The 57,457-nt window shown below is 63.4% G+C and carries 51 protein-coding genes (1 of these 51 only partly in view); 34 read left to right on the top strand and 17 right to left on the bottom strand.

Translation table 11 applies throughout. The annotated features are described in order from the left end of the window. The 6 genes from QPK31_RS15225 to QPK31_RS15200 form a co-directional block, all read left to right on the top strand. Positions 1-1,438, top strand: the 3' portion of a protein-coding gene (locus QPK31_RS15225; RefSeq protein WP_290423774.1) for a hypothetical protein. The gene continues 536 nt to the left of window position 1, outside the view; 1,438 of the gene's 1,974 nt are visible here — the last part of the coding sequence; its start codon lies off the left edge, out of view; the stop codon is at positions 1,436-1,438. After that, complete coding sequence (locus QPK31_RS15220) at positions 1,438-1,920, top strand: hypothetical protein (RefSeq protein WP_290423773.1); 483 nt, start codon at positions 1,438-1,440, stop codon at positions 1,918-1,920. Before QPK31_RS15225 ends, QPK31_RS15220 begins: the two co-directional genes overlap by 1 nt. A gap of 64 nt (positions 1,921-1,984) precedes the next feature. Continuing rightward, entirely contained in the window at positions 1,985-2,221 is a 237-nt protein-coding gene (locus tag QPK31_RS15215; RefSeq protein WP_290423772.1) for an HP1 family phage holin, read from the top strand. Positions 2,222-2,235: 14 nt separating this feature from the next. Further along, positions 2,236-2,691 (top strand): lysozyme, encoded by a 456-nt coding sequence (locus tag QPK31_RS15210; RefSeq protein ID WP_290423771.1) that lies wholly within the window; start codon positions 2,236-2,238, stop codon positions 2,689-2,691. Then, a complete protein-coding gene (locus tag QPK31_RS15205) occupies positions 2,688-3,053 on the top strand; it encodes a hypothetical protein (protein WP_290423770.1) in 366 nt (121 codons plus the stop codon). Before QPK31_RS15210 ends, QPK31_RS15205 begins: the two co-directional genes overlap by 4 nt. Further along, positions 3,050-3,307, top strand: coding sequence for a hypothetical protein (locus QPK31_RS15200; RefSeq protein ID WP_290423769.1), 258 nt, complete (start codon positions 3,050-3,052; stop codon positions 3,305-3,307). The genes QPK31_RS15205 and QPK31_RS15200 overlap by 4 nt, the downstream gene beginning before the upstream one ends. 57 nt (positions 3,308-3,364) lie before the next feature. On the opposite strand, the gene QPK31_RS15195 is transcribed toward QPK31_RS15200, so the two are convergent. Continuing rightward, complete coding sequence (locus QPK31_RS15195) at positions 3,365-4,537, bottom strand: hypothetical protein (protein WP_290423768.1); 1,173 nt, start codon at positions 4,535-4,537, stop codon at positions 3,365-3,367. A gap of 344 nt (positions 4,538-4,881) precedes the next feature. Continuing rightward, entirely contained in the window at positions 4,882-5,130 is a 249-nt protein-coding gene (locus QPK31_RS15190) for a hypothetical protein (RefSeq protein WP_290423767.1), read from the bottom strand. 205 nt (positions 5,131-5,335) lie between these two features. Between QPK31_RS15190 and QPK31_RS15185 the strand changes: the two genes are divergently transcribed. After that, positions 5,336-5,671 carry a hypothetical protein gene (locus QPK31_RS15185; RefSeq protein WP_290423766.1) on the top strand — a complete coding sequence of 112 codons (336 nt, stop codon included), beginning with the start codon at positions 5,336-5,338 and terminating at the stop codon, positions 5,669-5,671. Positions 5,672-5,774: 103 nt separating this feature from the next. Here the strand turns inward: QPK31_RS15185 and QPK31_RS15180 are convergent, their stop codons facing one another. Together QPK31_RS15180 and QPK31_RS15175 are read right to left on the bottom strand one after the other, a co-directional pair. Beyond that, positions 5,775-7,013, bottom strand: coding sequence for a site-specific integrase (locus tag QPK31_RS15180; protein ID WP_290423765.1), 1,239 nt, complete (start codon positions 7,011-7,013; stop codon positions 5,775-5,777). A 514-nt stretch (positions 7,014-7,527) separates the two neighbouring features. Beyond that, positions 7,528-7,680 carry a hypothetical protein gene (locus QPK31_RS15175; RefSeq protein WP_290423764.1) on the bottom strand — a complete coding sequence of 51 codons (153 nt, stop codon included), beginning with the start codon at positions 7,678-7,680 and terminating at the stop codon, positions 7,528-7,530. 445 nt (positions 7,681-8,125) lie between these two features. On the opposite strand from QPK31_RS15175, the gene QPK31_RS15170 reads away from it, so the two are divergent. From QPK31_RS15170 to QPK31_RS15160, 3 genes are read left to right on the top strand one after another with little or no spacing between them, the layout of a single operon-like run. Further along, positions 8,126-9,127: a nucleoid-associated protein gene (locus QPK31_RS15170; protein ID WP_290423763.1), complete on the top strand. Its 1,002-nt coding sequence runs from the start codon at positions 8,126-8,128 to the stop codon at positions 9,125-9,127. Next, positions 9,124-10,062: a hypothetical protein gene (locus QPK31_RS15165; protein ID WP_290423762.1), complete on the top strand. Its 939-nt coding sequence runs from the start codon at positions 9,124-9,126 to the stop codon at positions 10,060-10,062. The genes QPK31_RS15170 and QPK31_RS15165 overlap by 4 nt, the downstream gene beginning before the upstream one ends. Next, on the top strand, positions 10,055-11,212 hold the full coding sequence (locus QPK31_RS15160; protein ID WP_290423761.1) for a hypothetical protein: 1,158 nt from the start codon (positions 10,055-10,057) through the stop codon (positions 11,210-11,212). The genes QPK31_RS15165 and QPK31_RS15160 overlap by 8 nt, the downstream gene beginning before the upstream one ends. A gap of 255 nt (positions 11,213-11,467) precedes the next feature. Here QPK31_RS15160 and QPK31_RS15155 read toward each other — a convergent pair whose 3' ends face one another. Continuing rightward, on the bottom strand, positions 11,468-12,181 hold the full coding sequence (locus tag QPK31_RS15155; protein WP_290423760.1) for a hypothetical protein: 714 nt from the start codon (positions 12,179-12,181) through the stop codon (positions 11,468-11,470). 218 nt (positions 12,182-12,399) lie between these two features. Here QPK31_RS15155 and QPK31_RS15150 point away from each other — a divergent pair, with 218 nt between their 5' ends. The 6 genes from QPK31_RS15150 (at position 12,400) to QPK31_RS15120 (ending at position 15,867) form a co-directional block, all read left to right on the top strand. Beyond that, positions 12,400-12,840, top strand: coding sequence for a DUF488 family protein (locus QPK31_RS15150; protein ID WP_290423759.1), 441 nt, complete (start codon positions 12,400-12,402; stop codon positions 12,838-12,840). Positions 12,841-12,842: 2 nt separating this feature from the next. Beyond that, a complete protein-coding gene (locus QPK31_RS15145) occupies positions 12,843-13,445 on the top strand; it encodes a DUF4326 domain-containing protein (RefSeq protein ID WP_290423758.1) in 603 nt (200 codons plus the stop codon). Between the two features lie 591 nt (positions 13,446-14,036). Continuing rightward, positions 14,037-14,174 carry a hypothetical protein gene (locus QPK31_RS15135; protein ID WP_290423757.1) on the top strand — a complete coding sequence of 46 codons (138 nt, stop codon included), beginning with the start codon at positions 14,037-14,039 and terminating at the stop codon, positions 14,172-14,174. Positions 14,175-14,388: 214 nt separating this feature from the next. Beyond that, positions 14,389-14,832, top strand: coding sequence for a hypothetical protein (locus QPK31_RS15130; RefSeq protein WP_290423756.1), 444 nt, complete (start codon positions 14,389-14,391; stop codon positions 14,830-14,832). A 359-nt stretch (positions 14,833-15,191) separates the two neighbouring features. Continuing rightward, the gene (locus tag QPK31_RS15125; RefSeq protein ID WP_290423755.1) at positions 15,192-15,509 is read left to right on the top strand and encodes a type II toxin-antitoxin system HigB family toxin; all 318 of its coding nucleotides are present in this window, start codon (positions 15,192-15,194) and stop codon (positions 15,507-15,509) included. After that, entirely contained in the window at positions 15,499-15,867 is a 369-nt protein-coding gene (locus tag QPK31_RS15120; RefSeq protein ID WP_290423754.1) for a type II toxin-antitoxin system HigA family antitoxin, read from the top strand. The genes QPK31_RS15125 and QPK31_RS15120 overlap by 11 nt, the downstream gene beginning before the upstream one ends. A gap of 168 nt (positions 15,868-16,035) precedes the next feature. Here QPK31_RS15120 and QPK31_RS15115 read toward each other — a convergent pair whose 3' ends face one another. Continuing rightward, positions 16,036-16,815, bottom strand: a complete 780-nt coding sequence (locus tag QPK31_RS15115; RefSeq protein ID WP_290423753.1) for an XRE family transcriptional regulator — start codon at positions 16,813-16,815, stop codon at positions 16,036-16,038. 252 nt (positions 16,816-17,067) lie between these two features. Here QPK31_RS15115 and QPK31_RS15110 point away from each other — a divergent pair, with 252 nt between their 5' ends. Both QPK31_RS15110 and QPK31_RS15105 read left to right on the top strand, forming a co-directional pair. Continuing rightward, positions 17,068-17,349, top strand: a complete 282-nt coding sequence (locus tag QPK31_RS15110; protein ID WP_290423752.1) for a hypothetical protein — start codon at positions 17,068-17,070, stop codon at positions 17,347-17,349. 112 nt (positions 17,350-17,461) lie between these two features. Then, the gene (locus tag QPK31_RS15105) at positions 17,462-19,054 is read left to right on the top strand and encodes a GMC oxidoreductase (protein ID WP_290423751.1); all 1,593 of its coding nucleotides are present in this window, start codon (positions 17,462-17,464) and stop codon (positions 19,052-19,054) included. 27 nt (positions 19,055-19,081) lie between these two features. On the opposite strand, the gene QPK31_RS15100 is transcribed toward QPK31_RS15105, so the two are convergent. Beyond that, positions 19,082-20,269, bottom strand: a complete 1,188-nt coding sequence (locus QPK31_RS15100) for an MFS transporter (protein WP_290423750.1) — start codon at positions 20,267-20,269, stop codon at positions 19,082-19,084. Between the two features lie 100 nt (positions 20,270-20,369). Between QPK31_RS15100 and QPK31_RS15095 the strand changes: the two genes are divergently transcribed. Continuing rightward, entirely contained in the window at positions 20,370-21,287 is a 918-nt protein-coding gene (locus tag QPK31_RS15095; protein ID WP_290423749.1) for a LysR family transcriptional regulator, read from the top strand. A 263-nt stretch (positions 21,288-21,550) separates the two neighbouring features. Here the strand turns inward: QPK31_RS15095 and QPK31_RS15090 are convergent, their stop codons facing one another. From QPK31_RS15090 to QPK31_RS15080, 3 genes are all read right to left on the bottom strand, one after another. Continuing rightward, positions 21,551-23,056 carry a PepSY domain-containing protein gene (locus QPK31_RS15090; RefSeq protein ID WP_290423748.1) on the bottom strand — a complete coding sequence of 502 codons (1,506 nt, stop codon included), beginning with the start codon at positions 23,054-23,056 and terminating at the stop codon, positions 21,551-21,553. Between the two features lie 7 nt (positions 23,057-23,063). After that, positions 23,064-25,199 carry a TonB-dependent siderophore receptor gene (locus tag QPK31_RS15085; protein WP_290423747.1) on the bottom strand — a complete coding sequence of 712 codons (2,136 nt, stop codon included), beginning with the start codon at positions 25,197-25,199 and terminating at the stop codon, positions 23,064-23,066. Positions 25,200-25,316: 117 nt separating this feature from the next. After that, positions 25,317-25,718: a DUF2946 domain-containing protein gene (locus tag QPK31_RS15080; RefSeq protein WP_290423746.1), complete on the bottom strand. Its 402-nt coding sequence runs from the start codon at positions 25,716-25,718 to the stop codon at positions 25,317-25,319. A 283-nt stretch (positions 25,719-26,001) separates the two neighbouring features. Here QPK31_RS15080 and pepA point away from each other — a divergent pair, with 283 nt between their 5' ends. The 4 genes from pepA (at position 26,002) to QPK31_RS15060 (ending at position 30,106) form a co-directional block, all read left to right on the top strand. Further along, positions 26,002-26,874: a flocculation-associated PEP-CTERM protein PepA gene (gene pepA / locus QPK31_RS15075; protein WP_290423745.1), complete on the top strand. Its 873-nt coding sequence runs from the start codon at positions 26,002-26,004 to the stop codon at positions 26,872-26,874. Positions 26,875-27,015: 141 nt separating this feature from the next. Next, positions 27,016-27,333, top strand: coding sequence for a hypothetical protein (locus QPK31_RS15070; protein WP_290423744.1), 318 nt, complete (start codon positions 27,016-27,018; stop codon positions 27,331-27,333). A gap of 122 nt (positions 27,334-27,455) precedes the next feature. Next, positions 27,456-29,534 carry an ATP-binding protein gene (locus QPK31_RS15065; RefSeq protein WP_290423743.1) on the top strand — a complete coding sequence of 693 codons (2,079 nt, stop codon included), beginning with the start codon at positions 27,456-27,458 and terminating at the stop codon, positions 29,532-29,534. Positions 29,535-29,710: 176 nt separating this feature from the next. Beyond that, positions 29,711-30,106, top strand: coding sequence for a KGG domain-containing protein (locus QPK31_RS15060; RefSeq protein ID WP_290423742.1), 396 nt, complete (start codon positions 29,711-29,713; stop codon positions 30,104-30,106). Positions 30,107-30,237: 131 nt separating this feature from the next. On the opposite strand, the gene QPK31_RS15055 is transcribed toward QPK31_RS15060, so the two are convergent. Continuing rightward, positions 30,238-32,607, bottom strand: a complete 2,370-nt coding sequence (locus QPK31_RS15055; protein ID WP_290423741.1) for a PAS domain-containing protein — start codon at positions 32,605-32,607, stop codon at positions 30,238-30,240. Positions 32,608-32,879: 272 nt separating this feature from the next. Here QPK31_RS15055 and QPK31_RS15050 point away from each other — a divergent pair, with 272 nt between their 5' ends. Next, complete coding sequence (locus QPK31_RS15050; protein WP_290423740.1) at positions 32,880-34,253, top strand: HD-GYP domain-containing protein; 1,374 nt, start codon at positions 32,880-32,882, stop codon at positions 34,251-34,253. A gap of 270 nt (positions 34,254-34,523) precedes the next feature. Here the strand turns inward: QPK31_RS15050 and QPK31_RS15045 are convergent, their stop codons facing one another. Beyond that, positions 34,524-35,723: a cation:proton antiporter gene (locus QPK31_RS15045; RefSeq protein ID WP_374045812.1), complete on the bottom strand. Its 1,200-nt coding sequence runs from the start codon at positions 35,721-35,723 to the stop codon at positions 34,524-34,526. 236 nt (positions 35,724-35,959) lie between these two features. Here QPK31_RS15045 and QPK31_RS15040 point away from each other — a divergent pair, with 236 nt between their 5' ends. The 9 genes from QPK31_RS15040 (at position 35,960) to fucP (ending at position 47,654) form a co-directional block, all read left to right on the top strand. Continuing rightward, on the top strand, positions 35,960-37,237 hold the full coding sequence (locus QPK31_RS15040; RefSeq protein ID WP_290423738.1) for an ABC transporter substrate-binding protein: 1,278 nt from the start codon (positions 35,960-35,962) through the stop codon (positions 37,235-37,237). 15 nt (positions 37,238-37,252) lie between these two features. After that, positions 37,253-38,128: a carbohydrate ABC transporter permease gene (locus QPK31_RS15035; protein ID WP_290423737.1), complete on the top strand. Its 876-nt coding sequence runs from the start codon at positions 37,253-37,255 to the stop codon at positions 38,126-38,128. A gap of 2 nt (positions 38,129-38,130) precedes the next feature. Further along, on the top strand, positions 38,131-39,042 hold the full coding sequence (locus QPK31_RS15030; protein ID WP_290423787.1) for a carbohydrate ABC transporter permease: 912 nt from the start codon (positions 38,131-38,133) through the stop codon (positions 39,040-39,042). Positions 39,043-39,045: 3 nt separating this feature from the next. Further along, the gene (locus QPK31_RS15025; RefSeq protein ID WP_290423736.1) at positions 39,046-40,092 is read left to right on the top strand and encodes an ABC transporter ATP-binding protein; all 1,047 of its coding nucleotides are present in this window, start codon (positions 39,046-39,048) and stop codon (positions 40,090-40,092) included. 62 nt (positions 40,093-40,154) lie between these two features. Then, on the top strand, positions 40,155-41,363 hold the full coding sequence (locus QPK31_RS15020) for a LacI family DNA-binding transcriptional regulator (RefSeq protein ID WP_290423735.1): 1,209 nt from the start codon (positions 40,155-40,157) through the stop codon (positions 41,361-41,363). A 99-nt stretch (positions 41,364-41,462) separates the two neighbouring features. Next, a complete protein-coding gene (locus QPK31_RS15015; RefSeq protein ID WP_290423734.1) occupies positions 41,463-42,827 on the top strand; it encodes a GH1 family beta-glucosidase in 1,365 nt (454 codons plus the stop codon). A gap of 25 nt (positions 42,828-42,852) precedes the next feature. Next, on the top strand, positions 42,853-45,375 hold the full coding sequence (locus tag QPK31_RS15010) for a glycoside hydrolase family 3 protein (protein WP_290423733.1): 2,523 nt from the start codon (positions 42,853-42,855) through the stop codon (positions 45,373-45,375). After that, complete coding sequence (locus tag QPK31_RS15005; protein ID WP_290423732.1) at positions 45,372-46,343, top strand: glucokinase; 972 nt, start codon at positions 45,372-45,374, stop codon at positions 46,341-46,343. Before QPK31_RS15010 ends, QPK31_RS15005 begins: the two co-directional genes overlap by 4 nt. Before the next feature lie 15 nt (positions 46,344-46,358). Further along, a complete protein-coding gene (gene fucP, locus QPK31_RS15000; RefSeq protein ID WP_290423731.1) occupies positions 46,359-47,654 on the top strand; it encodes an L-fucose:H+ symporter permease in 1,296 nt (431 codons plus the stop codon). Between the two features lie 198 nt (positions 47,655-47,852). On the opposite strand, the gene QPK31_RS14995 is transcribed toward fucP, so the two are convergent. The 5 genes from QPK31_RS14995 to QPK31_RS14975 all read right to left on the bottom strand — a co-directional run bounded on the left by QPK31_RS14995 (position 47,853) and on the right by QPK31_RS14975 (position 56,146). Then, entirely contained in the window at positions 47,853-49,349 is a 1,497-nt protein-coding gene (locus tag QPK31_RS14995; RefSeq protein WP_290423730.1) for a tryptophan halogenase family protein, read from the bottom strand. 10 nt (positions 49,350-49,359) lie between these two features. Further along, on the bottom strand, positions 49,360-50,373 hold the full coding sequence (locus tag QPK31_RS14990; protein WP_290423729.1) for a cupin-like domain-containing protein: 1,014 nt from the start codon (positions 50,371-50,373) through the stop codon (positions 49,360-49,362). Beyond that, entirely contained in the window at positions 50,357-51,085 is a 729-nt protein-coding gene (locus QPK31_RS14985; protein WP_290423728.1) for a SapC family protein, read from the bottom strand. Before QPK31_RS14985 ends, QPK31_RS14990 begins: the two co-directional genes overlap by 17 nt. A gap of 26 nt (positions 51,086-51,111) precedes the next feature. Then, positions 51,112-52,674 (bottom strand): tryptophan halogenase family protein, encoded by a 1,563-nt coding sequence (locus QPK31_RS14980; protein WP_290423727.1) that lies wholly within the window; start codon positions 52,672-52,674, stop codon positions 51,112-51,114. A 370-nt stretch (positions 52,675-53,044) separates the two neighbouring features. After that, the gene (locus QPK31_RS14975; RefSeq protein ID WP_290423726.1) at positions 53,045-56,146 is read right to left on the bottom strand and encodes a TonB-dependent receptor; all 3,102 of its coding nucleotides are present in this window, start codon (positions 56,144-56,146) and stop codon (positions 53,045-53,047) included. A 386-nt stretch (positions 56,147-56,532) separates the two neighbouring features. Between QPK31_RS14975 and QPK31_RS14970 the strand changes: the two genes are divergently transcribed. Beyond that, positions 56,533-57,333 (top strand): glycoside hydrolase family 16 protein, encoded by an 801-nt coding sequence (locus QPK31_RS14970; RefSeq protein WP_290423725.1) that lies wholly within the window; start codon positions 56,533-56,535, stop codon positions 57,331-57,333. Positions 57,334-57,457 lie beyond the last annotated feature (124 nt).

The raw sequence follows: 57,457 nt of genomic DNA, 5'->3' as shown, positions 1-57,457 counted from the left end.
CATCAGTGTGCTGGATGTGAATCTCGAAGATGGGCGCACCAGCTACATTCAACAGGCTGCTGGTCAGGCGGTTACCGTGGACGTAGTCCCTGCGCCGAACGGCTATCACCGCCTTAAGCTTAAAGGCTGGAACAGCCTCGCCGGCGGCACTAGCCCGACCTTCCGGATTTTTCCAGGGCTGCAAAGCACTATCGCGAGGATGTTCACAAAGAGCAACCTTAGCGCGAATGATGTCGATACTGGAAACGCTTATCCGAATTGGAGAGTCAGCGAAGTTACCGAGGTAACCGGCACGTCGTCCCTGCATCGTTATGCCGAGGTGCCGATCCGCGCAGAGGCTGGTCGCACTTTGGTCGTTGAGTTGGCGGTAAAACAGAAATCGGGAACCCAGCGGTATGTTGGTGCTGCCATGTCCAGTGGCGGGGTATCTCAGGGAGTTATGCTTAACCTCAGTACGGGAGCAATAAGCTACCAGGTTGGTGCTGACGTCAAAAATGCTTCTGTTGAAGCCGTGGCTAATGGCTATTGGCGCCTCCGTTTCGAGTTCACACCGAAAGCGGACGTGACCGCGTACATGTCTTTCCGGATCAATACTGCCAGCAATGTGTTGGTTGCGCCATATGTGGCCATGACGGGCAACGAGGTTACAGTGCAGGTCGGTAAGTTCTACATCAGCCCCCTGGTGACTGATAACACCTATGCCCCTATGCTTACGAGTGGTTATAACCTGTCTCAGGAGTACTCGACCACGAAGGGAATGCTGGTGTGGGGTGCCATGCTCGAGCCTGGTCCTCAGGTCACCAGCTACTACCCGAGCGTCGCTGCGACCCCTGGCGTGCGGCCGGACGGCTACATGGACAATTGGCAGGGCGCCGGCTACGACAGCGGCTGGGTTCTGGCCTGCCCGGCGCCGGCCGTCAAGCTGCGCGGATTTACCGCGGCCCAGGCGTCGAGCGCTTACGCATATGGCGGCGGCGCCTGCGGACGGCATTGGCTGCCGGCCGCAGTCATGGTGCGCACGCTGAGCGTCGAGATCAACGATCCGGGGAACTTCCAGGGATACGTCGAGGCCGCCGCATGCATGGTAGTCGGTCCGGTACTGACGACGAGGTATAACGCCTCGGCAACATCGGTGTCCGTTATCGATCGGACGGAGATTTCGCGAGGTGCTGCGGGCGATCAGCTGGTGGACCCGGGCACGATCAGCCGCAAGGTTCCCGTCGACTTGCGCGCGATGCCCGAGGTAGACCGCGCGCGGTTCCTCGACCTAGTGCGCAACAGCCGGGCTTACCCGATCCTGATGAGCGTGTTTCCCGAGCACCCAGACCTGGCGCTTGAGCGCGACTTCACGGTCTACGGCCGGCGCACGAAGGATTCCGACATCGCCTACCAGTTCGCAGGCGCGTACTCAACCACCCTTGAAATCGAGGAGATCTGATGCAACCACGTCCAGGAATTGTCACGGTCCGGCTCACCAGCCGCTGGCCCTATAACCCGATCAGCCTCGCGGTCGGCGTTGCCGCTGGCTCGCGCGTATTCAGCCACTCGATCACGATCATCGGCGACCGCGCCTACGAGGCCTCGATGACGCACGGCTGCCGCGCCGACACGGTCGACCAGCTGATGAAGGGAATCGTCGTGTACCGGGATATGCCGGTGGCGGTGCCCGATATCGACGCCGCGCGCGCGTTCGCCGAAGCCCAGGTAGGGAAGGGCTACGACTTCGCCGGCGCCGTCGGCATCCCGCTGACCTACTCGGAAGACTGGACCGATGACAGCAAGTGGTGGTGCAGCGATTACACGTTCGCGATCCTGCTCGCCGGCGGCCTCCGCCTGTTCGACCCGGCCGTGATGAAGCGCGTCCGCCCGATCGACCTGCACATGGCCGACTACCCCAAGTCCCAACTGATGCGCGCCTGATCGGCGTGCTCGCCATCCAGGCCGCGACCAGCGGCTTTTTTTTACGCCCAATGAAAAGGCATCCATGAGCAAATCTAACATCCCCGAAATGACGAGCTACGCCGGCGCGGCCAGCTCGCTCGGGATCGGCACCCTGACGATGAACGATTGGGCCATCTTGGTCGGCATCCTGATGGCCATCCTGACCTTCCTGCTGAACGCCTGGTATGCGGACCGCAGGGACAAGCGCGAGCAGCGACTGAAAGACCTCGAAGAGCAGGAGCTGCTCGCGCGCATCCTCGCGCAGGGGATGAAGAAGTGATCCGGCGCGCTGGCTTGGCCAGTATCGTCGGCGCCGCGGTGGCGGCCGCGCTGCTTACCTTCACGCCCAGCTTCGAAGGCACGAAGCTGACCACCTACCGCGACCTGGCCGGCGTGCTGACGTACTGCACCGGCGCCACCGAGAACGCGATGTGGGGCAAGACATACACGCCGGCTGAGTGCCGCGCCCAGCTCGAGCGTGACCTGGAGCGGCACGCCGCCGGCGTCGCGCGCTGCGTGCCGATGAGCCGGCTGACCGCTGGCCAGCGGGTCGCGTTCGTCGACGCCGCGTACAACATCGGCGTGTCGGCGTTCTGCGGATCGAGCATGGCGCGCCGGGCCAATGCTGGCGACATGGCCGGCGCCTGCGACGCGTTGCTCATGTGGAACAAGGTCGGCGGCAAGGAAGTGCGCGGCCTCACGCGCCGGCGCCAAGCCGAACGCGAGCTGTGTTTGAAAGGACTGCTATGATCGACATCACCCTGACGAATTACCGGATCGCTGCCGGCGCGGCGGCGCTCGCCCTGGTGCTGGCCGGTGCGGCCGCCGCCGGCGCCGTCGTCAACGGCTGGCGCCTGGATGGTGTGCACCAGCGGGCGATGGCGGTCGAGAAGGGCGGTCGCGTCGCCGCCGAGAAGCTGCTGGCCGAGCAGAGCGCCGCGATCGAAAAGCTGGGTGCCGAGAAGCGCGCTGCCGACGAGCGCCGCCAGGTGGCCGAGAAGTTCGCCGCCTCCGCCATCGCGAGGACGAGGAACCGCGGCGCGGCCGTGACAGCCAGCCAGGCGCCGGACTGCAGCGGCGTGATGCGCGAGGCGTGGGAGGGCTGGCGGTGAGGGCGCTGATCCTGTGCTTGCTGCTGTCCGGCTGCGCGGCCGAGCCGCAGAAGATCCCGGTACCGGTCACAGTCGGCTGTGTCGGCAAGGTGCCGGCGCGCCCGGTAGGCACTTTCGGCGCCGGCGCCTACCCGGGCGACAAGGCAGCCGCGCAAGCCGCACTAATCGACAGCGCCGCCTGGGAGGGCTACGCCCTAAAGCTCGAGGTGATCATCGCCGGGTGCACTCCCGTGCATGAAACGAACGTGCCTTGACTCCTACTGCAATGCGTCAAGTAAGCTCAACGTTTGAGCAGAAGGACTCGTGCTTACTTATCTTGGCGCATCGCGCAGTAGTCGCTTTTGCAATGCAATACCAGCACGCCACAGCACAGGCATCCGTGTCAAAAGTTCTAGTCGCTTGATGCGACGCGAGCGCCGGCGCGCGAACTCAATCGCTTCAACCACGTCAAAGCGCTTGGCCTCTGCAGCCGTCCTGCTCAGGCTTATGAAGAACTTATCGTCTAGAACGTGGCTGATATAGATCTTGCGTACTCGATCCATTTCAAACTTTTTGCGGTCAAATAATATTGCGTCGTCTAGCTTTCCGAACAAATCAAGCGCGATCATAGTGCGATAGCACTTTTCGCATCTGCTGCAATTCTGGTGATCTTGGCCTTTTGAGTCGGCGCCGCGATAGCAGACATGCAACTCGCGCATAGCGCGCTCGTGCTCGGCCAAGTAACCAATTTTCTCGGTCCGCGACAGAGCCACTCCGTCGTGGACGAACTTAGTACGCAAGGTCGAATACTGTGTGTCGAGCAGTGGGTGCGAGCCCCAAGGATCAAGACTATCGTAATCGTAGGACGAAGGAATCAGAATTTCGCCGAAGTACGATTCGAAGAGCAAGCCGACCGCTGTTAATGCCGGCCCATGTGAAACTGCTTCCCAGTGAGCGTGACGCCACCGGGTTTCCCGGATGTTCGTTGCTACAGCTACGAAACGCTTGCCGTAGTCATTTGCAATTCGAGCTAGTCGGATCTGATGCTGCTCAAACGCTTCAGCATTCGCCAGAGGCATGTCAAAGCCGTGAACTGTGATCCACGTAGTCGCATCTGGTCTTCTCAACACTGTAAAAGTTGAGTCTACGCCAGCGGAGAAAAAGGAGGCAACATCGGTTGGCCTAGCATGAACTGGCTCAACATGTGGCACCCTCACCTGCACAAGGTGCATCTTCGGATACCACTTGCGCCATAGGCGCATCACTGCATCGACCCCAAGCAACAGACTCGGGTCAACCGGAAGATCAATTTCAAGATCCTCGCCCAACGTTGCAGCCAATGGCAACAGGATAGCTAGCCAAGGGTTGCCGGACAGACTCGGCAGGTATTCAAACGGAAGCTCAAACCAATAATCTTCGCGGGAGTTATCGGCGTATTCTACAATTCCAGTTAGCCTATGACGACCATCTGGACGGGGAATAACATGTGTTTCAATCAGGCGCATGATATCGCTTTAGCCTCTAGTTCAGCCTACAAAGATAGGCTCGGAAATGGGAGGATTATAGTTACCTGAGTCCTGAAAAGATGCTTGAAAAGTCACAAAAGTGTGAACGGATCTTTAAAAGTGTTAAACGGAGTGAAGCCTTGCGGTAAGGGTTGGGGTAGCGCAAGATCACGAATATTTAGGCGGCAAACTTGCCCGCATCCCCCAAGCGCGCGCCCATCTTATGGCGGCACTGCGTACCTGATCGTCGTCGGCAAAGATGAACCGATTTAAGGCCAGTGAAGATCGGTACCGCGCGTATGCACTGCCGGTAAGAAAAGGCGGGCGTCTCATGCACCTGAGCGCTAATGCAGTGTCTCGTCCGACCAGGTCACCGCAAGGGCCTGTTCGACGACGACCTCATCCGCCATGGATTGGAGCGGAAGTTCGGCGTCCGGCGCGAAGGCAATGATTTGGCAATGGTCAGGGTCGGCTTGGTTCAAGCGGATCCACTCGTCGCGTGAAACGGTCTGGCCTGTCGGCACTGGCAGCGTGATCCAGAAGCCGGTCTCGCGCTCCGCGATAACCTGGTAAAGGTCGAGCATCGCATCCATGTGAGCACCCTCGCATCCTCATGATGGGATGAGCTTACGACTGCAGGAAGCAGGTGTCACGAGTTGCCGTGCGCGACCATGCGCAGTGCATAGTTGTGCCGCAGTCGAGTTCGCTGCTGTGTCAACGTCATGCATTGGACTTAGACTCTGGGCTGTTTGTGCGGCAGAATGGGGTAACTTCACTTCATTGCGCTGAGAGGCAACTATGAAGACGTTCCTGTTGGTGGAGCAAGCGGCGCAGACGCGAGAGGTAGTCAAATCCATGATCCAGAATCTCGGCCACCATGTAGTGGCGGTCCCGGATGCGCTCACGGCGCAGCAGATCATGAGCTACGTTCTCTTCGACGCGGTGTGCACGCCGTACGACGACAGCCTCATTACCGACGCGGAAAGAACGAGCCCTCCGACCCGAGTGATCCTGCTGCTCGATAAGCAACTTGACTCCGAAAAAATCATTCGGTTCGACAGCTTTCTGTCCAAGCCATTTTCGATATCGACGCTGCGTGACGCAATCGAGACTGCGCTTGCCCATGCAGCATAGCCCAGGCAGTCTGACGAAAAAAAGCCCGATTGCGGTCGGGCCAGAAGTACAACTTCGGAAGCGCAATAATACGCGGCAATTCTTCGTGATGTCGCAATCGGGATCAGGCCGCCGTGTCACGCCGCAATGGCGCCACGGTGGCGCTGGTCTGTATCTTGCCGCAGTAGTCGGCCCAGACCTGCATGAGGACCTTGCGCTTCTCGATCAGGTCGCCGCGCCGATAGGCCGCCTCGACCTTGTCCGGAAGGCTGTGGGCCAGGGCGTGCTCGCAGACCTCGCGCGGGAACGAGTTGCCGACCGACTCCGCGCACCAGTCGCGGAACGTCGAGCGGAACCCGTGGATGGTGATGTCTTTGCGATCCATGCGGCGAAGCACCGCCGTCAAGCTCATGTCCGACATTGGCGCATCACCGCGCTGGCCCGGGAAGACGTGCTCGCCGACCGCCGGTAGCGAACGCAACAGGGCCAGCGCATCCGTCGACAGAGGAACCCGGTGCTCGCGCCCGGCCTTCATCCGTTCGGCCGGCACAGTCCAAACCGCCACATCCAGGTCAATCTCATTCCAGCGCGCGCCGCGCACCTCACCGGATCGGCCAGCGGTCAGAATGGCGAACTCGACCGCGCGCGCGGCGCCGCCGGCGCGCTGGCGCAGGTCGACCATGAAGGCGCCGATGTCCTGCCACGGCAGGGCGGCATGGTGCGCGACCTTCGCGACCTTGTTCGGGTCCGCCAGCAAGTTGTCCAGGTGGCCGCGCCAACGCGCCGGGTTCTCGCCTGTTCGGAACTTGCTCACCGTCGCCCAGTCGAGGATGTTCTCGATCCTGCTACGCAGCCTGGTTGCCGTCTCCGTTTTCTCCTGCCAGATCGGCTGCAGCACCTTCACGACCAGCGCGGTGTCGATGGCTGCCACCGGCAGCTTGCCGATGATCGGGCTGGCATAGGTCGCTATCGTGCTTTCCCACTGGGCCGCGTGCTTGGCGTTCTTCCAGCTGCCACGATGCGCTGCGATATACTGCTCAGCGCAATGGTCGAACGTGACAGTCCGCGCGCGCTCGAGAGCGGCGTCGAGCTTCACCGCGTTGCGCGCTTCAAGAGGGTCGGTCCCTTCCAGCAGCAGCGCGCGGCACTCCTTCGCTTTGTCGCGCGCTTGGGCCAGGCTCACGGTGTGCAGCGGGCCGAGGCCCATCTCGCGCTGCTTGCCGCCCATCCTGAAGCGGAAGATCCAGCTCTTCGTGCCAGCCTTGGCCACCTGCAAATACAGCCCGGCGCCGTCGTTGTAGTAGCCCGGCGCAGTGGCGCGCGTCACCGCCAGCGCACTGAGCTTTTCGACTGTCCTTGCCATTCTCTACCCCCACCTGTACCCACACACGATAGGCGGATTGTACCGGAATTTAGCGGACTAAGCCGGACAATCGAAGAGCGAATACGCGAGCAAAATCAAGAACATACGGATTCAGGCGGACGGTGCCGGATTCTACTCCGGCGGACCCTCTCTCCGCCAGGAATTTCCACGGCACGTAAGTGCCTGATAACAAAGCGTTTTCCGGCCAATCCTTTTCCATTGTTGGAGTGGCGATTTGGAGTAATGGAAAACGCTTTTCTCATTGCTTGACGCCTTCGATTGCTGGTGCATCTGGCATGTCGTAAACCCGGTTACCTTTCCTCAGATTCTCTAAGGGCGTGAGCAAGCGCAGGTTATTTGCTATGTGCAAGTCGCATACGGTTTCGCCCCGTAAAGGGTAAATGTGATCAACGTGCATGCCTGATGCCGCCGCCTCTGTGTATAGCCGATCGACCGCCGTCAAGTCACCCCACGTCGGGATGGCGTTCAGAAGCTTCGCCCGGTGTTTCGCTGCTTAGGCCGCGTTCTTGCCTTGGTTGGCGCGTTCCAACTCGCTATTGCGTTCGGCAAGTTCGTCTTCATGATCCACCAGCCATTCCGCGTAAAGCTTAGCCTGCTGCGCTTGTTTTGATGGGTTAGGTCGATACCCTCGCTTCTTCATTTCCATTGTCATGTCATGTAAGCCGCTTCTACGATCCTTTACGTCCGAGCGTTTAGAAAAGTAGAGCAGCCCCTCATTCTGTGATTACAACTTGAGATGTAGGGACGCAGCAGACGACAATGGAAAGTTCCAAATAGGTATACCCATCGAGAGCCAAGGATCGGACTTTTGAAGAGTCTCGGGGGCGAACTTGGTGCTCGCATCAACATGCTTACCCAGTCAAACGCGCGCGTGCGCATCAGGAAACGCACTTGCGGGCGCGCATGTAGAGATCGCATGGGTACGGGGGATGTGCGCCTGCGTCCGGTTCGAGGTGGTCTCTCGGATTTTTGCGGTGAAACTTTTTGACCCTCCTCCTACGGGGCAACGCCACCTCCCTAGACGTTCAAAGACGTTGACATTACGCAAGAAGTTTGTCACATTGTCAATCTAAATACGCTAGGTAGCTGAGATGAACATATCACAAGCAAAAATTCGTCGCTTTATAACCCATTCCGTTGGTAACAAGTTACGTGACGAGGGAATCCTGATTTCGAAAGAGGCGACGGAGCTAGATGAGAACGTCGGATCTATTATCTTAAGAAACTATTTAGGCGGCATTAGGAATTCAGAAATTTTTCGATTCTTTCACGAATCGGACACCAATCTTAACGAAATTAAAGTTTTCGCCGAATCAATTTTCGATAATGATGAAGGCTTCAACGTTACTTCTGAAAAAATAGCCAAGCATCTATACAGCAAATCTACCCACCCTAGCGTGCCAAGCGGCGATCTTTTTATTGTCTTGTTTTCTGGGGTTTTAATCGAAGAAAAAGAGGTTGATGCGTTGGGCATCTTTAAGACGGAAACGAAGGAAGATTTCCTTTCCGTTTACGAAGAAAATGGCGCGCTTCTAGTACGAGGAAGTCTAGGAATTGATCCACGCAATCTCCAAAAGGCCGCGATAATCCCTAAGGGCCATGATTTCCTTTACGCTTTTGAAAAAGGGTCTTCGACTTCTTATTGGCTAGATGAATTCCTAAAAGTACAAAAGTTACCTACAAAGAAGTCAGCAGCATCGTATGTCGCCAGACTGGTCAAGGAAACGGTGCGCGAGATTGGGGAGCCACAAGCGGTTGCAAGCTATCAGCAAGAGATCAACCGCGTGCTCGCCGACGATGCTCCAACAATCCAAGGGCTTCTCGATGCAGGCGAATCATTTGTTGGTCCTGAGAAGGCAGCGAAACTACGCCATATGGTGGATACAGCTACGGGACTGGAGTTAGAGCCTAATCATGTGCTTGAGCAGAAAACAACATACCGGGCAGCCGCTAATGTGTTTAAGCGCGTCCCAATTGCAAAGGGCATAGAATTACTGCTTTCGGCCCAAACTTCTGCGAAGGCAATAAAAAGCGCATTTTCCAGTGATCGGCGCTTTGTAACAATTACTATTGAAATGGAAGGGGCGAAATGAGCGGCGAAAACTCTAAAAGTTCGGGTGAGTACGGTGAAAGGCTCGGGCTGAGTTTTTTGGAGATGATCGGATGGAGTTCAAGCCTCAGGTCCGTCAGTATCAAGTGTAGCAACGGTGCACATCGTACTCCTACCGATAAGCAAAAAGGCAGCCATGGGGACGATCGTGTCTATATTTATAATAACCCATTTTATGACGACCGGACGGATATTGTTCACATATCTATCAAGAACAACTTGGATGGTTATGCGGAGCGAGATACTGAACTGAAATCCCAGTTCAAAGCACATTTGGAACAAGCTAACGACATCATCGCATGTGCTCAGTACGACCAATCATTGTTGGAGTTGTTGTCGAGTTTCGACGGAAGGCGATACAAGGAACATTCTGGCCTGTTGATCTGGACTAGCACCGATATGAAGTCAGTAGACCGAGACATTCTTTCGGTTGTCAAAAACGTCCGACTCGATGAAACGTGCACAAAGAATGTGTACTTTGTTGACGGAGCGCGAATTGAATTTTTCAAAAAAATCACCGACCATGTGAAGAAAACATCTAGTGGACACTACGATTTTCTTTACCCGGAAACGGGAAACCTCGTGAACAGGCTGGACGAGCGCCACGGGAATGTCCTTCCACTAGAAATGGTCGTCGCGGATGTAATCCCAATGAAGGTCGTTTTGGATGGGGAGGAAACGTTGTTCGTCTACGTCAACCAGTCATTCGATCGTGACGCATACCGCCGCGTGCTCTCGTTGGCCCTTGGCATCGCAGGTGCATGGACTCGGGAGGTTCGAATTGGTTTTCCGGACTTTAATCTAGCGCAGCATAGGAATGAAGCACAAAGTGCGGAACTGCCATTTGTCGCTCGTAAGAAGAAATTCGTACCATTCTGCTTCGTCCCATCCAACCTGGACTCCCTTGACTATGACTGACAGTCTCCAAAAGAAGATCGAAGCCGATAACTGGCTACCGCACGGTGAACAACTCCGAATTTTACTCGGGAGTGATCATATATCATACGGAGAAGTAGCATCGACTTTACGGGCGAAGGGCGTGTTCTGCGCAAATAATTATAAGGAACACACGATCCCGATTCTCGCGTCTTCCATATTGCGTCCTGACGAATTCGTTGCGCTGCTTGAAACCTCAATCTCGCGGGAAACGAAGCCGAAGGAACAACCCCAGGAGATCAAGCTAGTCAACGCGGACGTCGATTGGCAATCGTGTATTCGTACTATCAGCGGTCGCCTAGTGGACCTTGTTGATCTCGATAAAATCCACGGGGTGAGGTTTACGTCTAACCCCACATTGGCTTTTGACGGCACACATTCTGCATCTATCGAGTATAAGATTAACAGGCGCGACTATAGTCAGGACCTACTGGGGCGTGATCTGAACTTTACTGGGAAGATTGTCATAAAGCAGCAAGGAAGGGATTTGCGGTTAGAGGTGCTGTCGCAAGTCTCGTCAAGAGAGACGCAGAAAATCAATGATCAGATTCTGAAGACTGTGACTTCAACGTTCAAGCAGAGCGGGGTTAGTAGGGATAGTGAACCATTAAAGATACTGTTTGGCTCATTTGAAAACAAAAGCCGTATTCTATTCTTTTTAAAAATCGCGGCGCACTTTGGCGGTAACAAGGAACCAGGCACCATCGTTGACGTTACTATCAGACGAAATGAGCGACTTGAATCACTACCAGATGCTCCAGAAATAAAGTGGATGGAAGGGGCTGTTCGTAATCTCAAGATCGACGGAGACAAACTGAACGATATTGCTCTGTTCGCGAGTAAGGAACACTACGAGTACTTCTTCATTACTAAACTCATGGTTGAGTATTCTTTCCAACTCGGACCAAACACTGGAACGTGCACCGTAATTTATAACTTCGACCGTATCAAGACTGCTGAACGAATCATGTACGCTCCGTTCATGTACTCTGTCGACAGGGTAACGATCAGCGGTGGAAACGCGAGTGCTAAGACGATTGCGGGCGTGCGGCAACAGATCACCGATACGGTACGCCGACAAGTTAACGCGTTGTTCAGTGAGTTGCGGAAGACTGAGGTTGGCGAAACCTGAGCCTGGCGAAATTTCAGTGTAGATGCGGAGTAAGCGCAAAGTGTAAAGGTCGTGGCTTTGCTCGCTATATCGCCATTAAATAATGTTAACAATGCTTTTTTAGAACGTATGTATTTCGTTCTATAAGCGCAGAGTTGACCGGGTTAGAAATCGCACGAATACTGTTTTAGACGTTTTTCGAAGAAATAGAGGAGCGCAGTAATGCTTACGCCCCTCTCACTTGCGCTTGTGCAAACTCAGGTAAAGCTCCAGTTTTTACGGACGCGCTGCTGCAGCGTCACACACTTCTGGCGTAATGATCGACGCGATAACCCGAAATGCAAAATTGTGAAATACTTCGACGAGGCTAATGCACAGAACAGCATTGCCGACAGCGTATATGTCATCCTGTTGCGCAAGGTAGTGCTCTTCCATCACTGGGTCGGTGACAGACAGCAGGTACTGGGTGCCAAGAACAGTAAAACGAGCCCGGACTCGGCGCCGTGAAGGATTGTTCTCAAAGCCGGCTTCGGCCTGAACCTGTACTGTCAAGTCGTTCACAGCGACTAGTTGCAGCGAACGCCCGATGTTGGCAACATCTGCCTCAGCCACTTTGTCACGCAGCCCGTGATAGGTGCTTTGGGAACTTCCCCAAAAGGCGGGGGCGGGCGCCTCAACAGCGGCGAGGACTTGTTGCCAAGTTGCAACGCCTTGTTTAACCCAATATTGGTGGTCGTTCAGGACGTGGTTTTCCACCTGATGACCTTGAATATCGGGGCGGAGGAGTGGAATCGCGACAATGTCGAGCAACTGTGCCTTGGTTCCGTTGTGGTAGCGGCGCTCTTCTTCGGAAACCTCATGTCCAGAACGAGTACTGATCGGACGTACCCAACCGCCGATTTGGCCGTTAATAAATTCTTTCCCTGCAATGCAACGCCCAGAAGGGGGCTTCCTAGAGTTGGCTAAACAGATAATAGTTTTTGTGTACATGATATACAGCAGAAGTGTTAGAAAACTTACCGTGTGAATACACGAGCTAACCAGTCTATTTCAGCACGGAAATAGAACTTTTGCAACAACTGTGAGAGCACCTCATGCTGCTTCTGTCTACTTGAGTTAAAGTGCATAAATAGAATGCTGCTGCCCTCCAAACGATCATTGCCGGAGGAAATCAATGAAAGTTAAATTTCGGCCACAAGGGGATACACTTGAACGTCTACACGATAGGTTTCACAAAGAAGAGCGCGCAATCGTTTTTCACCTTGCTTAAGAAGTCAAATGTTCGCACTCTCGTTGATGTGAGACTAAATAACGTCTCTCAGTTAGCGGGCTTCGCTAAGAAAGACGACCTCAAATATTTTTTGCGTGAAATTTGTGATGCAGAATATGTCCACGTGCCCGACTTAGCACCAACAAAGGACATTCTGGAACCGTATAAAGATGGCAAAATTACGTGGACAGCCTACGAAGACAAGTTTCTAAATTTGATGGCTCGAAGGAATATTGAGAGAAGCGTGCGGCCACAATTGTTAGACCAAGGCTGCTTACTTTGCAGTGAGCACGAGCCTCATATGTGTCACCGCAGACTGGTAGTCGAATACCTCAACAAGAACTCAGATCTGAACTTGACTGTGAATCATCTTTTTTGAGAATGCCTACTGTTCTTATTCTTTACCCAGTCGAGTTTGCAAGTCAAAGCAAGTTCAACAGAAAGATAGAGAAGATTCTTAGTAGGATTAAGAACTTCTCCGTTGTATTTCCTCATGACAATAAGAGCCTTATCCAAGAATTCTTTCTCAGCCGTTCAGATGCCACCTTAATCCAGGCTGCGGATTGGTCTTCTTTTTCTATCACGCATGCCATCGTCTTTGATGATGGAGAGGTTTTTCGGAAGGAAGTTGAACTGCTGAAAGATGGGGGCATCCCAATCCGTGAAATTCAGATAAGGATTACTCGCGTTGTTAACATAAAGAAGGAAACGCACTTTGCATCGCAAAGAAGCACTTTGAGTTATGAGTACATCGGCAGAGGATCTTATTGGGGAAATCCTTACTCCATGTTCACCGGTGGGGAGAGTCGTGACGAAGTGATCAGGAAGTTCAAGTATGACTTCGAGTTCGATAAATTCCCAAACAAAAAGAAAACCGAAGTGTATAAACTTGCTGGAAAGAGATTGGGCTGTTTCTGCAAGCCTGATGCTTGCCACGGCGACGTGTTGGCTGAATTCCTAAATAGTTGGGACGACGGGCAGTGAATATGCGTTTGGCTACTCGGGCCAAAAGTATCGCTGGATGAAAAACTTACGCTGCGGAAGTGACGTGGGCTGAGCAGCAAGCTGAGCCGCCTCGGGTTCCGTGGACGCCACTTAATTCGTGGTATATGGCCGCACGATTCGAGTAGGCGTTATGGTTGAATCAGGCCACCGTTTCCAGCCTCGCTAGTTTAAGGGCGCGTGTCTTCCAAGAAGCACGACGGTTGATCAACTCAACCTTGTAGAGCCCATTAACGGTCTTGGATGGTCTCGGCTAGTCATTGTCGTAGCTGTCCCCCTTACTTCACAGGCGGCACAACGCGGTTCGACCAGTTGTTCGGTGTAGCGGATAGTGACGCATTGTCCGCCGCAATCGCTGTGATGGACCAGTGTCGTCGTTCCGCTCGGGCTGGCGCGCTTACAACACCTGCTTCAGGCGGTGAGCTCGACTCGCTGGCAGCTCCGCTGACTATGCGCACAGTGTCACTCGATGGCTACGTTATCAAGAAGACATCACCCGTTGAAAGTATGTGGTGTGGGCAAGGATAGAGTGATAGCATGTCTTCTCGATCAACCACACCTCAAGGGGGAACTATGTCCGAGCGTGATGACTCGATTGACGACGATGAACTTCCAACTCTCCAAGACATGTTTGGCTATGATAATGAGGAGGATAATGAAGAGGCGGCTCTGGATTACGTCTTGAAGATTCAGGAAAACTCGTCTGACTGAATTAAGCGGTGACGTCCATTCGAGCTCGGTGCACCACCAGACGGCGCTCGCTGGGGACTTGTCGACCGGCATTTCATTTTTCGAGGACCCTTTCGTTGCTGCAATATGCTGCGTTAAGTGTTAGATGAGCCAAGCCGGACTGCAGGTAGGACGGGGGGCACTTTGGTTTGTGGTTCGCATCTTGACGTGCCAAAAAAGTTGCAAGGAGATAGCAATGCCGACTCGCGGTTTCCATTCTGAATGGATCACCCTCCGTTCGAAGAACGATCATCGAATTTTGCTTGAGTGTAGAGCCAGCTTCCCCTCGGAGGACGAGAAGTTCATCGCACGTGTAGCGGTCGAACTGATCGATCGGAACTCAGGAGGCGACGCGCGTGTTCTGCATGTGTACTACGACGACAAATCGTGCATGCATACTGTGACTATCGCTTCGACAGATAAAGATGATTCCCCTTTGGAGGGGGAGCTCCTTAACGTGTTGCAGGCAATCTTCGGTAATGGTAACCCTCAGGTCGACTTCAGATATGTCGAACCGGGAGATAGAGGCTCAGATCACTATGATCACATGGAGCATCTTAGCGTAGGTGCTGATATCGCTGCTGATCGATGGAAACACCACGATGCCAAAAACATGGCAGCTGTCAGCAGTCCAAGTTGATGGGAAAGGAGGGAATAACAATCCCTTCCTGCACAGATAACCTGTCATAATGCTCATGATGCTGTAACTGAACGTATACATTTCCGTCTACAATAGCAGAGCCGGACGGGCTGAAATCCGCATGGATACTGGGTTCGGAGGTTTTTCAGGGGAATCCCCCACTCTCCGCCAAGATACCCAAAGGCCCCTTTGAAGGGGCTTTTTTGTTTTCGACCGCCTCACAGACTTTCTCGCCTGCTCTGAAGCTTTCGTTCCTGCCTTCCAGGTATCCTTTGTTCCCTATTTGTACACTTGTCCCGATTGAACACTGTTACCTGTAACGCATTGCGTTAGTCCCAATATGGGACTACCATGCAGACATGCGCTTCCTTTCCCTTCCTACCTTACGCGCTTTCTATGACCAACCGGCATATGCCGACTCGAAACAAGCGCTTCTTACCTGGCATGGTCATGTGCTCAAGGCCAAGTGGCAGGACCCTGCTGACGTCAAGGCTGACTTTGGCACGGCAAGTATTCTCAAGGAAGGGCGGGTGGTTTTCAATATTGCTGGGAACAAGTACCGCTTAGTTACGTCCATCAACTATCCATATGGGATTGTTTTCGTAAAATTCGTTGGGACCCACAAGCAGTACGACGCCATCGACGCACAAACGATTGAGGGGCATCATGGACATTAAACCAATCCGAACGGAAGAAGATTATTACGCTGCACTTGGCGAAGTAGAGTCGCTGATGTCTGCCGAGTTTGGCACGTCGGAAGGTGACCGGCTCGACGTCCTGGCTACATTGGTCGAGGCATACGAAGCAAAGCACTATCCAATGGAAGCAGCAGACCCGATCGAAGCCATCAAATTCGAGATGGAACGTAAGGGGCTCACCGTAAAGGACTTGGAGCCAATGATCGGACGCACGAACAGGGTGTACGAGGTCTTGAGCCGCCGGCGCCCCCTCACGCTGCCAATGATCTGGCGTCTGCACAACGGCTTGGGCATTCCGGCGGAGTTACTTATCCGGCCACCGAAGGTTGCGGCTTGATGTAGGTGCGTATCGGAACAGGCTTGTTCCGATACCTCTGCGTTTCAAGGGCTGATAGCGGTGCCGATACGTTCTCGCACGTGACGCGGGAGTCGTCCAACGCCAGGAAAAACCTCACGGGCGTCTTGACGCGCTGAGGCGAGCTAGGGGCAGTATCGTTTCCAGCGCTTACAACCTGCCCCTCAACGACCGCCCCGGCTGATACACCACCCGCCCAATCACGCTGAACTCCCCACTCCTCGCATTCACCGGCCCGAAATCCGGATTCACCGAATGCAGATACCACTCGCCATTACGCTTGACCATCTGCTTCACGCAGCAATCGCCATCGAAGTTCAGCGCATACAATTCCCGGTTCACTAGCTTCTTGTCGGTTGGATCGATCACGATCACGTCGTCCTCGAACATCAGCGGTTCCATGCTCTGGCCGCGCACCTGGATCGCGATCAGCTTGTCCGCATTCAGCTTGCCGCGCTCGAGGTCGACGCGCGGGATGCGAATGCTGCCGCCATCCTCGACCACCGGTTCGGTGCCGAAGCGCGCAACGCCAGCCCGCAACTTCAGGGTCACGAGCCGCACGCCCACCGTGTCCGGGTCTTCCCACGCCAGCACGCGCTTCGCCCTGGCCAGCACGCTGTCGTTCGCCGCCGCGCCGTCCGGCATGGCAGCGGACACGTAGTCGCTCAATTGTTCCTGCAAGCGGGGACTGAAGTCCGCCACCGGGCAGCCCATGACCGAGGCGAAGCGCGTGGCGGCGCCGACGTTCAGGGGGATGCGGCCGTTCAGGTACTGGCTGAGCGCGCTCTGGTTGAAGCCCAATAGTTCGCTGGCCGCCTCCTGGGAAGCAGGCTGGCCGGCGTCCTTCTGGCGCTTTTGCCACTCGGCGAAGCGCTGCTTCAGGCGGGCGGCGTCGTCGAGCTGCGCTTGGGAAAGTGGAAGGGCGGGCATGGTGGAAAAGATGTCGAAAATCGCATTCTACAATCAGTCTGACTGTTGAACAAGAAAATTAGTCGGACTGTTGACCTTGAAGATTAGTCAGACTAATATAAAGCCATTGGAGGCGTTTGAGCGAGCACAAAAGCGGGGCGATTTCGAGAAAGTCATGCCACCGCACGCCGTTGTTTTTTGAACTGGCCAACGCCGGCGCTGGGCGGCGGCTGTTTCCGGGCACAGGCATCAGGCCCGATGGAAAGGCACACAATGAGCAAGATCACCGTACCGGAAAGCAGCGGCATTGCCGGCATCGTCAGCGCCATCTGCGCATCGTTCACCCTGGCCGAAATCGGCGCCATGGTCGGCATCGCCACCGCCATCCTGAGCTTCATGCTGAACGCCATCTATATGCGGCGCAAGGATGCACGCGAGCAGCGCCAGGCCGACCTGGCCGCACGCGAAAGCGAAGCGCGCCTGGCCGCCCTCGACCTGCACGCACCAGCCACCGGGAGAGGAGAACGCGTCAAGCGCTGGCTGAAGGGGCGATAAATTTTCTTAAAGATAATTAAATGAGCATGGTTTTGCGTTACCCTTGTCATTACAAAAAATTAATTTTTGCGTGTTTGCGACATAGTCGTACCTCAACGGGGGCGGGTGCTGGATGCTTATCGATGGCAAGCAATTGGAACGGGATGCGGTGCTGCGCGCCGAGATCTGCATCGTCGGCACCGGCATGGGCGCGCTCTCGGTTGCCAGCGCCCTGATTGCCGAACGGCGCAGCGTGCTGTTCATCGAAACCGGTCCGCTCGAGCAAACGCGCCGCGCCCATGCCGCGCTGCAGATCGAAAACGTCGGGCGGCCGTTCGGCATATCGACCAGCCGCGGACTCGAAGTGGGCGGCGGGACCGCGTTCTGGCATGGGGTCTGTGCGCCGCTGGACGAGGAGGATTTCCAGGCGCGTCCGTGGATCGCCCATAGCGGTTGGCCGATCGGGCGCAGCGAGCTCGACCCCTGGTATGCGACGGCGGAGGAATTCCTGTGCGGCAGGCTCGACAGGATGGCCTGCAACACCGATCAGGGCGCCCGTCTTGCCGGACACCTCGATCGCAGGAAAATGGATCGCCAGACAGCGGATCGCCGGACAACGGATGTGCTCGACGCCAAGACTTATTGCTACCGCTCGTCGCCGTTTCGCGGCAAGGAGCTGCTGCGGGAGTGGTGCACGCACGGCAGGGCGCGCTGCGTCTACAACAGCACCGCGTTGCGCCTGCTGCACCAGCACGGCAAGGCGCACACCCTGGTGGTCGGGAGCGCGGGGCACCAGTTCAGCGTGATCGCCAACAAGTTCGTGATCGCGGCGGGCGCGCTGGAAACGCCCCGCCTGCTGCTCAATTCGTTGCTCGATTCGCTGCAGGGTACGCCTGCACGGGCCGCGTCGCCGCCGGCGTCGTGGTGGCTGGGGCGCAATCTCATCGACCATCCCGTTGGCTACCTGTCGCAGATCAGGTTCCACTTGCCGTCGACGGATGACGGCGCGGCGCTAGACAGGCGCGACCCTGTGCTGCGGGTGTTTCCCGGTTTCGTGCTCACGCCCGGCATCCAGCACCAGCACCAGCTGCCGAATCACACCATGTTTGTCAGGCAGGGCATCAGCAGCCGCCCGGTACCGAACAGGGCGGTGATGTCCTTCCTCGGTGTGCGGGGCACGCGCGACATCCGCCTGACGCACCTGACCTCGCTGACGCGCCACCCGTACATCCTCTGGCGCATCGCGCACCAGAAACTCAGCCTGCGCCCGCGCTCGCGCTATGGCGACCTGTTCTTCATGACGGAACAGTTGCCGAATCCGGACAGCCGGGTCAGCCTGTCCGAACGCCAGCGCGACAGGTTCGGCCTCCCGATTGCGCGCGTGGACTGGCGCCTCAGCGAGCAGGACATCTCGATGTTCGCGGATTACCACCAGCTGCTGATGGCCAATCTGCGCGAGCACGAGGAAGTGCGCGGGCTGCGCGCCGATTCGATGGCGCGCTGGGAAGACTCGCTGGCGTCCGGTGCGCACCACCTCGGCACGGCGCGCATGGCAGCCAGCGCCAGGGACGGGGTGGTCGATGCCGATCTCAAGATCTTCGGTTTCGAGAATGCCTGGATCAGCGACGGGTCGGTGTTCCCGACAGGCGGCAGCGTCAATCCTTCGCTGACGATTTGCGCGCTCGGCCATCGCCTTGGCCACCACCTGAACCGGCTCTCGGCCTGAGGACGGCCCGTACAGCGCGATGCCGTTCTAACCCTGCCGCGGCCGCAGCGCCGCCACCAGCGCGGTGCCGAGCACGGCCAGCAAGGCAATCCCCGCCGACACGTAGCCTACATGGCCCGCGCCCCAGTGCGACACGCTCAGGCCCCCGATCATGGCGCCGAACGCGATGCCGCCATTCGCCGCCGATACGTTGATCGTCCCGGCCAGCGCCTGTGCCTTTTCGGCCGCCTTCATCACGCGGATCTGGCAGATCGGGTACAGCGCCGTATTCGCAATCCCCCACACGGCCAGTGCCAGCGCAAACGGGACGCGCGAGCCGGTCAACGCCATGGTCGCCGCCATGCCCAGCGCCAGCAGCAGGCTGAACAGGGCAGTGGTGGCGAGCGGCTTGCTGTCGACCCAGCGCCCGCCCAGCCAATTGCCGAACAGGCCCACCGCGCCAAAGCCCATCAGCCACCAGCCCACCTGGGCGGGCGCGATGCCGGCCGATTTTTCCAGCGTCTCGGCCAGGTAGGTGTAGCCCGCGAACATGGCCGTGAACACCAGCACCGACAGGGCCACATTCGCCAGGAAGAAGGGGTTTGTCAGGATCGTGGCCTGTTCGCCGATGGCGACCTTTTCGGGGGCGCGCACGGCCGGCATGCTGATCTGGATGAGCACCGCGATCAGCAGCGACAGCGCCGCCAGCAGGGCAAAGGCGCCACGCCAGCCGATGGCGTCCGACGCCAGCGTACCGAGCGGGATCCCGAACAACATCGCGGCGGAGATACCGAGGTAGACCGTGGACACGGCCTTGCCGCTATTCCCCGGCCCGGCGATCTGCGCCGCCGTTTCGCTGGCGGTGCCCCAGAACACGGGCAGCGCGAGCGCCGGCAGCAGGCGCGCAATCGCCAGCACCCAGATGTTCGGCGCGATCGCCGCCAGGCCGTTCGACGCCGCGAACAGGACCAGGATCGCCACGAACAGGCGCCTGCGGTCGACGTTGGCCAGCCAGGCGGTCAGGAAGGGGCCGCACAGCATGACGACCACGGCGAACAGGGTCACCAGCTGGCCCGCGGTCGACACGGCGATGCCGAGGTCGCGCGCGAGCGCCGGCAGCAGGCCGACGATCAGGAATTCCGTGGTGACGATGACGAAGGCCGCAATGGCCAAGATGGGAATCGATGCGCCGCCGGAACGCGGCACGGAAGAGGAAGCATAGTTTGTTGTAGTCATTGCACAAATCCATAATAAGACCGTGCATGCTATAAAAGAATAGAATTCCAGTGTTGGATATAAATTCGCCGCATAGATGGAATTAAATTCTTTACGAAAAATGACCCCTTCAGAACGCCTGAAAGGCCTGGCGACCTTTGTCGCGGTAGCGGAAGCCGGCAGTTTTACTGCTGCGGCCGCGTGCCTGAATCTCACCAACTCGGCGGTCGGCAAGGCGGTGGCAAGGCTGGAAGAACGCCTGCGCCAGCCGCTGTTCGACCGCAGCCGGCGCCGCCTGGAGCTGACGGATGCCGGCGAGGTTTTCTACAAGGTGTGCGTGCGCGTGCTGGAAGAACTCGAGGCGGCCGAACGCGTCATCTCCGCCGACGAGATCGCGCCCTCGGGCCGCCTGCGCGTCGACTTGCCCGCCACCTTCGGGCGCCTGCACGCGCTGCCGGCCTTGCTGGGCTTCGCCGAGCGCCATCCGCAGGTGATGCCGCAGGTGTCGTTCACCGACCGCTTCGTCGATCCGGTCGAGGATGGGCTGGACCTGGTGGTGCGCATCGGCGGCGGCGACACCTGGCCGGCGGCGCTCGACTACCGTTATCTCGGGCACGAGGAGCTGGTGTTCTGCGCCTCGCCGGCCTACATCGCGCTGCACGGCGCGCCGCGGACGCTGGAGGAACTGTGGCGGCACGCGGCGGTGCTGTACGGGCGGGCCGACGGCAGCACCTCGCCCTGGCTGATCGACGACGGGCAGGGGCCGCTGGCGCGCCAGCATGTGGAAGGGCGCATCGTGCTGGGCCAGGCCGAGGCGCAGGTGGCGGCGGTCGAGGCGGGGCTGGGGATCGGCCAGCTGGCGACCTGGCTGGTCGAGGGGCAACTGCGTGCAGGGCGCCTGGTGCAGGTCTTGCCGCAACTGGCCACGCGCGGGCTGCCGCTGCACCTGGTCTGGCAGCGCACGCGCCAGCACGTGCCGAAGGTGCAGGCCTTGATTGCGCATTTTGCGGCAACGTTGAGTATTGGCCGTGGTGTGTAGCGTTCCAGGTCAGATCGTATCGACTCTGCGGCGATGTGTACCGTACGGTGGGCACTCCGTGCCCACGCGGAACGATGCATAGGGTTAGCTCACGATAAAGCCGCATCCGATGCACATATGTAGCGCCAACAAATGATCATTTGGAGACGTTACATTTAGGCCTCGTCCACGCATCAAACGCGGCCAACATCGATCAGGCTTCCGCGTGGGCACGGAGTGCCCACCGTACGGTCGGTGCCCCCTACGATCGATATCGTCACAGCTCAGCGTGCGGCGCTCCATTTACGCAACCTGCGCGCCCCCAGCACCACCGCCGTCACGCTCAGCAGCACGCCGCCAAGGCACAGCCCGATCAGCACCGCCTCGCGCCACCACAACGCATCGAGCATCGCAGGCAGATCCCAGCTGTGCAGGAAGTTGAACAGCCAGCGGCCGACACGCTCCGAGCTGTCCAGGCTCGACTCCACCTGTCCCGTGTACACATCCAGATGCACCCAGGTATGCCCGGGATCGTTGAACACCGCGCGCAGCACCGGCAGGCGGCGTTCGTCGGCGCCGTACATCGACTGCTCCTGGCGCTGGTAGTAGTAAGCGTCATACGCATCCAGGGTCTCGATGCGCGCCATCGGCTGCGGCAGGAGGCGCCGCGCCGCCTCGAACAGCACGTGCTCCGGCCAGCGCGCGCGCACGACATACCCGCCTTGTTCGGCAAAGATCAGGCGCGTCGCGGCCCGCCCGTCGCGCGCCAGGATATACGGCTGCCCGGCCAGCACCCGCCATTCCAGTTCGCGCGCCCGGAACCCCTGCGCCGCCAGCAGCGCCACCGCCTCCGACGTAGCCAGAGGCAGGCGCACCAAAGCCGCACTGCCGCCCTCGAACGCCGCCACATCCGGCCGCATACCCTTGGCATCGAACACGCCCAGCGGATTCATCGACATCAGCCCGCTGAAGATCCAGGCCAGCAGCAGCGCGCCGAACGAAAGGCCGAGGATATGGTGCCAGCGCAGGTAAGCCTCGCGGAACGGCGACTTCGATCCGCTTTTATACGTGCCCGCAAAGCGCCAGCGCCAGATGCCGTTCAGCGCGCCGGCCATGGCCGAGACCACGCCGATGCTTGACAAGACGATCACCGTCCAGCTCCACACCGGATCCGTCGGCTGGTTGCGGAACATGTACAGCCAGTGCAGCCAGGCGCCGACGAAGTTCCACAGCCGCTCGGCGCGCGGCGCATCGAGCACCACCTGGCCGGTCGCCGAGGACAGGTACAGGCGGGTGGCGTCGGCGTCGCCCATCTCGACCACGTGCAGCGGCCGGTGCGGCGCCAGCGAACGCGCATGCGTCCAGCGGTCCTCATCGATGAAGCCCGCGTAACTGGCCGGCGCGCCATGCAGGAAGGCGCGCGCCGAGGACAGCGCCTGGCCCGGTCCGGCCGCCAGGCGCGCGCCGTCGACCGCGTCCACCGCCAGCCGGCTGCCGTCGCCCTCGAGCAGCACGTAATGCGGCCGCCCGCCCACCGACGTCAGGACAATGCTGTTCACCGCGCCCGCATTCCTGCTCTGCGCCAGCGCCGCCGCCACGTCGATGCAGCAGCCGGAAGACGGCAGGGCAGGCAAGCCGGCCATCCGCTCCCAGGGCGTCAGCTTCGGATAGCCGACGAACAGCATCGTCATCCCGCTGACGAACCACAGCGCCATCAGCACGCACATCAAAACCCCGGTCCAGCGATGGACCAGGAAGGTCATGCGCTTGGCCTTTGCTACAAAGCCCATGGCGCGCTCAGAACCGGTGGTCGAGCACCAGCTCGACGCGGCGGTCCGGGCCGACCAGCCACTGCGTCGGCGTGTAATAGGCCGTGCTGTAGTAGCGCTTGTCGAAGACGTTGAAGCCGCGCAGCGCGAGGCTGGTCTGCGCCGTCGCCTTCCAGCGCAGCGACAAATCCGTCGTGGTGTACGACGGCATGCGCAGCGTGTTGGCGTTGTCGGCATAGCGCGCACCCACATGGCGCAGGCCGGCGCCGGCGCTCCAGCCGGGCTGGAAGTCCCAGTGCAGCCAGAGGTTGGCGCTGCGCTCGGGCACATCCGGCGGCCGCTTGCCGGCGCGCGAGACCGGCACGCCGCCCACGTTCTCACGGAAGGCGTCGTAGCGCGCACGCAGGAAGGCGGCGTTCGCGTCCAGCGTCCAGCCCTGGGCCAGCGCCAGGGTCAAGGTGCCTTCGATGCCGCGCGAGGAACGCTCGCCCACCTGGATGCTTTGCGCCGGATTGGCCGGGTCGCGCGTCAGCAGGTTGTCCTTCCGGATGTCGTACACGGCCAGCGTCCACTCGCCCTGCCTGTCCCGCAAGCCCTGCTTCAGGCCGACTTCCAGCCCGCGGCCGGTGGCGTTCTTGAAGTTGCTGTTCGCCGGCGACAGGAAGAACAGGGAACTCACCGGATCGGCGGCCTTCGACAGCTGGCCGTACACGCTGACGTCGGGCGCCAGCGCATACACGGTACCCAGGCGCCAGCCGACGTTCGCAAAGGTCTTGTCGAAGGCGAGGCTGTTCGCCACCAGGTTCTGCCGTTCGACGTCCGCATGGTCGTAGCGCAGCCCGCCGATCAGCGACCATTGCGGCGTCAGGGCGAGCCGGTCTTCCATGAACAGCGCATACTGTTTCGCTTCGGTGCGGTAGCGCGGAATCGTCGGCACCTCGCTCGTGAACAGGCCCGGCGCCGGGTTGAACGGGTCGACCGGCCCCGAGGAGCCGACATAGGTATTGTTCGTGTGCGTGAACGCTGCGCGGTTCACGTCGAAGCCGATCGACAGCGTGTTCTCCATCCCGGACAGCACGCCCTTGAAGGCGGCGTCGCTCGTCATTCCGGTCTGCCTCTGGTCGTGCAGGATCTCGGTATTGTCCGAGCGGTCGACCAGGCCGCTGGCCGGGTTGTAGACATAGGCTTCCGCATTGCGCCAGTGGCGCTCGCTGTCCACGTGGTACAGGCGCGTGCGCACCAGCACGCCGCCGTTCGGCCGCCAGTTCGCCAGCAAATCGACCCAGCTGTCTTTATAAGCGATGCGGCTGTCGAGCACGTTGTAGTTCTTTTCGCGCAGCGCTTCCAGCTGGCGCCCATCCACCAGCGGCGTGCCGAAGTAGCGCATCGGCTTCTGGCGGCCATGCGCCATGCTCAGGCGCAGGTCGAGTTCCGGCGACACGTCGAAGCGCAGCGCACCCGACACGGCGCGGTTGCTGGCATCGCCGCGCTCGACCCAGCCATCCGACTCCTCGCCGCTGGCATCGAAGCGGTAGGACCAGCGCTCGTCGATGGCGCCGCCGCTGCCCACGGCCAGGCGGCGCGTGCCTTCAGTGCCGATCGCGGCCTGGAGTTCGTTCTCGATTGGCCCGCGCGTCGGTCCCTTCGGAATGATGTTGACCACGCCGCCGATCGCGCCTTCGCCGTAGATCACGGCGGCCGGCCCGCGCAGCACCTCGATGCGCTCGACCGCCCAGGTGCTGAACGGGAAGGTCAGGCCGGCGCCGCCATACTGGCGCATCCCGTCGTACAGGCGCAGCACCGACACGGTATCGGTAAAGCCGCGCGACGACAGCGAGGAGCTGCCGTTGCCCGGGTGGCCCATGTTGCTGATGCCCGGCGCGCGGGTGATCGCTTCGGTGAGGTTGGCGTCGCCGCGCTCCTCCAGCTGCTTGCGGGTGATGACGTCGACGCTGGCCGGCGTCTCCAGGCGCGTCAGGCCCAGGTTGGAGCCGGTGGCCGTCTCGTCCTTCAGTTTGCCGTTCTGAGCGGCGCCGCTCACCAGCACGGTCGGGATGGCGTCGTCGGCCAGGGCCGGTGCTGCCGTGGCGCAGGCCAGCAGGCAGGCGAGGGCCAGCGGGGTGGGGCGCAGCTGCGCCCGCGGGAAATGGAACTGCGGTGTCATGGTTGCTTTTCTGTTCGTGTTGCCTGTGCATGAAGCCGGCGGCCATGGACGACGCCACGCGGCACCGCTGGCGGTGCGCAGGGAGGTCAATCAACAGCTGCCGGAAGGATGGCGGGGTCAGGCCAGCGCAGGCGGGGCGCGCGGCTGGGCGAAGGTCCACTGGAACAGCGGCCGCGGCGCACGGTAGAAAAGCGGAGGATAGGCGTCATGGCCGCCGAGCACGGCGAACATGGCGGGAACAGGCGGCAGCAGGGCAAAGGCGCCGGCATGCGGCGTGCAATAGGCGCAATGCATGAGCCCCTTGAGCATGGCATCGGACGAGGAAGACGGGGAATCGGCGCCGGGGGCGGACGCCAACGGCATCATCTCGATGCCCATCGCGGTACAGACTTCGACCTGGGCCACGCGGCTGGAGGCCAGGCTCATCGCATGCGACACCACCGGGGCGAGCGCATTGAACAGGATGGCCAGGGCGGCGATCCAGGCGTACGCGGTCCAGTGTCTCGTGATCCTGTGCATGCAGCCATTATAGGACGTGGCCCGGAATATGCATGCTCCGTTACATGGACATTTTGTCCATGCTTGAACGCGCCGCCGCAGCAAGCGGGCAGGCCTCGGCGCCAAACTATACAGTCGAGTTTCCCCCTGGCCCAAAGTGTCGGAAATCCTTACACGTATTTACGCGTGCATATTCCGCATGACGTAAGCCATTGATTTATATCGTTCAGTGCTGGGTGGCACAAGGTTTGCTTTTCCTAGGAGCAGGTTGTTACCAACAACCATCCCTAATGGAAAACTGACAATGAACGCCTTCAAGAAACTCATCTGCGCCTCGGTTGTAGCCCTGTCGACGGCTGGTGCCGCAAACGCTGGTCCGGTCCTCAACAACTGGGTCTTCAACCCAACCGGCGGCGGATTCTCCGGCGGCCAGGTCATCAACGAATACCTGGACGTCAACGGCAACGCCTTCATCCAACTGACGAACACCGGCAACGGTTCCTTCTCGTTCCGCGAGACCGCGGTCTTCAACATCACCCAGGCCGACAGCAACGGCCAGCTGTTCCCGATGACCTACGCCGGCGGCAACATCACCGCGACCTTCACGGCCGAAGGCACCGGCACCTTCGGCGGCGCCTTCAGCTTCACCGGCGGCACCATCCGCATGTACCAGAACCAGACCAATGGCCAGTATGGCTCGACCGCCGGCCACTATGGCGCCGACCTCGGCAACGTGATCGCCGAGTTCAACGTGCTCGCCGGCGGCGGCGGCTTCGTGAATGCCAACGGCAGCCCGGTCAACAACGGCCAGGTCAGCGTCTTTGCCAGCGCGTCGCCGGGCATGCTCGACAGCGGCTACTTCTTCCGCGCCAACGGCGCCGACCTGTCGGAAGAGTCGATCCTGTCGTTCGCCTTCACCAATGCGAATACGGTCGGCCGTCCGAACACCACCCAGGTCAGCGAGATCGTCTGCGAATACGCCGGCTTCACCGCCGCCGGCTGCACCCGTGCCGCCTACCGTAACCGCGCGGGCGAATACTTCTTCATCAGCGGCAATGGCCAGTTCAAGCTGGCCGAAGTCGACGCGCAAGTGCCGGAGCCAGGTTCGCTGGCCCTGTTCGCCGTCGCCATGCTGGGCGCCGGCGTGGCCGTGCGCCGCCGCAACCGCAAAGCCTGATCGGCTTTCCATGTTGCACAAGAAAGCGGGCCTGGCCCGCTTTTTTTACGTCCGCCGCCAGCGGGTGCGCGCAGCGCTTGAACGCGGCCGCGGCTGATGGCACACTGGCCATCCATTCAACGCAGCGACCGGAGAACTGGCATGGGCACGATGATTGGCGGACAGGGCGGCAATCTGCACGGCAGCGGCAAGGCGCTGCGGCGCGTGGTGCTGGGAACGGCGGCGATCCTGCTGGCGCCGCTGCTAGCGATGCAATTCACGAACGAAGTAAACTGGAGCGGCGGCGATTTCGCGGCCGCTGCCGTGCTGCTGCTGGGCGCCGGCACGGCGCTCGCGCTCGCCCTGCGCACCTGGCCCGGCGCGCGCCAGCGCCTGCTCGCCACCGCGCTGCTCGGCCTGGCTTTCCTCTACCTGTGGGCCGAGCTGGCGGTGGGCATCTTTTTCGGGCTCGGCAGCTGAGCACCTGCGCCCTGCGTCCAAAGACTTGCAGTGCGCAAATATGACAAACCGTTAATTACCGCACCGGCGCTTCCGCACGGCTGGGCTAAGCTGGGTTGCTCGCTCGTTACAGGAAGCCACCCATGCTCGACGCCACCTTTTACCAGTCGATGTTTGCCCGATCGCCGATCGGGACACTCGTGCTGTCGGCGAGCGCCGATCCCGTCATCCTCGAGGTCAACGAGGCTTTCCTGCGCGACGTCGGCCTTACCCGCGCGCAGCTCGTCGGCCAGCCGCTGTTCGGCGCCTTGCCCGCGGCCCCCGGCGATCCCGACGATCCGCACAGCAACGGCGTCATGGCGCTGCGCAACTCGCTGGCGCAGGTCGTGGCCAGCGGCGAGCCGCAATCGCTGACCACCCAGCGTTACCCGATCCGCAGCATCCGGCCCGACGGCAGCGAGGTCTTCGTCGAGCGCTTCTGGAGCGTGACGAACACGCCGGTCTTCGCGGCCGACGGCGGCCTGCTGTGCATCCAGCACGTCAGCATCGAGGTTACCGGCCACAAGCGCGCCGAGGAAGCCTTGCTGCTGAGCCGGCGCGAAGCCGTGGAAGCCGCGCGCCAGGCCGAGGACGGCCGCGCGCGCATGACAGCGGTGCTGCAGGCGGCGCCGGTCGGGATCGTGCTGGCCGATACCGACGGCAGGGTACTCGACGCGAACGCCGCCCACGATGCCCTCTTGTGCCGCCACTGCAGCTCCGATGGCGCGCGCCTCGACTTCAGCGAATGGCGCGGCTGGTGGGCCGACGGTTCCGCGCGCCACGGGCAGGCGCTGGCGGCCGGCGACTGGCCGCTGGCCGCGGCCCTGCGTGGAGAAACCAGCTCCCACCACCTGATCGAGATCGAAACCTTCGACGCCGCCCGTTCGCACCGCGTGGTGGTGTGCTCGGCCGCGCCCATCCTCGGCCGCGATGGACGGGTGGACGCCGCCGTCGTGGTCCTGCTCGACATGACCGAGCGTCTGCACGCCGAAAGCGCGCTGCGCGACGCCGACCGCCGCAAGGACGAATTCCTGGCCATGCTGGCCCACGAACTGCGCAACCCGCTGGCGCCGATCATGGCGGCGGCCGAGCTGCTGGTACAGGGCGCGGCGGCGCCGGCCATGGTGCGCCGGGCCAGCAGCGTCATCGGGCGCCAGGCGCGCCACCTGACCGGCCTGGTCGACGACCTGCTCGACGTCTCGCGCGTCACGCGCGGCCTGGCCGTGATCGACAAGTCGCCGCTCGATCTCGGCGCCGTGATCGCCGAAGCCGTGGAGCAGGTGCAGCCGCTGGTCGCCTCGCGCAACCACCGCCTGGAACTGGCGGTGCAGGCTGCGCCGCTGACGGTGAACGGCGACGCCAAGCGCCTGGTGCAAGTGGTCGCCAACCTGCTCAACAACGCCGCCAAGTACACGCCGCCGGGCGGCCGCATCCGGCTGGCGGCCGACGCCGAACCCGAAACGGGCCGCGCGCGCCTGAGCGTGAGCGACAACGGCATCGGCATGAGCCACGAGCTGATGGCGCGCGCCTTCGAACTCTTTGCCCAGGCCGAACGCGATGCCGACCGCGCCCAGGGCGGCCTCGGCATCGGTCTGGCGGTGGTGCGCCGCCTGGTCGAGCTGCACGGCGGCGAGATCGGCGTGCGCAGCGCGGGGCCGGGGCAGGGCAGCAGCTTCACGGTGACCCTGCCGCTGGCGGCGGGCAGCACCGCCGGGGCCGCGGCCCAGGCGCGCCAGGCGCCTGGGCCCGAGCAGGCCCTCGGCGTGCTGGTGGTCGATGACAATGCCGACGCTGCCCAGATGCTGGCGATCATGGTCCAGCACTTCGGCCACGCGGTGCGGATCGCGCACGCGGCCGACGAGGCGCTGGCGCTGGCGGAGCAGCAGCCGGCCGACGTCTACCTGCTCGACATCGGCCTGCCCGGCATGGACGGCCACGAACTGGCGCGGCGCCTGCGCGGCGACGCCGCCAACGCCGGCGCGGTGCTGGTGGCGATCACCGGCTACGGCGGCGACGAGGCGCACCGCGCGGCGCTGGCGGCCGGTTTCGATTTCCACTTCGTGAAGCCGGTGAAGGGCGGCGACCTGCGTTTGTTGCTGCGCGATATAGCCCGTTCGCGCGGGCGCGGCGTGCAGGAAAGGCGCGCCGGCGGCGCGGCCCGCGTCGGCAATTTCGGACAGTGAGTCGTTTTCCCAAGGGAACATATTGCCAATAGTCCGCCGGTCCTGGCCGACAGCGCTATGGGACCAGTCCTACAGGCCCACGGCGGCCAGACTGTGCCCGCCTGGCCGCCAGGTGTCTACCATGTACCTGTCTCAGCCAATTTCGAGCTGATTTCAACGGATTAAGGAGCAACATCATGGCATCGAACAACCAGGGCGGTAACAACGCTAACCAGGGTAACAATCAGGGCAGCAACCAGGGCAACAAACAGGCCGGCGACACCAGCAGCCGCGGCTTCGGATCGATGGACCCGCAACGCCAGCGCGAGATCGCCAGCGAGGGCGGACGCGCGGCGCATGCCTCGGGAAACGCGCATGAATTCACGTCGGAAGAGGCACGCCGCGCCGGCTCGATGAGCCACAAGAACGACGGCAACAACCAGAGCGGCAGCGGCGGCAACCAGCAAAGCGGCCGCGGCCAGGGCGGTAGGCAAGGGGGCAACGCTGGCGGCGGCCAGGGCAATGCGACCCGCGGCGGCACCCCGGAACAGCACGCCCGCGCTGGCGCGCAAAGCCACAAGAACGACAAGTGATTCGTGTAGGCATAGACCTACTCGACAGGACCGGCTTGAAGGGGCGCTAACGGCCTTTTCGAAGATCCGGTATGGACACCGCGGCAGCTGGCAGCTGGCAGCCGGCCAGGCAGGAGGTCAGGCAGCCGCGTTCAGGCAGCCAGCAAGGCGAGCAAACGCGGCAGCTCGACCGGCTTGACCAGGTGGGCATTGAAGCCCGCCCGCCGCGAGGCCGCGATATCCTGGGCCTGGCCGTAGCCGCTGAGTGCGATCATCCGCGCGTTGGCGGCGTTCGGCATGGCGCGCAGGTGCTCGACCAGGCGGTGCCCGTCCATGCCGGGCAGGCCGATGTCGAGCAGGTAGACGTCGATGGCCTCGCTGGCCGCGCGCCGCAGGGCCGCCGCCGGCGTGTCTTCCACCGTCACGCTGTGCCCGGCCGCGCCCAGCACCACACCCAGCGATTCGGCGGCGTCGCGGTTGTCGTCGACGATCAGCACGCGCCGCGGCTGCAGCGACTGCTGGATCGGCTGTGGTAGCGGCTGCAGGGCCTCGTGCGCGCCCGCCGCGGCGCCCGTGCCGGCCTGCGCCGGCGCCGCATGGCGCGGCAGGATCACCGTGAAGCGGCTGCCCTGGCCCAGGCCGGCGCTGTCGGCTTCCACGCGGCCGCCGTGCAGCACGATCATGCTGCGCACCAGGGCCAGGCCCAGCCCCAGGCCGCCGTGCGAGCGGTCCGGGGTGCGCTTGGCCTGCGTGAACAAATCGAATACATGGGGCAGCAGGGCGGCTTCGATGCCGATGCCGTTGTCGCTCACCGCCAGCCGCACCTCGTCTTGCGTGGTCGTGAGCGAGACCGCGATGCGGCCGCCTTCCGGCGTGTACTTGGCGGCATTCGTCAGCAGGTTGGCCAGCACCTGCACCAGGCGCTTGCTGTCGCCGATCACGAGCGCGCGGCCGGGCCCGACTTCCTCGGTCAGGGTATGGCGCTGGCGCTCGATCAGCGGGCGCGCCTGTTCCAGCGCGCCGTGCAGCACCGTGCGCATGTCGACCTCGACCCGTTCGAGTTCGGCCAGGCCGCGGTTCACGCGCGACACGTCCAGCAAGTCGTCGACCAGCTCGACCATGTGGCGCACCTGGCGCCCGATCACGTCGCTCGCATGCGCCAGGCGCTTCGGGTCGTTGCCCGACAGTTTCAGGATCTGGGCCGCGGTGCTGATCGGCGCCAGCGGATTGCGCAGTTCGTGGGCCAGCATCGCCAGGAACTCGTCCTTGCGGCTGTTCGCCAGCCGCAGCTCTTCCGAGATGGTCTTCTGCTCGTGGATGTCGGTCATGGTGCCCATCCAGCGCAGGATGCGGCCCTCCTCGTCGCGCACAGGCAGCGCCCGCGTCAGCACCCAGCGCCATTCCCCGCTGTGGTGGCGCGCATGGTGCTCGATCTCGAACGGCGCGCCGCCATCCTGCGAGGCGAACCAGGCCTTGTGCAGGGCCGGCAGTTCGGCGGGATCGGCCAGCGCCTTCCAGCCGGCGCCGTGCAGGGTCTCCGGCGCCACGCCGGCAAAGCCGCGCCAGCCTTCGTTGGCGTAGTCGAAGCGGCCGTCGGGCGTGGCCGACCAGATCATCTGCGGCATGGCGTCGGCGATCGTGCGGAACTTCGCCTCGCTGTCGCGCAGCGCCTGTTCGGTCAGCATGCGTTCGGTGATGTCTGCGAACAGCAGGGCCACGCGGCGCCCGTTCGGATGGGCGATGCGGCGCGCATACACGCTGAACCAGCGTCCCATCGCCGCCGATCCCTCGACGAAGCGGCGCGCCTCGCCGGTGACCGCGATCTCGTCGTAGATGTCGATCCAGCGCTGTTCGAGCTGGGGCACCAGTTCGCGCGCGCGCCGTCCCACGCAATCGCGCAGGCCGGTCTGCTGCGAGAAGGCCCGGTTCACCTCGACGAATTCGTAATCGACGGCGTGCCCGTTCTCGTCGCGCACCATGTCGATCAGGCAGAAGCCTTCGTCCATGGTCTCGATCAGGGCGTGGTTGGTTTGCTCCAGGCGCTCGCGCAGCAGGTGTTCCTCGGTGACTTCCTTGCAGATCACCAGCACGCCACGGATGCCGGCTTCGTCCTCGATGGGACTGTAGCCATAGGTCCACCAGATGTTGTCGCGCACGCCGTTGCGCGTCAGCGGCACCAGCCGGTCTTCGTGCCAGGTCGAGCCGCCGGCCATGACGCGCTCGATGTCCGGCCCGATCAGGTGCCAGGCTTCGGCCCAGCATTCCCGGCCCGGCTGGCCGAGCGCCCGCGGGTGGCGTTCCGGCCCCAGGGTCTGGCGGTAGGCGTCGTTGTAGAACTGGATCAGGTCCTCGCCCCACCAGATGAACATCGGGTGGTTGCTCGACAACAGCAGGCGCAACAGGGTCTTCAGCGTCGACGGCCAGGTGTCCGGCGTGCCGAGCGGATGGCGGCGCCAGTCGTGTTCGCGCATGAGGGCGCCCATTTCGCCGCCGCCGGCCAGAAAGCTGTGTTGCGAATTCAAAGTGGTCCAGTCCTAAGTGACGTTCAAGAGGCGTGAACAACCCCGCAATTTATCACAAACACGTATTTCTGCGCCGCACCAGCCTGCCTGCAAGATGCCAGCGCAGCGGACAGGCGGCAAAACAGCAAACTGCTCCGATCGATCACGACAATGTGCGCATTTTGCAGATAAAACTGCTCAATTCGTCCTGGAAACTTCACATTTAGAGCAGGCAATCGGGCGCGGCAAGCGTGTCGCGTAGAATGAATCGTTTCCAGCAAGAAATTCTAGCCATGGATAGATTTCCCGAGGCGCTGGCGCAGGTTGCCGCCGCCGACTCGCTCAAGCTGTCCGAGCTGATCGGATCGCTCAGCTACGCCCTCGACCTGACCGAAGGCCAGCCCGAAGGCCATTGCGTGCGGTCCTGCTGGATCGGCATGCAGGTCGGCGCCCGGGCGGGACTGAGCGGGCAGCAGCTGTGGGAGCTCTACTACACGCTGCTGCTGAAGGATGTCGGCTGCAGCAGCAATGCGGCGCGTATCTGCGAGCTGTACCTGACCGACGACCTCGGTTTCAAGCGCGATTTCAAGACGGTGCGCGACAGCACCCCGCACCTGATCGCCTTTGTCCTCAAGCACACCGGCCTGAAGGCCGGCCTGGCCGAGCGCTTCCGCGCCGTGCTGACCATGCTGCGCGAAGGCCGCAGCACGGCCGAGGAACTGATCGTCACGCGCTGCTCGCGCGGCGCCGAGATCGCGCGCCTGCTGCGCTTTCCCGAGTCCGTGGCGGCCGGCATCTACAGCCTCGACGAACATTACAACGGCAATGGCAAGCCAGCGCGCCTAGAGGGCGAGGCGATTCCCGTGTACGCGCGCATCGCCATGCTGGCCCAGCTGGTCGACGTCTTCCACACCGCCGGCGGCAAGGCGGCGGCGCTGGCCGAGCTGCGCCACCGCACCGGCACCTGGCTCGACCCGCAACTGGTGCGCGTCTTCAGCGAGGTGGCCGCGAGCGACGCATTCTGGAGCACGCTGGCCGACCCGGCGCTCGATGCGACCGTGTTCGCCATGGAGCCGGCCGAGCACACGATGCCGATCGACGACGACTACCTCGACGACATCGCCACCGCCTTCGGCCAGGTGGTCGACTCGAAGAGTCCCTACACGGGCGGCCATAGCGCACGCGTGGCGCTGTACACCGACATGATCGGCGAAACGCTCGGCCTGTCGCCCGCGCGGCGCCGCTGGCTGAAGCGGGGCGCGCTGCTGCACGACGTCGGCAAGCTCGGCGTCAGCAACAGCATCCTCGACAAGCCCGGCGCCCTCGACCGCGACGAATGGGCCGCGGTGCGCCGCCACGCCGAGTTCACCGAGACCATCCTCTCGCGCATCGCCGCCTTTGCCGAACTGGGACGGATCGCCGGCGCCCACCATGAACGCCTCGACGGCGGCGGCTACCCGCGCGGCCTCGTGGCCGCCCAGATCGACCTCGAGACGCGCATCATCACCACCGCCGACATCTTCGATGCGATCACCGCCGAGCGGCCGTATCGCAGGGCGATCCCGCCGCAGGAGGCGCTGGCGATGATGGAAAAGACCGTCGGCACCGCGCTCGACGCGCGCTGCTTCGCGGCGTTGAAGGAAGCGGTCGCGCGCGTGGCCTTGTAAAACCTGGCCTGCAGCCTTGACCGTACGGTGGGCACTCCGTGCCCACGCGGTTACGTGTCTATCCTTGCACTGCGTGCGGCGACTTTTCGCCCGCTGACCTTGAGCCTGGCCCGACGCCATGCATGGCCTTTCGTCCATCGCAAATTTCGCAAGCGACGTTTCGCTGCCAACGCTAAAAGGATCTGCTCGTAGCCGCGTGGGCACGGAGTGCCCACCGTACGGTTGCCGCCGCAGGCCGATTTAGATGGATCAGCCCGCGCGCTGATCGACTCAACTCGTCTTGAACACCAGCTGCGCCACCCGCCGCAGCTTCGGATACACCACCGGCACCGTCAGCATGGTGCTGGCGATCGCCATCAGCAGCAGGGCGGTGAAGGTCTCGTTGGTGACGATGCCCTTGTCGAGCAGGATGTTCACGAAGATGATCATGATCAGCGCCTTGGTCTGCAGCAGCCAGCCGATGATCGACGACTCGGTGCGGCTCCAGCCCAGGATGCGCCCGGCGATGTGGGTGCCGGCCAGCTTGCCGGCCACCGAGGCCACCAGCAGCACCGCCGCCGCCACGAACACGGCCGAGCCGCCCACCGCCCAGTTGGTCTTCAGGCCGGTGCTCAGGAAGTAGACCGGCATCAGCACCAGCAGCACCTGCTGGCGCAGGGTGTCGAGGCGCTTCTGGTCGAACCACGAGGCTTCGCTGATGGCCCCGGCAAGGAAGGCGCCGACCATGTAGTGCAGGCCGGCCCAGTCGGCGGCCAGCGCGCAGGCGGCCAGCCAGACCAGGATCACGTACCAGCGGTCGCGCTCTTCCAGCCAGGCCATCAGGCGCCGGAACAGCAGGGCGGCGACCGCGAACACCACCAGGAAGCCGAGCTGGCGGCCGACGCGGTCCCAGTCCAGCAGGATCAGGGCCAGCACGCCCCAGATCGCGATGTCGTCCAGGCTGGCGTAGCGCAGGATGCGCTGGCCGATCGGCTCGCGCAGGATCTCGAGCTTCTCCATCAGCAGGATCAGGATCGGCAGCGCCGTCACCGCGCAGGCCATGCCCACGCCCAGCACGAACTGCCAGTCCTGGGCCTGCGCGCCTTTCCAGCCGGCGTAGCCGAGCATGCCGACGGCGGCGATGCAGCCGAAGACCAGCGGCGTGCCCAGGGCCAGCGAGGCCGTGATCACGCTTTCGCGCCGGTGTTCCCAGGCCTTTTTCAAATCCAGCTCGACGCCGGCGATCATCACGAAGATCATCACCGCCCACCAGGCGATGCCGTTCATGGCGCCCATCACCTGCGGGTTGAACACGAAGGCGTAGTAGTCGGGGTAGGCGCGGCCCAGGATGCCGGGGCCGAGCAGCACGCCGGTGATGATCTGCACCACCACCAGCGGCGCCCAGTAATCGGTGTTCCCGACCCGCCAGATCAGGTAGGGCAGGGTGAAGATGACGAGCATCGCGATCAAAAAGATTTCGGTCGTTCCCATGGCTGTGTGCATAATGTCTCCCGGATATTTTTATGATTCCTGCACGCCAGGGTGTCAGTACAGTGCAGGATTGGAAACGATACCACAGCATTTCCGGGAAGACAGCGAAAGACTGCCGCCGATACAAAAAAGTTATTAATTGACACAAAAAATCGCCGGATGCTATAGTCGGTCAAAGCCGCTGGTAACGTTTCCAAAAGCGTACCGACAAGGACAGGCGAAGGATTGGAGACACGATGTACAAAGCACAGAATCTGGCGCTGGCCTGCGCCTGCGCGGCCTTGTTCGCCAGCGCAGACAGCTTCGCCGCCGGCGCAGCAGCAGCAGCCAGTACGGCCCCGCGGGCTAGCGCGCCCCGCGCCGAAGTCATCCACTGGTGGACCTCGGGCGGCGAATCGGCCGCCGTCAAGCAGGTGGCGCAGGCCTACCGCGCAGCCGGCGGCGTCTGGGTCGATACGGCGATCGCCGGCGGCGACCAGTCGCGCGCCGTTACCGTGAATCGCATCGTCGGCGGCAATCCACCGACCGCCGCCCAGTTCAACACCTCCAAGCAGTTCTTCGACATCATCGAGCAGGGCATGCTGAACAACGTCGACGACGTTGCGCGCGCCCAGAACTGGGACAAGCTGCTGCCCGAACCCATCGTCAGCGTGATCAAGGTCGACGGCCATTACTATGCCGTGCCGCTGAACATCCACATGCAGACCTGGATCTGGTATTCGAAGGCCGCCTTCCAGAAGGCCGGCATCGCGAAAGAACCCGCCAGCGTCCCCGAATTCTTCGCCGCCCTGGATACACTCAAGGCGGCCGGCATCGTGCCCCTGGCCCACGGCGGCCAGGCCTGGCAAGAAACCATCCTGTTCTCCGCCATGCTCGCCAACCTGGGCGGCAAGGACCTCTACCTGAAGGTGCTGCGCGACCGCGATCCGAAGGCCATCGCCTCGCCCGCCTTCCGCAACGTGCTGCTGGCGTATAAACGCCTGCAGTCCTATGTCGACGCGCGCTCGCCGGGCCGCAACTGGAACGACGCCACCGCGATGCTCATCTCGGGCAAGGCCGGCATCCAGATCATGGGCGACTGGGCCAAGGGCGAATTCACCGCCGCCAGGCAGGTGCCGGAGCAGCAGTTCGGCTGCATCGCCGGCCTGGCGCCGAACGCGCCCTACCTGATGCAGGGCGACGTCTTCGTCTTCCCGAAAACCCGCAACGCCGGAGCGGTGCAGGCGCAGAAGCTGCTGGCCAGCGTGGTGGTGGCGCCGAACACCCAGCTCGCCTTCAGCAAACTGAAAGGCTCGGTGCCGGTGCGCACCGACGTCGACGCGTCGCAAGCCGACGCCTGCGCCCAGAAGGGCATCGCCATCATGAAGGACCGCTCGCGCCACCTGGGCGTGTCCGAGGTTTATTTGACCCCGGACCAGAACGGCGCCATGCAGGATGTGCTGACCGCCTACTGGAACACCAACATGACGGTCGACAAGGCGCAGAAGAACATCGCCGCTGCGTTGAGCGAATAAGGCGCGGTGACGAGCATGCTGGCCCGGCCCATCCGCGCAGTGACACCCTACGCAGCCTTGCTGCCGATGGCGCTCACCGTCATCGTCGCCTACCTCGGCACGATGCTCTGGACCCTGCGCACCTCGTTCACGGCCTCGCGCACCTTCCCGTCCGATAAATTCATCGGCATCACGCAGTACACGCGGCTGTTCGACAACGAGCGCTGGATGCTCTCGCTGAACAACCTGGCCGTGTATGGCTTGCTGTTCATCCTGGCCTGCCTGGTGATCGGCTTCCTGCTCGCCGTCTTCATCGACCAGAACGTGAGCGGCGAGGGTGTGCTGCGCACCGTCTTCCTGTATCCGTACGCGATGTCCTTCGTCGCCACCGGCCTGGTCTGGCAATGGCTGCTCACGCCCGGCACCGGCATCGACGGGGCCATCGCGCGCCTCGGCTTCCCCGACTTCGTGTTTGACTGGATCGTCGACCAGGACATGGCGATCTATACCATCGTGATCGCCACCGTCTGGCAATCGGCGGGCCTGGTGATGGCGCTGATGCTGGCCGGCCTGCGCGGCATCGACGCCGACATCTGGAAGGCGGCGCGCCTGGATGGGATTCCGGCCTGGCGGGTCTACGTATCGATTATTTTGCCGATGCTGTGGCCCACCATCGCCACTGTGTTCCTGCTGCTGGCCACGGGTGTGGTCAAGCTGTACGACGCCGTGGTCGCCATGACCCAGGGCGGCCCCGGCACGGCCAGCGAGGTGCCGGCCAAGTTCATCATGGACCATCTGTTCCTGCGCTCGAACATCGGCCTGGCCTCGGCCGGCGCGATCATGCTGCTGGTGCCGGTGGTGGCCTTGCTGGCGCCGTATGCCTACGCCCGCAGTCGAAGGAGCAAGGCATGATGATGCAGACCACCTTGCAGACCCCGGTTGTGCGCGTGCCCGCTGCGGCCCGTGCGCGCCGCAGCCACTTCACGCCGGCGCGCGTCGGCATCTACGTCTTCCTGTTCGGCGCGGCGCTGTTCTTCCTGCTGCCGCTGTACGTGATGGTCGTGACTTCGCTGAAGGGCATGGACGAGATCCGCGCCGGTTCCATCCTGGCGCTGCCGATCGAGTGGACGATCGAACCCTGGCGCCAGGCCTGGAGCGAAGTCTGCACCGGCGCCTCCTGCGAAGGCATCCGCGGCGGCTTCTGGAATTCGGTGGCGATCACGGTGCCCAGCACGATCCTGCCGATCTTGATTGGCGCGATCAACGGCTATGCGCTCAGCTTCTGGCGTCCGCGCGGCGCGAATATCCTGTTCGGCGTACTCTTGGGGGGCGCCTTCATCCCGGTGCAGGTGATGATCTACCCGCTGGTGCGCCTGCTGGCCGGCGCCGGCATCTTCGGTTCCTTGCCCGCCATCGTGCTGGTGCACCTGATCTTCGGCATGCCGGTGATGACCTTGCTGTTCCGGAACTACTACGCCAGCCTGCCGCAGGAGCTGTTCCACGCGGCGCGCATCGACGGCGGCGGCTTCTGGCGCATCTTCCTGCACGTGGTGCTGCCTTTGTCGGTGCCGATCATCGTGGTGGCCGCCATCATGCAGGTGACGGGCGTGTGGAACGACTACATCCTGGGCCTGGTGTTCGCCGGGCGCGACAACCTGCCGATGACGGTCCAGCTGAACAACGTGATCAACACCACCACCGGCACCCGCCTGTACAACGTGAACATGGCCGCGACCATCCTCACCGCCCTGGTGCCGCTGGCGCTTTACTTTTTCTCCGGACGCTGGTTCGTGCGCGGTATTGCCGCCGGCGCCGTGAAAGGCTGATGCATGGCGAACGTCCATCTACGCAAACTCTCCATCACGCTCGGCGGCAAGCCGATTATCCGCGAGCTCGACCTGCAGGTCGAACCGGGCGAATTCCTGGTGCTGCTCGGGCCTTCGGGCTGCGGCAAGTCCACGCTCCTGCACAGCATCGCCGGCCTGATCGACGCGACGGCCGGCAGCATCGAGATCGGCGGCCAGGACATGACCCTGGCCGACCCCAGCGAACGCGGCATCGGCATGGTGTTCCAGTCGTATGCGCTGTACCCGACCATGACGGTGAAGGACAACATGTCCTTCGGCCTGAAAATGGCCGGCACGCCGAAGGCCGAGATCGCGCGCCGCGTGGGCCGCGCCGCCGAGATGCTGCAGCTCGACGCACTCCTGTCGCGCAAGCCCGCCCAATTGTCGGGCGGCCAGCGCCAGCGCGTGGCCATCGGGCGCGCCCTGGTGCGCGAAGCCGGCGTCTTCCTGTTCGACGAACCGCTGTCGAACCTGGACGCCAAGCTGCGCGCCGAACTGCGCCGCGAACTCAAGCTCCTGCATGCGCGCCTCGGCTCGACCATGATCTACGTGACCCACGACCAGGTCGAAGCGATGACCCTGGCCTCGCGTATCGTCGTCATGCAGGGCGGCGTGGTGCAGCAGATCGGCACCCCGGCCGACGTGTATGAGCGCCCGGCGAACCGCTTCGTGGCGGGATTCCTGGGCGCGCCGGCGATGAACTTCATCGATGGCGAGGTCGACCTGCATAACCGCTTCAATGCCGGCAGCCTGGCGCTGGCCTTGCAGGAGCCGATGCCGGCCGGCGCGGCGACGCTCGGCGTGCGGCCCGAACACATTCACATCGACGCACACGGCCCGCTGGCGGGCACCGTGACCCTGGTCGAGCCGATGGGGAACCACCAGGTGATCTGGCTGGACTGCGGCGGGCACAGCCTGTCGGCCATCGTGCACGGGCCGGGGAGCTTTACGGCAGGGCAGGGGCTGCGCTTCGGGATCGATGCAGCGCGCGTGTCGCTGTTCGACCCGGCGAGCGGCGGACGACTGTAAAGATCAACAGGCATGGAGTATGCTTCCATGCGGATGACAACAACGATAGACGAAGGAATTGTGTGGCAACGATCAAAGACGTAGCGCGCCTGGCGGGCGTGGGACTGGGAACCGCGTCGCGCGTGGTCAGCGGCAAGGGCTCGGTCTCGCCGGCGACGCTCGAGCGCGTGAAGAAGGCGATCGACGAGCTGGGCTTCCGGCCCTCGCACGCGGCGCGCGCGCTGCTGTCCGGCTCCAGCCGCATGATCGGCGTCTACATTCCCGTCCTCTCGGGTACCTTCTACACGCCGATCCTGCAGATCATCGACACCGAGCTGCGCGCCGCCGGCCTGCACATGGTGGTGGCCTTCGGCGTCGGCCTGGGCGACGCGCGGCGCCAGGCAGTCGAGGGCATCGACTTCCTGCTCGAGCGCGGCTGCGACGGCCTGATCGTGATGACCAGCGCCCTGCTCGAAGAAGACATCGCCGCGCTCGGCGCCAAGANCGCCGCCGGCCTGCACATGGTGGTGGCCTTCGGCGTCGGCCTGGGCGACGCGCGGCGCCAGGCAGTCGAGGGCATCGACTTCCTGCTCGAGCGCGGCTGCGACGGCCTGATCGTGATGACCAGCGCCCTGCTCGAAGAAGACATCGCCGCGCTCGGCGCCAAGAGCCGCCAGCTGGTGGCGCTGAACCACAGCTTCGCCGGCATCCCCGACCAGTGCTTCATGGTCGACCACCGCCTGGGTGGGCGCCTGGCTGCGCGCGCGCTGCTCGAACACGGCCACCGCGACATCGCCATCGTCGCCGGCCCGGCCAGCCTGCTCGACAACGTCGAGCGCGTGGAAGGCTTCAAGGCCGAGCTGGAAGAGTCAGGCATCGACACGCATACCCTGTGGGTGGCGGAGAGCGACTTTTCGCCGGCCGGCGGCTGGGCCGCGGCAAAGGCGCTGATCGAGTCCGGCAACCCGTGCAGCGCGCTGTTCTGCGCCAATGACGAGATGGCGGTGGGTGCGCTGTCCTACTTCCAGGAAGCGGGCATCCGCGTGCCGCACGATTTGTCGGTGATCGGCTACGACGACACCCCGAGCGCCGAGTTTTCGGCGCCGCGCCTGACCTCGGTGCGCATGCCCTGGCGCGAGATGACGAGGAGCGGCCTGAACGCCTTGCTGAACCGCTGCTACGACCTGGCGCGCCCGGTCGAGCACAGCTTCCCGGTGTCGGTCACGCTGCGCGCATCGCTGGCCAAGGCCGGAGAAAACAGCAAACGCGCACGCCGCCCGAAGGCCGCATGAACACGAACGATCCGAAAAGGCGCCGGCCTGGCGCTTTTTTTTGAAACGAGTATGGAAAGCTTTCCAAAACATTCGACTATTGTCCACCGAACCGAGACCATGACGACCACGAACAGCACAGACCAGCACCCGCCCGCGCGCAGCGAATTCGCTTCCGACTTCCTCTGGGGCTGCGCCACCTCGTCCTACCAGATCGAAGGCGCCGGCTTCGAAGACGGCCGCGTCGAGTCGATCTGGGACCGCTTCGCCGCCACTCCCGGCAAGGTGAAGGGCGGCGCCAACGGCAGCGTGGCCTGCGACCACTACCACCGCTGGCCCGAGGACTTCGACATCGGCCGCGACATGGGCCTGAACGCCTACCGCTTCTCGATCGCCTGGCCGCGCATCTTCTCCGAGATTGGCGGCAAGCCGAATGCGAAAGGGCTGGATTTCTACTCGCGCCTGGTCGACGGCATGCTGGAGCGCGGCCTGCAACCCTGGGCCACGCTGTACCACTGGGACTTGCCGCAATTCCTGCAGGACCGCGGCGGCTGGGCCGAGCGCAGCACGGTCGACGCCTACCTCGAATTCGTGGATGCCATGACGCGCCGCTTGGGCGACCGCGTGCAGCACTGGATCACGCATAACGAACCCTGGTGCACTGCCTTCATCGGCAACTGGGAAGGCCTGCACGCGCCGGGCCACACCGACTTCGCCACCGCGCTGCAGGTCTGCCACCACGTGCTGCTCTCGCACGGCAAGGCGGTGCCGCTGATCCGCGCCAACGTGCCGGATGCGAAGGTCGGCCTGTCGCTCTCGCTGCACCCGCTGAGGGCCGCCAGCGACAGCCCCGAGGACCAGGCCGCCAAGCTGCGCCACGACGGCCTGCGCTACCGCTGGTTCCTCGACCCGCTGTACGGCCGCGGCTATCCGCAAGCCACGCTCGACCTGATCAAGGATGCGGCGCCGGCCGTGCACCCGGGCGACCTGGACGCCATCGCCGTGAAGACCGACTTCCTGGGCGTGAACTATTACTTCCCCGAGACCATCCAGGATGCGCCGGGCGAAGGACCGCTGTCGGTGCGCGTGCTGCCCCCACAAGATGTCGAGACCACCGCCCTGGGCTGGGAAGTCGCGCCCGAGGGCCTGGCCGAACTGCTGGCGCGCATCGAGAACGACTATCATCCGGGGCCGATGTACATCACCGAGAACGGCTCCTGCTACGACGACGTGGTGGGCGAAGACGGCAATGTGAACGACGTCGAACGCCAACGCTACCTGCAGCGCCACCTGGCGGCCCTGCGCGATGTGATAGACAGCGGCGTCCCGGTGAAGGGTTACTTCGCCTGGAGCCTGGTCGACAACTTCGAGTGGGCCGAGGGTTATGGCCGCCGCTTCGGCCTGGTGCACATCGACTACGACAGCCAGCAGCGCACGCTGAAGGACAGCGGCAAGTGGTACCGCCGCTTCCTGCGCCAGGAATAACGCACGATCAAAACACGGAGACGAGATGAACAAGAAGCTGCACCTGTCTGTATTGGCCCTGGCCGTCGCCTTTGCCTTGCCCGCCATCGCCGCCCCTGCGGCTGCCCAGTTGTCCGACTGGCCGGCGCCGAAGAGCGCGATCGCCAAGGACGCGAAGCTGGAAGCGCGCGTCGCCGAGATCGTGAGCAAGATGACGCTGGCGCAGAAGATCGGCCAGATGACCCAGGCCGAGATCAAGACCGCCACGCCCGACGACGTCAAGCGCTACTACCTCGGCTCGGTGCTGAACGGCGGCGGCAGCTGGCCGAACAACAACAAGCACGCCACGGCCGCCGACTGGCTGGCGCTCGCCAACGCCTATTACGACGCCTCGATGGCCACCGACATGGCGATCAAGGTGCCGGTGATCTGGGGCATCGACGCCGTCCACGGCAACAACAACGTGGTCGGCGCCACCATCTACCCGCACAACATCGGCCTGGGCGCCGCCCACGATCCGAAACTGGCCGGCGAGATCGGCGCCGCCACCGCACGCGCGGTGCGCGCCACGGGCCTGGCCTGGGTCTTCGGCCCGACCGTGGCCGTGGTGCGCGACGACCGTTGGGGCCGCACCTACGAAAGCTTCTCGGAAGACCCGCTGCTGGTGAAAAGCTATGCCGGCCCTTACGTAAAAGGGCTGCAGGGCCGCTTCGACAAGGACGCGAACGTGGTTGCCTCGATCAAGCACTTCATGGGCGACGGCGGCACCGACCAGGGCAAGGACCGTGGCGTGACGAAGGCCAGCGCCGCCGAGATGATGAACATCCACGGCCAGGGCTATTACCCCGGCCTGGAAGCCGGCGCGCAGACGGTCATGATCTCGTTTAACAGCTGGACCGACACGGCTTCAAACACCGAACACGGCAAGCTGCATGGCAGCCGCGTGGCGATCACCGACATCCTGAAGAACAAGCTGGGCTTCGACGGTTTCGTCGTCAGCGACTGGAACGGCATCGCCGAGGTGCCGGGCTGCCGCAACGACAGCTGCGCCCAATCCGTGAACGCCGGCATGGACATGTTCATGGTGCCGGACGACTGGAAGGCCTTTATCGCCAACACCACCAGGCAGGTGGAGTCCGGCGAAATCCCGATGGCGCGCATCGACGACGCCGTGACTCGCATCGTGCGCGTGAAACTGCGCGCCGGCCTGTTCGGCAAGCGTCCATCCGCCAACGCCTACGCCGGCAAGGACGCGGCCCTGCAAGACCGCGCGCTGGCGCGGCGCGCCGTGCGCCAGTCGCTGGTGCTGCTGAAGAACGAAGGACCGGCGCTGCCGCTGGCGAAGGGCAAGAAGATCCTGGTGGTCGGCAAGACCGCCGACAGCATCTCGAACCAGACCGGCGGCTGGTCGCTCACCTGGCAGGGCACGGCCAACACGAATGCCGACTTCCCGAACGCCGACAGCATCCTGGCCGGCATCCGCGCCGCCAATGGGGCCGCGAACGTGGCCTACAGCGCCGACGGGGCAGGGGTAAACGTGGCCGACTACGATGCGGTGATTGCCGTGATCGGCGAAACCCCGTATGCCGAAGGCGACGGCGACATCGGCCCGAACGGCACGCTGCGCCACAGCGGCCGCCATCCGGAAGACCTGGCCGTGCTGCAGGCGGTCAGCGGCAAGGGCAAGCCGGTGGTCACCGTGTTCGTGGCCGGACGTCCGCTCTGGGTCAACGACCTGATGAACCTGTCCGATACCTTTGTCGCCGCCTGGCTGCCTGGCAGCGAAGGCAAGGGCGTGGCCGATTTGCTGGTGGCAGGTCCGAAACGGTATGACTTCAGCGGCACCCTGTCGTTCTCGTGGCCGAAGACCGTCTGCCAGACCAGCCTGAATGCCGGCAGCGCCAACTACGATCCGCTGTTCAAGCTCGGCTACGGCCTGCGCAGCGGCACCCGCTCCAGGCTGGGCCAGCTGGATGCGAGCTACCCGGCCGGCGGCTGCGGCGTCAGCAACAGCTTCCCGGTCTACGGCCAGGCCGACCGCGCCAGCTTCCCGCTGGCCATCCGCAGCGGGAGCGAAGTCAAGCCGCTCGGCGCCGACCTGAACGCCACCTTCACGCTGCCGAACGTGAGCGTCCAGACGGCGCAGATCAACACCCAGCAGGATGCGCGGCAGGTCACCTGGACCGGTCCGGCCAGCATCGAGGCGCGCGGCACGAAAGCCATGGTGCTGCCGCCGGCAGCAAGCAAGGATGGCGCGCTGCGCTTCGACACCATCGTCGGCGCCGCACCGGCGGGCAAGGTGACGATTGCCATGGCCTGCGGCGCCAACGCGCCTTGCGGCACGCCGCTCGACGCCAGCGCGCTGTTTGCGCGCCTGGCCGGCAAGGGCAAGCAGACGGTCAAGATCCCGCTGGCCTGCTTCAGCGCGCGCGGTGCCGACCTGGCCAGGGTCGAGGCGCCGTTCGTGGTGAGCAGCAGCGCCGCCTTCACCGCCGCCTTTACCAACATCGACATCCTGGGCGGCGGCGCGAAGGAACAGGACGCCGTGCGCTGCGAGGAGCTGAAATGAGCATGCCCAGCCTGGTCGCCGACATCGGCGGCACCAACGCGCGCTTCGCGCTGCACCTGGACGGGCGCTTCGACTGCATCGAGGTGCTGCCTTGCGCCGGCCACGATACGCTGGCCGACGCCATGCACAGCTACCTGGGCGCTGCCGGCAAGCGCGGCTTCGCCGTGGACGGCATCCGCCATGCGGCGATTGCGATTGCCAATCCGGTCGAGGAAGACCGGGTCAGCATGACGAATCACCACTGGAGCTTTTCCATCTCCGGCCTGCGCGACGAGCGCGCGCTGTCGACACTGCTGGTGGTGAACGACTTCGCGGCGCTGGCGATGTCGCTGCCCCATCTGCAGCCGTACCAGCGCGAACGCATAGGAGGAGATGCGGGCGGCGGCATCGAGCTGGGCGGCCGTCCGATCGGCCTGATCGGCCCCGGCACCGGCCTCGGCGTGTCGGGCGTGATCCCGGCCGGCGGGCAGTGGACGGCGCTGGCGGGCGAGGGCGGGCATGCCAGCTTCGCGCCCTGCACGCGCGACGAGTTCGTGATCCTCGAGCGCCTGCAGGAAGAGTACGGCCATGTGTCGGCCGAGCGCCTGCTGTCCGGCCCCGGCCTGGAGGCGATCCACCGCGTGCTGTCGGGCGACTCGCTGGCCGCGCCCGACATCACGCGCCAGGCGCTCGACGGCAGCTGCGACGCCTGCCTGCGTACGGTCGAGACCTTCTGCGGTATCCTCGGCAGCGTGGCCGGGAACGTCGCGCTCACGCTGGGCGCCACCGGTGGCATGTACATCGGCGGCGGCATCGTGCCGCGCCTCGGCCCCCTGTTCGCGCAATCCTCGTTCCGGCGCCGCTTCGAGGACAAGGGGCGCCTCTCGTCCTACCTGGCGCGCATCCCGACCTGGGTGATCACCGAGCCCTATCCGGCGCTGCAGGGCGTGGCGGCGATGCTGTCGGCGCACATCGCCAACCAACAATAAACAAAAGGAGACACCATGGAACACACCGCAACGCGCGCGCCGGCGGCAGGCAGCGGCGCAGCCGGGTCGAACACCGGCCCGCTCGTCATCGTCACCATCCTGTTCTTCATGTGGGGTTTGCTGACCTCGCTGAACGACATCCTGATCCCGCACCTGAAGGCCATCTACACGCTCAGCTACCTGCAGGCGATGCTAGTGCAGTTCTGCTTCTTCGGCGCCTACTTCATCGTCTCGATCCCGGCCGGCGCCCTGATCCGCCGCATCGGCTACCAGCGCGGCGCCGTCACCGGCCTCCTGATCGCGGCAGCCGGCTGCGCGCTGTTCTACCCGGCGGCCCGGAGCGGCTATGCGCTGTTCCTGTTCGCCTTTTTTGTTCTCGCCAGCGGCATCACCATCCTGCAGGTGGCGGCCAATCCCTACGTCACCGTGCTGGGACCGGCGCGCACCGCGTCCAGCCGCCTGACCCTCACCCAGGCCTTCAATTCGCTCGGCACCACGGTCGGCCCCTACCTGGGCGGCGTGCTGATCCTGTCGGCGGCGGCGGTCGGCGCCGACCGGCTGGCGGCGATGTCGGCGGCCGAGCAGGCAGCCTACAAGGCGCAGGAAGCGGCCACCGTGCAGGGGCCTTACCTGGCGCTGGCCGCGGCGCTGGCGATCCTGGCGGTGCTGTTCGCGCTGGCGCGCCTGCCGAAGATCAACCATGACGAAGGCCCGGCGGCGACTGTTGCCGGCAAGGGCTCGGCCTGGAACTACCGCCACCTGGTGCTGGGCGCGGTGGCGATCTTCGTCTACGTGGGCGGCGAGGTGAGTATCGGCAGCTTCCTGGTCAACTTCCTGGGCGAGCCGCACATCGCGGGCCTGGACCACGCGGCGGCGGCGAATTATGTCAGCATGTACTGGGGCGGCGCGCTGGTCGGCCGCTTCATCGGCTTTGCCGTGATGCGCACCGTCAGCCCGGGCAAGACCCTGGCCTGCAATGCGCTCGGCGCGATCGTGCTGGTGTTGCTGGCGACCTTCTCGCAGGGTTCGGTGGCGATGTGGGCGATTGTCGCGGTGGGCTTGTGCAATTCGATCATGTTCCCGACCATCTTCAGCCTGGCGCTGCATGGGCTGGGGCGGCATACGGGGCAGGGTTCGGGCATCCTGTGCATGGCGATCGTCGGCGGCGCCATTGTGCCCTTCATCCAGGGCGGCGTGGCGGATAACGTCGGGCTGCAGATTTCCTTCCTGGTGCCGGCGGCGTGCTATTTGTTCATCATGTTCTTCGGGGTGAAGTATGCGGGGCTGCACCGCGAAGGCACCGAGAAATAACAGGGGCCCGCGGCCGTGACCGTAGGGTGGGCACTCCGTGCCCACGCGGAACGTCGCGTCATGTTGACGTTTGATCCCATCGAAAAACAAGCGCCGCGTTACCGCTTCTGAGGCGATAACGCGGCGCTTGCTTTATGCCACGAGCATGTTGTAACGCTGTGCCGCCTTCCGCGTGGGCACGGAGTGCCCACCCTACAGTCAACGTGCCGGGCAATATTGGCGCACGTACGCTTCATGCGGCGGCAACTGCGCCACGGTCCGGTTCACCGACCCGCTGATATTGTCCAGGAAGCCCTTCAGCTCCACATCGCCCATCAAGTCCGCCGTCTGGTGATGCCCCTCCGGCATGATCCCTTGCCCGAGCATCACCTGGATCCACGAGTTCTCCGCGAACAGTTCGTTCGGCGCCCGGAACACGCGCCCGGTCTCGCGGAACAGGTCGATGCGGTGCTGCAGCGAGCTTGGGACGTCCATCTCGGCGCAGGCGCGCCAGTAGGGCGTGTCGCGGCGGTTTGTGACCTTGTAGTGCAGGACGATGAAGTCGCGGATGTGGGCGATCTCGTCGGCGGCCTGGCGGTTGTATTCGGCGACGTCGCTGGCGCGGATGCCGTTCGAAGGGAACATCTGCATCAGGCGCACGATGCCGCGCTGGATCAGGTGGATGCTGGTCGATTCGATCGGTTCCAGGAAGCCGCTGGCCAGGCCGATGGCGATGCAGTTGCCGACCCAGACCTGCTTGCGCTGGCCAGGCTTGAAGCGGATCACGCGCGGCTGCATCAGCGCTTCGCCGGTGATGTGGCGCTTGAGGGTGGCGATGGCGCCGTCGTCGTCGATGAAGCGGCTCGCGAACACCAGGCCGTTGCCGACCCGGTGCTGCAGCGGGATGCGCCACTGCCAGCCGGCTTCGCGCGCGATCGAGCGGGTGTAGGGAACGGCTTCGCCATGGGACGCGGTCTGCACGGCCGCGGCGCTGTCGTTGAACAGCCAGTGCGACCAGTCCTCGTATTCCGCGCCCAGCGCCTCGCCGATCAGCAGCGCCCGGAAACCGGTGCAGTCGATGAACAGGTCGCCTTCCAGCTCGGTGCCGGAATCGAGCCTGATCGAGCGGATCGCGTTCGATGCCGCGTCTTTCGTCACGTCGACGATCTTCGCTTCCACCCGCTGCACGCCATGCTGCTCGCTGAAGCGGCGCAGGAAGCGCGCATAGGCGCCGGCATCCATGTGGTAGGCGTAGTTCATGCCCTGCTTCGGCAGGTGGGCGAAGCGGTTCAGCTGGGCCGCGCGGTGTTCCAGGCAGTAGTCGCCGTAGTCGCCGGCCAGGCCGCGCTCGCGGCCCTTGTGCCAGAAGTGCTGGAAGCCGGCGGTCCAGTGGTCGATGCCGGTATTCCCGAAGGAGTGGATGTAATCCTGGTGCACGTCGCGCCAGTTTTCGAAGCTGATGCCCAGCTTGAAGGTGGCGTGGGTGGCGGCCATGAATTCCTGCTCGTTGATCTCCAGCAGGTGGTGGAAGTTCTGCAGCGTCGGGATGGTGGCTTCGCCCACGCCCACGGTGCCGATCTCGTCGGACTCGACCAGTTTGATGTCGAGGCGCTTGCCGAGGGATTTACCGAGGCAGGCGGCGACCATCCAGCCGGCCGTGCCGCCGCCGGCGATCACCACGCGGCGGACGGGCTTGTTGTTCACGTGCGTCTCCATGCTTGTCTCCTTAGCGGTTCATCCGCTTTAATAATTGGGCGCGCAGGGCGCGTACGGCGGCATCGTCGAGCGGATTCAATACGCCGCGCGCATGCGGCGCGATGTGGGCCGCGGTCTCCTCGCCGGCCTCGAACACGTAGCGCCGGAACAGGCCCTGCCAGGCGCGCCGCTGCTCCGGCGGCAGGTCGCGCACGCTCATCAAGGCGTGCATCAGCGCGTTGATCGGCGTGTCCATGTAGTCGGGCGACTGGCGCCACCAGTAGTTCACCAGCACGTTGAAGCGGTCCAGCGCCTCGATGTGGTGCCACCACATGCTCGGGATGAAGAGGGCGTCGCCCGGCGCCAGTTCGGCCACCCGGGCATGGCGCATGGCTTCCTCGAACTTCGGAAAGCGGTCCAGGTCGGGCTGGTGGAAGTCGACCAGGCTGATGGGCTGGCCGGCCGGCGTCAGGTCGAGCGGGCCGATGTACAGGTTGTCCACCTGGTCGGGCGGGAACAGGGTGAAGCGGCGGCGCCCGGCCGCCACACAGGCCACGTTGTCGGGCAGGTCGTAGTGGGCGGCGATGCGGGTGCGGTTGCCGATCCAGATGCTGGCCAGGGCGTCGCGGCCGCCGAGGTCGATGTCGTTCTCGGCGCGAAAGCCCGGCAGGCAGGTGTCGATGGTGGTCGAGCCGACGTAGATCGCGGGTGGCACGTCGTCGCGCAGGTGTCCGCGCAGCTCGGCCAGCACCGCGTCCAGGCGCGCCCGCACCGGCGCGAAATTGAAGCCGGTGAAGTCCTGGTTGTAGAAGAAGCGGCCGCCGATGTCGGGCGCGCCCAGCATGGCGGTGACGGTGGCGTCGCGGTAGAAGCGGCGCAGGTAGGCGTCGGCCGCATCGAAGGAGGCGATTGCCGCGCGCACCATGGGCCAGCGCGCGGCCAGGCCGCGCAGCACCACCGGTTCGGTCGAGGCCAGTACTGCATCGGTGAGGACGCTGGGACCACTGGCGTCGATCTCGCGGATGGGTTCAGCGGCCGGCAGCATTGCGGCGATTCTTGCGGTCGATCAGGGCGCGGAACTGCGACAGCGAAGCCAGCACCATGTAAATGGCCTGCAGGTGGCCGGCGCGGTGCAGGCGCTCGAGCGCGGCGCCATCGAGTGCCGCCAGGCGCTCTTCGTGGATGGTGTGGAAGCCGGCCAGGCGGTTGACCGAGCCGTCGTCGAGGGTGACGTCGAGGAAGAAGGATTCGAGCAGATTGTGCTCGAGCAGGGCGGCGGTGAAGCTGCGCGCGCCTTGCAGGCCGAGGTGGATGGCGCGCAGCGTCGAGGCCATGCGCTCGGTGTACTCGGTATTCCCGCCCTGGGGCAGGAACAGCGGCTCGCCGTGTTCGCGGCTCAGGCGCGGGCTGTCGAGGTCGACGTGCACCATCAGTTCGTCGCCGTCGGTGCCGATCAGGAAGGGCTGGCGCTGGACCGACAGCGGGATCTCCGGGGCGTCCCAAACTTCCTCTCCATGCGCATCGTCGAGAAACAGGTTCTCGCCCTGCTGGAAGCCGAACAGGGCCAACGCATGGAAATCACCTGAGCCGCCTTCGCCGTTCTGCTGGAAGACGATCGGGTAGTGCGCCTGCAGGGTGCGGAATTCGTCGGGGTAGGTCAGGGCCGACATTACGTTGTCGCCCCAGGCGGCGCCGCGGGTGGGGATCACGCGCATGGCGGCGTGGTCGATATTGTTCAGTAGGACCGGATTCGGCATGGTTGTCTCTGTTGTTGTGGTTGTGTTCAGGTGCGCGGCAAGCCGTGCGCGCGGATGTGGGCCAGCAGCTCGCGGTTGGCGGGCAGGGCGGGCAGCATGCGCCGTGTCAGGTCGGCGGCTTCGCGGAAGAAGGCGTCGGCCAGCGCGCCGTCGGCGCGGCGGGTGGCGCCGGCAGCGTTGCGCCAGCCCATCCCGTACAGCACGTATTGCCAGCTGGCGGTCGGGAAGACTTCCTCGATGCGCGGGAAGTCGCCGCGCATCGGTGCGCGGTAGCGCCACAGCGACAGCAGTTCGCGCAGGCGCTCGGGTATCGACTCCGCTGCGCGGTTGTCATGCCAGTAAGAGCTGCAATCAGCGCTGTCCTCGCGCCGGCTCAGCACATAGTGCAGCTTGAGGAAGTCGATCACGCGCTCCCAGCGGTAACGGAAGGTGTCGTTGAAGCGGCGCGCGACGACGTCCATGTGTTCGCGCGTGACCGGCATCTCGTCGACGATCATCGCCGCCGAGAGTTCGACCATGGCCAGGGCCGAGGCTTCCAGCGGTTCGATGAAGCCGCCGGAGAGGCCGACGGCGACGCAATTGCGGTGCCAGAAGCGCTCGCGGTAGCCGGGCTGGAAGCCGATTTTTCGGGGAGCCGGGCAATCTTGCGGCCCGCCGCTGGCGGCGATGTAGGCGCGCAGGGCGCGTTCCGCTTCCTCGTCGCTCGTGTGGGCGCTGGAGTACACATGGCCGACGCCGCGCCGGGTCGGCAGGCCGATGTCCCAGATCCAGCCGGCCTGCTGGGCGGTGGAGGTGGTCTGCGAGGCGATGGGCGTGTCCTCGCTTGCATAGGGTACCTGCACGGCCAGGGCCGTGTCGTTGAACAGCACATGCCGCTGCGAGAGGAAGGGCACGCCGTAGTGCTGGCCGAGCAGCAGCGAGCGCATGCCGGTGCAGTCGACGAACAGGTCGCCTGCCAGCAGGCCGTGGGCCTGGGTGCGCAGGGCGGCGATGTCGCCGTTCGCGTGCGACGCGATGCCGAGCACGTGGTCGGGCACGTAGTGCACGCCCAGGCGCTCCAGGCAGTGCTTCTTCAGGAAGACGCCGAACTTGCCGGCGTCGAGATGGTAGCCGTAGTTGGCCACGGCCGCGAACTCGGGCGTGGCCGCCTGCTTCGGCGCGCGGCCGGCCATGCACAAATGCGGCTGGTAGCTGGCCAGGTCGGCGAATGGCACGCCGCTGTGTGCTTCTTGCCAGCGTTCGACCAGGGCGGCGTCGCCATAGCCTTGCGGCAGCGAGAAGGGGTGGAAGTAGTAGTCGTTGTCCTGTCCGCTGCTCCAGCGCGCGAACAGCGAACCTTGCTTGAAGGCGGCGTCGCACTCGCGGAAGAAGTCGGACTCGGACACGCCGATGCGGCGCAGGGTGTCGCGCATCGAAGGCCACGTGCCTTCGCCGACGCCGATGGTGGGCACGTCGGGCGACTCGATCAGGGTCACGCGCAGGCCGTCGGGCGCGTTGGCGCGGTGCTCGGCCGCGATCAGGCCGGCGGTCAGCCAGCCGGCGGAACCGCCGCCGACAATGACCACGTGGCGGATGGTGCTGCTCGCCATGGAATGGTTTCCAAAAAACTGAAGTTGCTTGAAGTTTATTGCAGTCTGGCTAAAAAAACCACGAAAAGCCGAGGCATCGATGGACTTTTCGGAGCCTGCGGCCGAGACCGTACGGTGGGCACGCCGTGCCCACGCGGAACGCTGCGTCATGTTGGCGTGATTCGAAGAGGTCTCCTGTTCCTGTCGAAACGCCACGAATGATCATTTGGACGCGTCGACCAGGATCCGTCGTCGCGACAGCAAAGGCGCCAACACGGCGCATGCTTCCGCGTGGGCACAGTGTGCCCACCGTACGGGTCACGCCGCAGGCCAGGCGAGCATCAAAAAAGGCCACGGCGATGCTCCGCCGTGGCCCCTCCGCTTCACCCGATCAGAACTTGTAGCGCGCGCCCAGCATGTAGCGCGGTCCGCTCTGCGTCGCATACAGCACCTGGTTCTTGGTGCGGCCATGCGAACGCTGGGTTTCGTCGGTCAGGTTGATGGCCTCGAACTGGATGGTCAGGCGGTCGTTGAACGCGTAGCCGATCGACAGGTCGAGCTGCTTGTAGGCTTCCTGGTAGATCGGGTTCGGACCGGCGTCGTCGAAGCGGCTGGACAGGAACTCGTCGCGCCAGTTGAGGGCCGCACGCACCGTCCACTTGTTGTTTTCGTAGATCCCCACCAGGTTGGCCGAGTCGCTCAGGCCCGGCATGACGAACTGGTCGCCCAGGCTGCCGTTATCGAAGCGCAGGCCCGAGTCGACGAAGGTGTAGTTCGCCTGGACGCCGAAGCCGGTGTTGCCGAACATGTGCTGCACATTCAGCTCGGTACCGTACACCATCGCCTTCTTCTGGTTCGCATACGTCGAGATCTGGAAGTTGGCGATCGGATCCCCCGGCTGGCCGATGATCTCGCCGCGCGGATTACCCGAACCGTCGACGCCGTTCTGGATCACGCCCGGCTGGCCGGCCTTGTTGCGGAAGATGTAGTTGCGGATGCAGGTCGTGTCCGAGGAAATGCAGCCGTTCGCGATTGCCTCGTTCCAGAAGGCACCGCCCACAGGGGTGTGCAGGTTGAAAGGCTGGGCCGTGAAGCGCGACTGGCCCGAGTAGTTCTTCAGATTCTTGCGGAAGTGGCCGATCGCGAAGAAGCTCTGCTTGCCGTAATACCACTCGTAGGACAGGTCGGTGTTCTTCGAATGGACCGGTTTCAGGGCCGGGTTGCCCTGCGAGCCGTCGCCGCCGATCACGCGTCCCAGTTCGACCAGCACCTGGCCGCCGGCGATCTCGTCCCAGCGCGGACGGCCGATCGTTTCGCCGTAGGCGAAGCGCAGCTTCATGTCCGGACGCAGGTCGACGTCGGCATCCAGGGTCGGCAGGAAGTAATGGTACTTGCCGGTCAGGCTGGTGAAGTTGGGCGCGCCGAAGCGGACCTTGAACTCGTTGTTCGATTCCCAGCTGTAGGCGGTGGCGATCGGCACCAGCGCGCTCGAGAGCACATCGGTATTTTCGTAGCGCACGCCGATGCCGGTGTGGACCGGCAGCCCGAAGTCCCAGTCGGTGTTGAACTGCAGGTACAGGCTCTTCGAGCGTTCGCGGGTGCGCTGGTCGGTGTCGTAGGTGGTCTTCGGCAGGTAGAGCGCCGGATTGCCCGACACGTCCGACGCGATCTGGCGCACCTGGCCGAAATCGAAGGTGTAGAAGGTGTTGAACAGGTTCGGGTTGTTGCTGCCCTTGATGTTGTCGAAGTACTGGCGCAGGCTTTCCTGGTGCCAGACGCTGCTCGGGTAGTCGGCCGCGCTGGTGGCGCCGCCCCAGGTTTCGCGCTGCTGGTTCGAGAAGGCCGAGCGGTTGTTCACCTCGGTCAGGGCCAGGCCGAAGTTCAGTTCCGAGGATTCCATCACTTTCAGGCCGCCCTTCAGCTGGAGCTGCTCGACCTCGCCCTTCATGTAGGCGTTCTGGAAGGTCGAACCGGTCACCTGCTGGCCGGCGTTGGCGAAGTCGGCGCCGACGATGCTCAGCACCGGGAAGTCCTGGGTGAAGTCGGCGGTGGTGGTGCCGCGGCTGAAGCTCGCGGTACCCAGGGTGTTCGACGAACCCCATGGGCTGTCCGGCATCGATTCGGCGGTCGACTTGTGGGCGTCGAGTTCCAGGCGCAGGGCATTCGTCGGCTTCCAGACGGCGTTGAAGCCGAGCGACTTGTTCTGGGTGCGGGTGGCGAAGTCGGCGCCGCCCATGGCGATGTCGCTGGTGGCCGGGTTGATGATCTCGATGTAGGTCAGCGGCGGCGCGACGCCGCCCACCGGGTTGCCCCAGCTGCTGGCCGAAGGACCGAAGTTGAACCAGGCCGACATGTCCTGGCGCCGGGTGTGGATCTTGTTCTCGGAATAGGTGTAGTCGAGGGTCGTGGTCAGGGCCTTGCTCGGTGCGTACTGCAGCACCAGCTGGCCGTTGGTGCGCTCGCGCTGCACGCCGCTCATCGAATAGTTCAGGTTCTGCGGCACCGAATAGATGGTGTCGCCGGAAGGGCGGTTGACGATGTTCTCGCTGCCCGGCGTGCCCGGCTGCGGGATGTTGCCCCAGGCGCCGTTGTCGCCGGCGGCGATCGGGCCGCGCCAGCCGCCCGGCACCGCCGCGCGGTTATAGCCCAGGTTGCGTTCCTGGTAGCTGCCGCTGATGGCGATGCCGAACTTGCCGTCGGCGCTGGCGGTGCTGTAGATGCCGGAGATTTCCGGCGTGACCTTCTTGCCGCGCTTGACGTCGTCGGGCAGGTTGTCGGCCGAGGTGTCGTACACGCCCTTGACGCCGATGCTGGCCTGCTGGCCGTTGCGCTCCAGCGGACGCGCGGTCATCACGTTCAGGGTGGCGCCGATGCCGCCGGTCGGGCTGTCCGCGCGCGCCGATTTGTACACCTGGATCTGCGAGATCGCTTCCGAGGCGATGTTCGCGAAGTCGTAGGCGCGGCCGTTGCGGTCGCCCAGGTTCGAGGTCGGCATCTGGCGGCCGTTCAGCAGCACCAGGTTCAGGTCGGGGCCGACGCCGCGCACGGTGACCTTCGAGCCTTCGCCGATTTCGCGGTCGATCGAGACGCCGCTGATGCGCTGCAGCGACTCGGCCAGGTTCGTGTCGGGGAATTTGCCGATGTCCTCGGCGACGATGCCGTCGACGAAGCCGGTGGCGTTGCGCTTCATGTTCATCGACGAGGCCATGCTCTGGCGGATGCCCTTGACCAGGACGACCTGCGGGGCAGCGGTGGCGTCGGCGACGACGCCCGAGTTCGGGCTGGCACCGCTGGCCTGGTCGGTGGTGGCGCCATTGCCGGCGCCGCTGGCCTGGTCGGCGTTTGCTCCCGTGTTCGCGCCGGTGGCGTTACCGCTGGCGGTGGTGGCGGTGGCTTGGCCGGCTTCCTGCGCGTATGCCGGCGCCAGGAAGGCGCCGCAGGCAGCGGCGACGGCCAGGCTGATGAGTTTCTGCTTTGCCAAAGGGTAGTGCATGTGTTCTCCTCTTTTCTTATAGATTTGATTGTCAGCCACACCTGACCGGGTCTCCGCACCCGGCCGACCGACCTGCCGCTGTCTCTGTTACCGCGCTGCCCAACACGAAAGGCCGACTGCATCCCTGAACCGGAGCAGCGGCGCATCGTCATTCTTCCTTGTGCCGTCCCTTCGTTCCGGCGCCGTTTTTTGGAAACTGTGGAAACGTTTCCATATGTTCTGAGTGAATATTAGGCTTAGGAAAAAAAATTGTCAACGGAATATTCTTCGGGATCGGGGCAAGAGGAAAACCGCGCAACAACCGGGCATGCGTTGACACCCGAAATGGCCGGGTGTTACATTCGGCCCATGGTTATGGTAACGTTTCCAAAGCAAGGGGCGGACGGATGAAGAAACAGTGGATGGCGCTTGCCCTGGCGGCGCTGGTGTTCGGTAGCGGCGCGGTGCGGGCGCAACCGGTTCCGGCGCCGTCCGGCTGGGCGCTGGACTGGCACGACGAATTCGACGGCACGGCCCTGGACCGCGCCAAGTGGGTGCCCGAGCCCGGCGGCAAGGACAACGGCAACAACGAGAAGCAGTTCTACACCGAGCGGCCCGAAAACCTGCGCGTGGCCGGCGGCATGCTGGTGCTGGAAGCGCGCCGCGAAGCCTACGGCGGCAAGGAATTCACCTCGGCGCGCATCAAGACCGCCGGCCTGCAGGAACGCACCTATGGCCGCTACGAAGCGCGCATCAGGATCCCGCGCGGGCAGGGCATCTGGCCGGCCTTCTGGATGCTGGGCGCCGATATCCGCACGGTCGGCTGGCCGCGCTGCGGCGAGATCGACATCATGGAAAACATCGGCAAGGAGCCGGACCTGGTGCACGGCACGCTCCACGGGCCGGGCTACTCGGGCGAGCATGGCTTCGGTGCGCCGATCAAGGCCGACAGCGGGGCCTATGCGGACGACTTCCACGTGTACGCGGTGGAGTGGGAGCCGAAGCGGATACGCTGGTACCGCGACGGCGTGCTCTATCACACGGCCACGCCCGAGCTGGTGAAAGGGGAGTGGGTGTTCGAACATCCGTTCTATGTGATCCTGAACCTGGCGGTGGGCGGGTATTGGCCGGGGTATCCGGATGAGACGACGGTGCTGCCGCAGCAGATGCTGGTGGATTGGGTGAGGGTGTACAAGCGGCCGGGTTGATCAGGCAATGGGATGGTGGGTTCGAGAACCCACCCTACCGCATACGTAGGGTGGGTTCTCGAACCCACCGGGTAGGGCGCATGAACAATCTACATCGGTCGTAGGGTGGGTTCTCGAACCCACC

The organism is Massilia sp. YIM B02769, from assembly GCF_030411995.1.
Classification (GTDB): Bacteria; Pseudomonadota; Gammaproteobacteria; order Burkholderiales; family Burkholderiaceae_D; genus Telluria.
This window is presented reverse-complemented; position numbering and strand designations above follow the sequence as displayed.

Coding starts and splice junctions, on each gene's coding strand:
- QPK31_RS14980 (WP_290423727.1), bottom strand. CDS start 52,674: ATGGCGAGCAGCACCATCCGCCACGTGGTCATTGTCGGCGGCGGTTCC.
- QPK31_RS14995 (WP_290423730.1), bottom strand. CDS start 49,349: ATGGAGACGCACGTGAACAACAAGCCCGTCCGCCGCGTGGTGATCGCC.
- QPK31_RS15010 (WP_290423733.1), top strand. CDS start 42,853: ATGAACAAGAAGCTGCACCTGTCTGTATTGGCCCTGGCCGTCGCCTTT.
- QPK31_RS15015 (WP_290423734.1), top strand. CDS start 41,463: ATGACGACCACGAACAGCACAGACCAGCACCCGCCCGCGCGCAGCGAA.
- fucP (WP_290423731.1), top strand. CDS start 46,359: ATGGAACACACCGCAACGCGCGCGCCGGCGGCAGGCAGCGGCGCAGCC.
- QPK31_RS15005 (WP_290423732.1), top strand. CDS start 45,372: ATGAGCATGCCCAGCCTGGTCGCCGACATCGGCGGCACCAACGCGCGC.
- QPK31_RS15110 (WP_290423752.1), top strand. CDS start 17,068: ATGAGCAAGATCACCGTACCGGAAAGCAGCGGCATTGCCGGCATCGTC.
- QPK31_RS14985 (WP_290423728.1), bottom strand. CDS start 51,085: ATGCCGAATCCGGTCCTACTGAACAATATCGACCACGCCGCCATGCGC.
- QPK31_RS15050 (WP_290423740.1), top strand. CDS start 32,880: ATGGATAGATTTCCCGAGGCGCTGGCGCAGGTTGCCGCCGCCGACTCG.
- QPK31_RS15030 (WP_290423787.1), top strand. CDS start 38,131: ATGCAGACCACCTTGCAGACCCCGGTTGTGCGCGTGCCCGCTGCGGCC.
- QPK31_RS15170 (WP_290423763.1), top strand. CDS start 8,126: ATGAACATATCACAAGCAAAAATTCGTCGCTTTATAACCCATTCCGTT.
- QPK31_RS15180 (WP_290423765.1), bottom strand. CDS start 7,013: ATGGCAAGGACAGTCGAAAAGCTCAGTGCGCTGGCGGTGACGCGCGCC.
- QPK31_RS15125 (WP_290423755.1), top strand. CDS start 15,192: ATGCGCTTCCTTTCCCTTCCTACCTTACGCGCTTTCTATGACCAACCG.
- QPK31_RS15095 (WP_290423749.1), top strand. CDS start 20,370: ATGACCCCTTCAGAACGCCTGAAAGGCCTGGCGACCTTTGTCGCGGTA.
- QPK31_RS15070 (WP_290423744.1), top strand. CDS start 27,016: ATGGGCACGATGATTGGCGGACAGGGCGGCAATCTGCACGGCAGCGGC.
- pepA (WP_290423745.1), top strand. CDS start 26,002: ATGAACGCCTTCAAGAAACTCATCTGCGCCTCGGTTGTAGCCCTGTCG.
- QPK31_RS15035 (WP_290423737.1), top strand. CDS start 37,253: ATGCTGGCCCGGCCCATCCGCGCAGTGACACCCTACGCAGCCTTGCTG.
- QPK31_RS15065 (WP_290423743.1), top strand. CDS start 27,456: ATGCTCGACGCCACCTTTTACCAGTCGATGTTTGCCCGATCGCCGATC.
- QPK31_RS15165 (WP_290423762.1), top strand. CDS start 9,124: ATGAGCGGCGAAAACTCTAAAAGTTCGGGTGAGTACGGTGAAAGGCTC.
- QPK31_RS15130 (WP_290423756.1), top strand. CDS start 14,389: ATGCCGACTCGCGGTTTCCATTCTGAATGGATCACCCTCCGTTCGAAG.
- QPK31_RS15120 (WP_290423754.1), top strand. CDS start 15,499: ATGGACATTAAACCAATCCGAACGGAAGAAGATTATTACGCTGCACTT.
- QPK31_RS14970 (WP_290423725.1), top strand. CDS start 56,533: ATGAAGAAACAGTGGATGGCGCTTGCCCTGGCGGCGCTGGTGTTCGGT.
- QPK31_RS15155 (WP_290423760.1), bottom strand. CDS start 12,181: ATGTACACAAAAACTATTATCTGTTTAGCCAACTCTAGGAAGCCCCCT.
- QPK31_RS15135 (WP_290423757.1), top strand. CDS start 14,037: ATGTCCGAGCGTGATGACTCGATTGACGACGATGAACTTCCAACTCTC.
- QPK31_RS15205 (WP_290423770.1), top strand. CDS start 2,688: ATGATCGACATCACCCTGACGAATTACCGGATCGCTGCCGGCGCGGCG.
- QPK31_RS15215 (WP_290423772.1), top strand. CDS start 1,985: ATGAGCAAATCTAACATCCCCGAAATGACGAGCTACGCCGGCGCGGCC.
- QPK31_RS15045 (WP_374045812.1), bottom strand. CDS start 35,723: ATGGGAACGACCGAAATCTTTTTGATCGCGATGCTCGTCATCTTCACC.
- QPK31_RS15105 (WP_290423751.1), top strand. CDS start 17,462: ATGCTTATCGATGGCAAGCAATTGGAACGGGATGCGGTGCTGCGCGCC.
- QPK31_RS15175 (WP_290423764.1), bottom strand. CDS start 7,680: ATGGAAATGAAGAAGCGAGGGTATCGACCTAACCCATCAAAACAAGCG.
- QPK31_RS14990 (WP_290423729.1), bottom strand. CDS start 50,373: ATGCTGCCGGCCGCTGAACCCATCCGCGAGATCGACGCCAGTGGTCCC.
- QPK31_RS15220 (WP_290423773.1), top strand. CDS start 1,438: ATGCAACCACGTCCAGGAATTGTCACGGTCCGGCTCACCAGCCGCTGG.
- QPK31_RS14975 (WP_290423726.1), bottom strand. CDS start 56,146: ATGCACTACCCTTTGGCAAAGCAGAAACTCATCAGCCTGGCCGTCGCC.
- QPK31_RS15080 (WP_290423746.1), bottom strand. CDS start 25,718: ATGCACAGGATCACGAGACACTGGACCGCGTACGCCTGGATCGCCGCC.
- QPK31_RS15145 (WP_290423758.1), top strand. CDS start 12,843: ATGCCTACTGTTCTTATTCTTTACCCAGTCGAGTTTGCAAGTCAAAGC.
- QPK31_RS15160 (WP_290423761.1), top strand. CDS start 10,055: ATGACTGACAGTCTCCAAAAGAAGATCGAAGCCGATAACTGGCTACCG.
- QPK31_RS15115 (WP_290423753.1), bottom strand. CDS start 16,815: ATGCCCGCCCTTCCACTTTCCCAAGCGCAGCTCGACGACGCCGCCCGC.
- QPK31_RS15190 (WP_290423767.1), bottom strand. CDS start 5,130: ATGGATGCGATGCTCGACCTTTACCAGGTTATCGCGGAGCGCGAGACC.
- QPK31_RS15100 (WP_290423750.1), bottom strand. CDS start 20,269: ATGACTACAACAAACTATGCTTCCTCTTCCGTGCCGCGTTCCGGCGGC.
- QPK31_RS15040 (WP_290423738.1), top strand. CDS start 35,960: ATGTACAAAGCACAGAATCTGGCGCTGGCCTGCGCCTGCGCGGCCTTG.
- QPK31_RS15195 (WP_290423768.1), bottom strand. CDS start 4,537: ATGCGCCTGATTGAAACACATGTTATTCCCCGTCCAGATGGTCGTCAT.
- QPK31_RS15060 (WP_290423742.1), top strand. CDS start 29,711: ATGGCATCGAACAACCAGGGCGGTAACAACGCTAACCAGGGTAACAAT.
- QPK31_RS15185 (WP_290423766.1), top strand. CDS start 5,336: ATGAAGACGTTCCTGTTGGTGGAGCAAGCGGCGCAGACGCGAGAGGTA.
- QPK31_RS15085 (WP_290423747.1), bottom strand. CDS start 25,199: ATGACACCGCAGTTCCATTTCCCGCGGGCGCAGCTGCGCCCCACCCCG.
- QPK31_RS15090 (WP_290423748.1), bottom strand. CDS start 23,056: ATGGGCTTTGTAGCAAAGGCCAAGCGCATGACCTTCCTGGTCCATCGC.
- QPK31_RS15025 (WP_290423736.1), top strand. CDS start 39,046: ATGGCGAACGTCCATCTACGCAAACTCTCCATCACGCTCGGCGGCAAG.